The organism is uncultured Tateyamaria sp. (genome assembly GCF_947496075.1).
In the GTDB taxonomy this organism is placed as follows: domain Bacteria; phylum Pseudomonadota; class Alphaproteobacteria; order Rhodobacterales; family Rhodobacteraceae; genus Tateyamaria.
On record NZ_CANMBJ010000004.1, the window covers coordinates 443,855 to 501,525 of the forward strand.

The 57,671-nt window shown below is 60.7% G+C and carries 49 protein-coding genes and 1 pseudogene (2 of these 50 running past the window's edge); 25 read left to right on the forward strand and 25 right to left on the reverse strand.

Annotation, left to right across the window (positions count from 1 at the left end; genetic code table 11):
- Positions 1-19 carry the 5' end (the start) of a Gfo/Idh/MocA family oxidoreductase gene (locus tag Q1A51_RS14660; protein WP_299600066.1) on the reverse strand. 989 nt of this gene lie to the left of the window's left edge, so 19 of the gene's 1,008 nt are visible here — the first part of the coding sequence; the start codon lies at positions 17-19; its stop codon lies off the left edge, out of view.
- Positions 16-1,053 (reverse strand): Gfo/Idh/MocA family oxidoreductase, encoded by a 1,038-nt coding sequence (locus Q1A51_RS14665; protein ID WP_299600067.1) that lies wholly within the window; start codon positions 1,051-1,053, stop codon positions 16-18. The genes Q1A51_RS14660 and Q1A51_RS14665 overlap by 4 nt, the downstream gene beginning before the upstream one ends.
- A 90-nt stretch (positions 1,054-1,143) precedes the next feature.
- On the opposite strand from Q1A51_RS14665, the gene uxaC reads away from it, so the two are divergent.
- A complete protein-coding gene (gene uxaC / locus Q1A51_RS14670) occupies positions 1,144-2,499 on the forward strand; it encodes a glucuronate isomerase (RefSeq protein WP_299600068.1) in 1,356 nt (451 codons plus the stop codon).
- Positions 2,500-2,502: 3 nt separating this feature from the next.
- Complete coding sequence (locus tag Q1A51_RS14675) at positions 2,503-3,690, forward strand: mannitol dehydrogenase family protein (RefSeq protein WP_299600069.1); 1,188 nt, start codon at positions 2,503-2,505, stop codon at positions 3,688-3,690.
- Here the strand turns inward: Q1A51_RS14675 and Q1A51_RS14680 are convergent.
- The 9 genes from Q1A51_RS14680 to Q1A51_RS14720 form a co-directional block, all read right to left on the reverse strand.
- The gene (locus Q1A51_RS14680; RefSeq protein ID WP_299600070.1) at positions 3,687-4,565 is read right to left on the reverse strand and encodes a sugar kinase; all 879 of its coding nucleotides are present in this window, start codon (positions 4,563-4,565) and stop codon (positions 3,687-3,689) included. The two genes, Q1A51_RS14675 and Q1A51_RS14680, sit on opposite strands and share 4 nt — an antisense overlap.
- A complete protein-coding gene (locus Q1A51_RS14685; protein WP_299600071.1) occupies positions 4,562-5,455 on the reverse strand; it encodes a DMT family transporter in 894 nt (297 codons plus the stop codon). The genes Q1A51_RS14680 and Q1A51_RS14685 overlap by 4 nt, the downstream gene beginning before the upstream one ends.
- Positions 5,456-5,457: 2 nt before the next feature.
- On the reverse strand, positions 5,458-6,345 hold the full coding sequence (locus Q1A51_RS14690) for an NAD(P)-dependent oxidoreductase (RefSeq protein WP_299600072.1): 888 nt from the start codon (positions 6,343-6,345) through the stop codon (positions 5,458-5,460).
- A gap of 1 nt (position 6,346) precedes the next feature.
- The gene (locus Q1A51_RS14695) at positions 6,347-7,267 is read right to left on the reverse strand and encodes a phytanoyl-CoA dioxygenase family protein (protein ID WP_299600073.1); all 921 of its coding nucleotides are present in this window, start codon (positions 7,265-7,267) and stop codon (positions 6,347-6,349) included.
- Complete coding sequence (locus Q1A51_RS14700) at positions 7,243-8,742, reverse strand: UxaA family hydrolase (RefSeq protein ID WP_299209614.1); 1,500 nt, start codon at positions 8,740-8,742, stop codon at positions 7,243-7,245. The genes Q1A51_RS14695 and Q1A51_RS14700 overlap by 25 nt, the downstream gene beginning before the upstream one ends.
- Positions 8,743-8,751: 9 nt before the next feature.
- Positions 8,752-9,696, reverse strand: a complete 945-nt coding sequence (locus Q1A51_RS14705; protein ID WP_299600074.1) for a phytanoyl-CoA dioxygenase family protein — start codon at positions 9,694-9,696, stop codon at positions 8,752-8,754.
- A 9-nt stretch (positions 9,697-9,705) separates the two neighbouring features.
- Entirely contained in the window at positions 9,706-11,328 is a 1,623-nt protein-coding gene (locus tag Q1A51_RS14710; RefSeq protein WP_299209619.1) for a TRAP transporter large permease subunit, read from the reverse strand.
- A 4-nt stretch (positions 11,329-11,332) separates the two neighbouring features.
- On the reverse strand, positions 11,333-12,223 hold the full coding sequence (locus tag Q1A51_RS14715) for a TRAP transporter small permease (protein ID WP_299600075.1): 891 nt from the start codon (positions 12,221-12,223) through the stop codon (positions 11,333-11,335).
- A 99-nt stretch (positions 12,224-12,322) separates the two neighbouring features.
- Entirely contained in the window at positions 12,323-13,348 is a 1,026-nt protein-coding gene (locus Q1A51_RS14720; RefSeq protein ID WP_299600077.1) for a TRAP transporter substrate-binding protein, read from the reverse strand.
- A 197-nt stretch (positions 13,349-13,545) separates the two neighbouring features.
- Here Q1A51_RS14720 and Q1A51_RS14725 point away from each other — a divergent pair, with 197 nt between their 5' ends.
- Both Q1A51_RS14725 and Q1A51_RS14730 read left to right on the forward strand, forming a co-directional pair.
- Positions 13,546-14,202 carry a GntR family transcriptional regulator gene (locus Q1A51_RS14725; RefSeq protein ID WP_299209628.1) on the forward strand — a complete coding sequence of 219 codons (657 nt, stop codon included), beginning with the start codon at positions 13,546-13,548 and terminating at the stop codon, positions 14,200-14,202.
- A gap of 103 nt (positions 14,203-14,305) precedes the next feature.
- Entirely contained in the window at positions 14,306-15,730 is a 1,425-nt protein-coding gene (locus Q1A51_RS14730) for an FAD/NAD(P)-binding protein (RefSeq protein ID WP_299600079.1), read from the forward strand.
- Here the strand turns inward: Q1A51_RS14730 and denD are convergent.
- Together denD and Q1A51_RS14740 are read right to left on the reverse strand one after the other, a co-directional pair.
- A complete protein-coding gene (gene denD, locus Q1A51_RS14735) occupies positions 15,727-16,701 on the reverse strand; it encodes a D-erythronate dehydrogenase (protein ID WP_299600081.1) in 975 nt (324 codons plus the stop codon). The two genes, Q1A51_RS14730 and denD, sit on opposite strands and share 4 nt — an antisense overlap.
- Positions 16,698-17,576 carry an NAD(P)-dependent oxidoreductase gene (locus Q1A51_RS14740; RefSeq protein WP_299600083.1) on the reverse strand — a complete coding sequence of 293 codons (879 nt, stop codon included), beginning with the start codon at positions 17,574-17,576 and terminating at the stop codon, positions 16,698-16,700. Before Q1A51_RS14740 ends, denD begins: the two co-directional genes overlap by 4 nt.
- A gap of 114 nt (positions 17,577-17,690) precedes the next feature.
- On the opposite strand from Q1A51_RS14740, the gene Q1A51_RS14745 reads away from it, so the two are divergent.
- The 8 genes and pseudogenes from Q1A51_RS14745 to Q1A51_RS14775 all read left to right on the forward strand — a co-directional run bounded on the left by Q1A51_RS14745 (position 17,691) and on the right by Q1A51_RS14775 (position 24,550).
- Positions 17,691-18,437 (forward strand): SDR family oxidoreductase, encoded by a 747-nt coding sequence (locus Q1A51_RS14745; protein ID WP_299600085.1) that lies wholly within the window; start codon positions 17,691-17,693, stop codon positions 18,435-18,437.
- Positions 18,434-20,239, forward strand: coding sequence for an IlvD/Edd family dehydratase (locus Q1A51_RS14750; RefSeq protein WP_299600087.1), 1,806 nt, complete (start codon positions 18,434-18,436; stop codon positions 20,237-20,239). The genes Q1A51_RS14745 and Q1A51_RS14750 overlap by 4 nt, the downstream gene beginning before the upstream one ends.
- An 11-nt stretch (positions 20,240-20,250) precedes the next feature.
- A complete protein-coding gene (locus Q1A51_RS14755; protein ID WP_299600089.1) occupies positions 20,251-21,093 on the forward strand; it encodes a fumarylacetoacetate hydrolase family protein in 843 nt (280 codons plus the stop codon).
- Positions 21,086-22,018, forward strand: coding sequence for a 2-hydroxyacid dehydrogenase (locus Q1A51_RS14760; protein ID WP_299600091.1), 933 nt, complete (start codon positions 21,086-21,088; stop codon positions 22,016-22,018). The genes Q1A51_RS14755 and Q1A51_RS14760 overlap by 8 nt, the downstream gene beginning before the upstream one ends.
- Complete coding sequence (locus tag Q1A51_RS14765; protein ID WP_299600093.1) at positions 22,011-23,099, forward strand: mandelate racemase/muconate lactonizing enzyme family protein; 1,089 nt, start codon at positions 22,011-22,013, stop codon at positions 23,097-23,099. The genes Q1A51_RS14760 and Q1A51_RS14765 overlap by 8 nt, the downstream gene beginning before the upstream one ends.
- Positions 23,100-23,145: 46 nt before the next feature.
- Positions 23,146-23,493: pseudogene (locus Q1A51_RS24345) on the forward strand (AraC family transcriptional regulator); the annotation flags it as partial.
- A gap of 84 nt (positions 23,494-23,577) precedes the next feature.
- On the forward strand, positions 23,578-24,078 hold the full coding sequence (locus tag Q1A51_RS14770; protein ID WP_299600095.1) for a GyrI-like domain-containing protein: 501 nt from the start codon (positions 23,578-23,580) through the stop codon (positions 24,076-24,078).
- Positions 24,071-24,550: a TrmO family methyltransferase gene (locus Q1A51_RS14775; protein WP_299600098.1), complete on the forward strand. Its 480-nt coding sequence runs from the start codon at positions 24,071-24,073 to the stop codon at positions 24,548-24,550. Before Q1A51_RS14770 ends, Q1A51_RS14775 begins: the two co-directional genes overlap by 8 nt.
- A 94-nt stretch (positions 24,551-24,644) precedes the next feature.
- Here Q1A51_RS14775 and Q1A51_RS14780 read toward each other — a convergent pair whose 3' ends face one another.
- The 3 genes from Q1A51_RS14780 to gpmI are packed head-to-tail and all read right to left on the reverse strand — an operon-like array spanning position 24,645 to position 28,648.
- Positions 24,645-26,009, reverse strand: coding sequence for a S41 family peptidase (locus Q1A51_RS14780; RefSeq protein ID WP_299209662.1), 1,365 nt, complete (start codon positions 26,007-26,009; stop codon positions 24,645-24,647).
- Positions 26,010-26,015: 6 nt separating this feature from the next.
- A complete protein-coding gene (locus Q1A51_RS14785) occupies positions 26,016-27,140 on the reverse strand; it encodes a peptidase M23 (protein WP_299600100.1) in 1,125 nt (374 codons plus the stop codon).
- A complete protein-coding gene (gene gpmI / locus Q1A51_RS14790) occupies positions 27,137-28,648 on the reverse strand; it encodes a 2,3-bisphosphoglycerate-independent phosphoglycerate mutase (protein ID WP_299600102.1) in 1,512 nt (503 codons plus the stop codon). Before gpmI ends, Q1A51_RS14785 begins: the two co-directional genes overlap by 4 nt.
- A 113-nt stretch (positions 28,649-28,761) precedes the next feature.
- Here gpmI and Q1A51_RS14795 point away from each other — a divergent pair, with 113 nt between their 5' ends.
- Positions 28,762-29,253: a DUF3291 domain-containing protein gene (locus Q1A51_RS14795; RefSeq protein ID WP_299600104.1), complete on the forward strand. Its 492-nt coding sequence runs from the start codon at positions 28,762-28,764 to the stop codon at positions 29,251-29,253.
- On the opposite strand, the gene Q1A51_RS14800 is transcribed toward Q1A51_RS14795, so the two are convergent.
- Both Q1A51_RS14800 and Q1A51_RS14805 read right to left on the reverse strand, forming a co-directional pair.
- On the reverse strand, positions 29,254-29,712 hold the full coding sequence (locus tag Q1A51_RS14800) for a hypothetical protein (RefSeq protein WP_299600105.1): 459 nt from the start codon (positions 29,710-29,712) through the stop codon (positions 29,254-29,256). It lies immediately after the preceding gene.
- A gap of 12 nt (positions 29,713-29,724) precedes the next feature.
- Positions 29,725-32,688 (reverse strand): error-prone DNA polymerase, encoded by a 2,964-nt coding sequence (locus Q1A51_RS14805; protein WP_299600107.1) that lies wholly within the window; start codon positions 32,686-32,688, stop codon positions 29,725-29,727.
- Positions 32,689-32,883: 195 nt separating this feature from the next.
- Between Q1A51_RS14805 and Q1A51_RS14810 the strand changes: the two genes are divergently transcribed.
- Both Q1A51_RS14810 and Q1A51_RS14815 read left to right on the forward strand, forming a co-directional pair.
- The gene (locus Q1A51_RS14810; protein ID WP_299600109.1) at positions 32,884-33,351 is read left to right on the forward strand and encodes a DUF1203 domain-containing protein; all 468 of its coding nucleotides are present in this window, start codon (positions 32,884-32,886) and stop codon (positions 33,349-33,351) included.
- 68 nt (positions 33,352-33,419) lie between these two features.
- Positions 33,420-33,596, forward strand: a complete 177-nt coding sequence (locus Q1A51_RS14815; RefSeq protein WP_299209681.1) for a zinc-finger domain-containing protein — start codon at positions 33,420-33,422, stop codon at positions 33,594-33,596.
- Positions 33,597-33,600: 4 nt separating this feature from the next.
- Here Q1A51_RS14815 and Q1A51_RS14820 read toward each other — a convergent pair whose 3' ends face one another.
- Positions 33,601-34,350 carry a methyl-accepting chemotaxis protein gene (locus Q1A51_RS14820; protein ID WP_299600111.1) on the reverse strand — a complete coding sequence of 250 codons (750 nt, stop codon included), beginning with the start codon at positions 34,348-34,350 and terminating at the stop codon, positions 33,601-33,603.
- Positions 34,351-34,454: 104 nt separating this feature from the next.
- On the opposite strand from Q1A51_RS14820, the gene polA reads away from it, so the two are divergent.
- The 5 genes from polA to Q1A51_RS14845 are packed head-to-tail and all read left to right on the forward strand — an operon-like array spanning position 34,455 to position 39,442.
- Entirely contained in the window at positions 34,455-37,241 is a 2,787-nt protein-coding gene (polA, locus tag Q1A51_RS14825) for a DNA polymerase I (protein WP_299600113.1), read from the forward strand.
- Positions 37,242-37,257: 16 nt separating this feature from the next.
- Complete coding sequence (locus tag Q1A51_RS14830) at positions 37,258-37,680, forward strand: hypothetical protein (protein WP_299600115.1); 423 nt, start codon at positions 37,258-37,260, stop codon at positions 37,678-37,680.
- Positions 37,681-37,719: 39 nt separating this feature from the next.
- On the forward strand, positions 37,720-38,427 hold the full coding sequence (locus tag Q1A51_RS14835; protein WP_299600117.1) for a hypothetical protein: 708 nt from the start codon (positions 37,720-37,722) through the stop codon (positions 38,425-38,427).
- A 3-nt stretch (positions 38,428-38,430) separates the two neighbouring features.
- Positions 38,431-38,784, forward strand: a complete 354-nt coding sequence (locus Q1A51_RS14840; RefSeq protein ID WP_299600119.1) for an MmcQ/YjbR family DNA-binding protein — start codon at positions 38,431-38,433, stop codon at positions 38,782-38,784.
- Positions 38,777-39,442, forward strand: a complete 666-nt coding sequence (locus Q1A51_RS14845) for a phytanoyl-CoA dioxygenase family protein (protein WP_299600121.1) — start codon at positions 38,777-38,779, stop codon at positions 39,440-39,442. The genes Q1A51_RS14840 and Q1A51_RS14845 overlap by 8 nt, the downstream gene beginning before the upstream one ends.
- A gap of 276 nt (positions 39,443-39,718) precedes the next feature.
- On the opposite strand, the gene Q1A51_RS14850 is transcribed toward Q1A51_RS14845, so the two are convergent.
- From Q1A51_RS14850 to Q1A51_RS14865, 4 genes are all read right to left on the reverse strand, one after another.
- The gene (locus tag Q1A51_RS14850) at positions 39,719-39,946 is read right to left on the reverse strand and encodes a DUF2798 domain-containing protein (protein ID WP_299600123.1); all 228 of its coding nucleotides are present in this window, start codon (positions 39,944-39,946) and stop codon (positions 39,719-39,721) included.
- 79 nt (positions 39,947-40,025) lie between these two features.
- Positions 40,026-40,778, reverse strand: coding sequence for a TIM barrel protein (locus Q1A51_RS14855; protein ID WP_299600125.1), 753 nt, complete (start codon positions 40,776-40,778; stop codon positions 40,026-40,028).
- Positions 40,779-40,820: 42 nt separating this feature from the next.
- Positions 40,821-41,522 carry an SDR family NAD(P)-dependent oxidoreductase gene (locus Q1A51_RS14860; protein WP_299600127.1) on the reverse strand — a complete coding sequence of 234 codons (702 nt, stop codon included), beginning with the start codon at positions 41,520-41,522 and terminating at the stop codon, positions 40,821-40,823.
- Between the two features lie 207 nt (positions 41,523-41,729).
- A complete protein-coding gene (locus Q1A51_RS14865; protein ID WP_299600129.1) occupies positions 41,730-42,305 on the reverse strand; it encodes a DUF1285 domain-containing protein in 576 nt (191 codons plus the stop codon).
- A 69-nt stretch (positions 42,306-42,374) separates the two neighbouring features.
- Between Q1A51_RS14865 and Q1A51_RS14870 the strand changes: the two genes are divergently transcribed.
- The 4 genes from Q1A51_RS14870 to Q1A51_RS14885 are packed head-to-tail and all read left to right on the forward strand — an operon-like array spanning position 42,375 to position 49,061.
- Positions 42,375-43,382: a MoxR family ATPase gene (locus tag Q1A51_RS14870; RefSeq protein ID WP_299600131.1), complete on the forward strand. Its 1,008-nt coding sequence runs from the start codon at positions 42,375-42,377 to the stop codon at positions 43,380-43,382.
- Entirely contained in the window at positions 43,379-44,260 is an 882-nt protein-coding gene (locus tag Q1A51_RS14875) for a DUF58 domain-containing protein (protein ID WP_299600134.1), read from the forward strand. Before Q1A51_RS14870 ends, Q1A51_RS14875 begins: the two co-directional genes overlap by 4 nt.
- Positions 44,257-47,022, forward strand: coding sequence for a DUF4159 domain-containing protein (locus Q1A51_RS14880; RefSeq protein ID WP_299600137.1), 2,766 nt, complete (start codon positions 44,257-44,259; stop codon positions 47,020-47,022). Before Q1A51_RS14875 ends, Q1A51_RS14880 begins: the two co-directional genes overlap by 4 nt.
- Positions 47,019-49,061, forward strand: coding sequence for a hypothetical protein (locus tag Q1A51_RS14885; protein ID WP_299600140.1), 2,043 nt, complete (start codon positions 47,019-47,021; stop codon positions 49,059-49,061). The genes Q1A51_RS14880 and Q1A51_RS14885 overlap by 4 nt, the downstream gene beginning before the upstream one ends.
- On the opposite strand, the gene pbpC is transcribed toward Q1A51_RS14885, so the two are convergent.
- Complete coding sequence (gene pbpC, locus Q1A51_RS14890; protein ID WP_299601121.1) at positions 49,058-50,971, reverse strand: penicillin-binding protein 1C; 1,914 nt, start codon at positions 50,969-50,971, stop codon at positions 49,058-49,060. The two genes, Q1A51_RS14885 and pbpC, sit on opposite strands and share 4 nt — an antisense overlap.
- Before the next feature lie 38 nt (positions 50,972-51,009).
- Positions 51,010-56,397: an alpha-2-macroglobulin family protein gene (locus Q1A51_RS14895; protein WP_299600143.1), complete on the reverse strand. Its 5,388-nt coding sequence runs from the start codon at positions 56,395-56,397 to the stop codon at positions 51,010-51,012.
- A gap of 145 nt (positions 56,398-56,542) precedes the next feature.
- On the opposite strand from Q1A51_RS14895, the gene Q1A51_RS14900 reads away from it, so the two are divergent.
- A protein-coding gene (locus tag Q1A51_RS14900) for a response regulator (RefSeq protein WP_299600146.1) crosses the window boundary here: on the forward strand, positions 56,543-57,671 show its 5' portion. 1,052 nt of this gene lie beyond the right edge of the window; only the first 1,129 of its 2,181 coding nucleotides appear in the window; its start codon is at positions 56,543-56,545; its stop codon lies beyond the right edge, outside the window.

Sequence of the window (57,671 nt, forward strand, 5' to 3'; positions counted from 1 at the left end):
CGACAAAGGTGAGGGTCATTGTGTCACTTCAATCATGGTGGATGTGCGAGCCGCGCGTTCCATCGCGTCGATCACAGCGTGGACATGCAGGGCTTCGGCGGGTGGTACAAGGGGTGCGCGTTTCTCTGCAACAGAGGCGACGAAATCCTCAAGCAATGCCTGATGCCATGCGTGGGTAAAGGCCATCGGATCAGCGCCCCCTCCGGTATCAGCGTCACCGTCGGGGGCAATCGTTTCCGTCTGACCTGAAAGCCAATCGATGTGCAGGCTGTCACCTTCCAGATGCGCGTGTGCTTTCTTGGTGGTGAGTGTGATGCTTTCCGCGCCACCGGGATAAGCCGTTGTGGTTGCGCCTAAGGCGCCAGACGCACCCGAACGGAATGTAAGCAAAGCGGCGGCGATATCCTCAGCCTCCATCCTGTGCAGGGGGCTGGTGCGCATCATGGCCTGCAGTTTTGCAACGGGCCCGGCCAACCATAGTGCCAGATCAAGTGTGTGTATCGCCTGATTGATCATTACACCGCCGCCATCCCGCGCATAGGTGCCGCGCCCGGGTGCATCATAATACGATTGGTCGCGCCACCACGGGACTCGCATATCCACGTGAACGATATCGCCGAGTTCGCCCTTCTCGATGCGCTGTTTGAGCGTTTGTGCTGCTGCCCGTGTGCGGTGCTGAAAGCACATGCCCAAGGGCACGCCCGCTTGCGCATACAGGTCGATCACTTCGCTGGCTGCCGCCAACGTGCGCTCAACCGGTTTTTCCATAAGCGTTGGCACACGCGCCTGCACCAATGCGTGGGCATACTCCAGCCGTGCATCAGGTGGCGTGATCACGATGGCCATGTCAGGTTTTGCGGCCAAGGCAGCTTGCACATCGGTGTATGGCGCCACCTCATGCCCCAGAAGCTTCGACGCCTCGGTGCAGAATGCAGCGGTGCGCGCATCATCCCGCCCCAGAACGCCTGTCAATCGCGCGCCTCCGTGGTTGTCGCGCAGGGCCAGAATGTGGGTCTGGGCGACCATTCCAGCCCCAATCATCAAGACGTTCATTACTGTCCTCCTAATCCACAGAGTGGCGGCATTTTGCACATGCGCCAAGGGGCATTCGTGCTAGTCTCCGGAAAAAGGAAAGGGGCAGGCATGGCGCTCGAACTGACTGGCAAGGCGGCCGGGATTTATGACAGGATTCGGCACGCGCCCATTGTGTCGCCGCATGGCCATTGCGATCCCGCATGGTTCGCCGAAAACCAGCCCTTTGCCGATCCTGCCGAGCTGCTGGTCATTCCGGATCACTACGTGTTTCGGATGCTTTATTCGCAGGGCGTTCCGCTTGAACAGCTTGGGGTTGGCGTGCCAGCCGAGAAACGCGATCCGCGAGAGGTATTTCGTCTTTTTGCAAAGCACTGGCACTTGTTTCTAGGCACGCCCAGCCAGCTCTGGATTGAATATGTGCTGCGTGAAACGCTGGGCTGTGACCTGTCGTTGAATGCTGACGCGTCGGATGCGGTCTATGACCACATTGATGCATGGTTGGCTGACCCCGACAATCGCCCGCGCGCTCTGTTCGACCGCTTCGGAATCGAGGTTCTGGCAACCACGGACGCTGCGCTCGACCCGCTGACGCACCATCAGACGATCAAAGACAGCGATTGGGATGGACGCGTGGTGCCGACATTCCGGCCAGATACGCTGTTGAACCCAAGGGCGCCGGGCTGGGCTTCGGACCTGATGTCACTGGGTGCGATGACCAAGCAGGATACCTCGTCTTACCACGGCTTCCTCGCGGCGCTGCGCGAACGTCGTGCCGCATTCAAGGCGATGGGTGCCACGGCGACCGATCACGCGATCGAAGCACCCCAGACCATTTGGCTGGAGAACCCCGCTGATACCTACGCTGCACTGGTGTCCGGGGACATGTCACAGGCTGATGCATTTCATGGGCATATGCTGATTGAGATGGCGCAGATGTCGCTGGATGACGGGCTGGTCATGCAGCTGCATGCTGGCAGTCGGCGCAACACCAACCACGCGCTGTTTGAACAGTTCGGACCGGACAAGGGCGCGGACATCCCCATTGCCGTAGATTGGGTGCGTGGCCTTGAACCCCTGTTGAACCGTGTCGGCAATGATCCGAGGCTGATCCTGATCCTGTTCACATTGGATGAAACCACCTATGCTCGCGAACTGGCACCGATGGCCGGGCATTGGCCGTGCCTGCGCATTGGCCCGCCGTGGTGGTTCCATGACAGCGCTGCTGGCATCGCGCGCTACCTTGATCAGGTGGTCGAGACGGCTGGTTACTATAACCTTGCCGGTTTCAATGATGATACCCGAGCTTTCCTATCCATTCCTGCACGGCATGATCTTTGGCGACGGGCCATTTCGCTGCATTTGGCGGCGCAGATCGAGCGAGGGTATTTCGACGCCAATACCGCCGCAGATCTGGCGCGCCTCCTCGCCACCGATCTGGCCCGCAGCACGTATAGGCTGGACTGACCGATGCCGCATATTCTTCACCTTGGTGTCGGTAATTTCTTTCGCGCACACGCTGCGGCGTACACACAAGACACGCCGGGTTGGCAGATCACAGGAGTCAGCTTTCGCTCACCCGCCATCCGCGACGGATTGGCGGCCCAGAATTACGACTACAGCCTCATCGTAAAGGATGCAGGCGGTACGTTGATCAAGCCGATCACGTGCATGTCTGATATGCTGGTCGCATCAGAAGGTTCGGTTTCCGTGATCGACGCCGTCGCCTCTGACCAGTTTTCGGTCATCACACTGACAGTAACGGAAAAAGCGTATCATCTGGGTCCGGACGGGCAGCTTGATATGGCTTCAGCCGACATTCAGGCCGATCTGCTAGACACGGGCACAACCGTGATCGGTACGCTGACCCGTGGCTTGGCACGGCGCCAGTCGCCTGTCACCGTTCTGTGTTGTGACAACCTGCCTGACAACGGATCGAAGGTGGAGCGCGCTGTTCGGGATTTTGCCGCTGCGGCCAAGCTGAATTTGCCCGACACGATCACATTCCCATCCAGCATGGTTGATCGCATCACTCCCGCCACGACGGACGCTATCCGTGCCGAGGCTGGCGACAAGATGGCTGTCCCGACTGAGAGCTTCACCGAATGGGTCATCGAAGATCGCTTTGCCGCCGCGAAACCGGACTGGCCGGGCGTACAATGGGTCGACGACGTTGCCCCGCACGAAATGCGCAAGCTGCGTATGCTGAACGGGGCGCATTCATTCCTTGCCTATGCCGGTGCGCTGCGGGGTTACACCTATGTGCACGAGGCCATTGCAGACCCCGAGCTGCGCCACACAACACAAGCCCTAATGCGCGAAGCGGCGGAGACACTGCCGGACAGTGTTCAAGCACAAGCCGAAGCGTATGCAGACGCCTTGATCAAACGGTTCGAGAACCCCAACCTGCATCATCGGCTACGGCAGATCGCAATGGACGGGAGCCAGAAACTGCCCATCCGCATTCTGGCAACTTTGGAAGACCGGGGCAAATCGCCCAGCCCATTGCTGAAAGCGGCGCTAGACGCCTGGATCGCTTTTGTTCAAGCCGAGGTGGCGGCCGATAGCGCGCTGGACGATCCGAAAGCGGAGGAGCTTGTTACCGCTTGCAAATCTCCAGAACCCGATGCCGCGCTACGCGCCGTGATTGGTGCCTAGCGGGGCAGGATGGCGCCACGATGCGCAATGACGCGTGACGCCAGATCATGACCCGCACGCAGAGCGGCATCTTGAGGCTCCCCAGTCAGCGCCGCCGCCAAATAAGCACCATTGAAGCTGTCGCCTGCCGCTGTTGTATCCACAACCTTGGACGCTGCGGGATAGGTGCCGGAGGCGCCGGTCTCAAGGCAAAGCGGGCCAATCTCACCACGCTTCAGAGCACCTGAACGGCCCAGCGCAAGAAATCGTGCCGTGACCGCATCAGCGGTTTTGCCGGTCAGCTCCATCTCGTCATCAATGGAAGGCAACGCAATGTCACAAAGCGCCCACATCGCCGCGATCATTTCACGGGCCGTGTCCTGATCTTCCCACAGGCGCGGTCGGTAGTTGCTGTCAAAAACCAGGCGTCCGCCCCGCTGCCGAAAGCCTTGCAGCCAATTGATCAAGGCCGCGCGCGTGGTTGCTGGCATGATCGCGAGCGTGATGGCTGACGTGTAGATCACATCATAGGGTTCGAGGGCGGAAAAATCCGGATCCTCAGAAGTTAGAAAAACCGAACGTGCTGCGGAGGTATCGCGCCAATAGGTAAAGCTGCGTTCGCCGCTGTCATCGGTCGTGATGGCATAAAGGCCCGGTGTCCCTTCGGGATCACGCTCAACCGCACGGATGCCAATATCTTCCGCCTCTATCGCCGCGACGATCCGGTCCGAAAAGGCGTCTGTGCCAAGGCGGGTCACATAGTCGACCTTCAGTTCCGGTGCGTTGCGTTTGAGGTAGATGGCCGTGTTCAACGTGTCGCCGGCCACGCGCACTGCGGCCTCTGCATCATCCATCGACAGCTCAATCATCGCCTCGCCTATGGCCGCAATCTTCATGCCTTATCCTTTCGTGCCGTGCGCTGCCATATGATCAAGCCGGAGACGACAATGATCGCTGCGCCAACCAGCGTCCAACCGTCCGGCACATCGCCGAAGACAAGGTAACTTGCAAGCGCCAGATACAGCAGGAAGCTGTAGGTGTAGGGCATTAGCGTATTGGCCGGGGCGTATGCGTGTGCGCGCGAGAAAATCTCGTGCCCCGCCCATCCCCAAACGCCAAGCCCGATCATAAGTGCCCATTGCAGCGAAGTTTCTGGCGCGGTCCACACCATCCAAGCCAAGGGGGCCAGCGCCACGGCGCCAAAAGCTCCCATCCAGAACTGCATCGTTTCCGCCGCCACTACACCAGAAATCTTGCGCGTGATGATCGAATAGAGCGCCAGTGAAAACGCGTTGTAGACGTTCAGGAATGCAATCGCGTGAAAGCTTGCATCAAAGGGACGGATCACCACCAGCACGCCCGTGAACCCAAGGATGATCGCAAACCACCGCCAAGGGCCTACCCGTTCACCCAGCAAGGGCCAACTGAGGAAACACACGATGATTGGGGCAGAAAACATGATCGACCCGACCACCGTCAGCGGCAGGTAGTTCAGGGTGATGAAGTTAAACAACGTGGCCGACGCCAACAGGAACCCCCGCAGCAGTACCAGGCCCATATGCGCGGATTGAAAATTCGACCACCGCATGCCCTTGCGCAACAAAAGCGCGGTTGAGATCAGAAAATGCGGGAAGTACCGCATGAAGGCGAGTTGGAATGCAGGCAGCCCCGCCAGCAACAGCCACTTCACCGACGTGTCGATGAGCGTAAAGAACGCATAGGCCCCCAGCGTCATTGCGATGCCGAGGGCCGCGCGGTCTTCGGTCGGATGGGCGGCGATCGCCACTCTTAGCCTTTGAACCGGTCAGCGAAGAAATCGACTTGCAGCGGCACCATCTCTTCCCCACGCCCGGCGTCGATGGACCCCCGCAGGCTGTCCAGCGTGCTGCCCGACATCATGGATTGCACGCCCGCATCGTCGCACATCTGGGCGTAGTACCCGACATCTTTGGCCGCATTCTTGATGGAAAAGGCAAGCTGCTGATCATCGCCCTGCAACGCGTAGGCGGTCACGAAATCCATCATCCCGGACTTGAGCGGCCCTGCCGACATCACATCATACAGCCCCTGCCGGTCCACACCCATCACATCTGCAATGGCATAGCTTTCAGCCATCGCATTGGCACAGGCCTGCGCGTAGAAATTGTTGATCAGTTTGATGGTGTGCCCGGTGCCCAAGGCCCCGAGGTGAAAGACATTCTCGCCCAAATCGTCCAGCACCGGCTTGACCTTATCGAACGCCGCCTTGTCCCCGGAGCCCATCAGGTTCAACAAGCCGTCCTTGGCGTGCATCGGCGTGCGCCCAATGGGGCAGTCCAGCATCGTGCCACCAACTGCCGCAACCTCCGCTCCCAATGCCTTGGTCGACGCAGGCAGTGACGTGCCGAAATCAATCACCACCGCGCCCGATTTCAGCCCGGCAATCACGCCGTCATCCCCGCGCATCCGCGCCTCGACGTTTTCCGATGTGTCCATGCACAGCATCACGATGTCCGACCCCTCGGCCACGGCCTTGGCTGTTGTCATCTCGACCGCCCCTCGCTCAACTGCGCGATCAACATACGTTCGGGTACGGTTTGCGATCACCACCAGATCATAGCCTTGATCCTGCAACCGGCCCACCATGGCTCCGCCCATCAGGCCGAGGCCGATAAATCCAATCGTTGGCTTGCTCATATCAACTCTCCTTCGCGGGAATGGTATCGAAGGCGCGCGTCTTCAGCCCCTTCTGAATTTCATAGATGGAAATCGGCACATCCGGCTGTGGTTGCGGGATGCGGATCGGGATGTCTTTCAGGCGCGGGGTCAGCGTTGGCTCACCGCACAGCATCCGGGTGTTGTAATCTTCGATCCCATCCCACTTGGTCATACTGCCCATGATCGGAAAGGCATCCGCCGCCATCATCTCGTAGAACAGAATGCGCCGCGCCCGGTTGCTCGTATTCAGAGCCGACCCATGCACAATCCGACCATGGTGAATACTGATCGACCCGGCAGGCCCGGTCAGCGGCACCGCATCCGCCATATCCAGCCCGTGCGCCTCGGGCAGCATTGCGCCGGCAAAGACCCCATCCACGTGATGATCATAAACCGGCCCCTTATGCGAGCCCGGGAATACCATCAGCGGCCCGTTCTCTTCAGCCATATCGTCGATGCATATACCAATGGCCAGAATGTCGTCGTTGGTATGCGGATAGAATGCATAGTCCTGATGCCATTCGACCGCCGCCCCATAACCGGCCGATTTCATGTTCAATTTGGTAGTGTGCAGCCGCAGGTTCGACCCAATCAGATCGCGGGCGGGGGCAAGCACGTGGTCGGAATACATCAACTCCAGCACCACGTCCGAAATCATATGCGGTAGCTTGATCCGCCGCAGGCGCGGATCATCGGCAGAGTGACTGTCCTCCAGATCAAGCCGGTCATTGCTCTCGGTCATGGTCGCGGCCTCAGCCTCGAACCGTGCAATCTCGTCCCGGATCTTGGTCAGCCAGTCGTCGGGGATCTGGTTTGCAACCAGCAGATAGCCCTGCTCATCATACTGTGCTTTCTGATCTGCAGTCAGACACTCCATCACATCACAGCCCCGATCTGCCACGGCACGAATTCGTAGTCACCAAGGCCCTGTGCTTCAGATTTCGACATCTCTCCGCTAGCAACCCTCAAGAACAGTTCGTAAATCTCGCGGCCCTTCTCTTCGAGGCTCACACCCTCCGAAAGCATCGCACCGGCGTTCACATCCATATCCTCGATCATGCGACCATACATTTCCGTATTGGTCGCCACCTTGATCGTCGGTGCGGGCTTCGAGCCAAAGGCCGACCCCCGCCCGGTGGTAAAGCACACGAGGTTGCAGCCCCCGGCGATCTGCCCCGTCACACTCGCCGGATCATAGCCGGGAGAATCCATGAAGGTGAAGCCACGCGCCCGCACGCTATCGGCGTATTTGTAGACACCCGTCAGCGGCGTGGTCCCGCCCTTGGCAGCAGCGCCCAACGACTTCTCCAAGATCGTGGTCAGGCCACCGGCCTTGTTGCCGGGACTTGGGTTGTTGTCCATCGATCCCTTGTTACGGGCGGTATAATCCTCCCACCAGCGGATCAGATCGATCAGACGCTCACCCGTCGCCTGATCGATGGCGCGGGCGGTCAGCAGATGCTCTGCGCCGTAGATCTCCGGCGTCTCGGCCAGCACACCCGTCCCACCCTGTGCCACCAGCAGATCGGTGGCATATCCAAGTGCAGGGTTCGCGGTAATCCCCGACCACGCATCCGACCCGCCGCATTGCAAGGCCACTTTCAACTCGGATGCCGGACACGGTTCCCGCACCGCCTGATTTGCCAGTGGCAACATGGCCGCCACCTTCTCGATCCCTTTGTCGACCGTCTTTCTAAGTCCGGCGACAGATTGGATATTCATCGCTTGGAACAACGGCCCCTGTTTTAAGCCATAGGCGTCGAGCAGCCAGTCAATCTGGTTCATCTCGCAGCCCAAGCCAACCATCAGCACCCCTGCATGGTTCGGGTGACGGGCATAGCCCCACATGACGCGCTGCAGCGCCTCGAACCCGTCGCCATTGTCCGCCATGCCACAACCCGTCCCGTGAACAAAGGCGACCACCCCATCCACATTCGGATAGTCCGCCAGCAGCTCAGGCGTGAAATGCGCCGCGATCATCCGTGCGGCCGTGGCAGAACAGTTCACGGACGTGACGATCGCAATGTAGTTCCGCGTACCAACCTGCCCATTCTCGCGCCGGTAGCCCATGAATGTATCGCCCGAGACTGGAGCGACAGGGCGCAGGTTTGAAGCAAAATCATAGGCCACATCCGTGCCCCGAAACTCGACATTGTGAGTGTGTACGTGATCCCCAGCGGCAATGTCCCCGGCGGCGTAGCCGATCACCTGTGCGTATTTACGGATAACGTCGCCCTTGGACATGGCCCGCACCGCGATCTTGTGGCCCGACGGAATCAATGCCCGGGTTGGCACGCCGTCTACGTCGACACCGATCTCCAACGTGCGCGTGGCGGTAACGACCGTGTCGCTTATGTCTAGACGAACAAAATCCATGGGCCTCTCTCAGGCACAGAATGGGGCGTCGGACGCCCAACGGTGGATCGGAATGTGAGGCTGATGGGCAAGCCTGCTGCGGGTATTAAACCACATATCACGCCAGCCGCGCCAATCCCGCAATGCTGTTTCGGGCGCCATGCGACTGCGGGCAACAAAGCTCGGAAAATGATCGCGCCCGGTGGGCTGCCCCGTCACGTTGTAACGCAGATCAAAGGACCAGCGAAATCCCTGAGACCAGTTTGGCAGTGATGCATGAGGCACCAAAGGATGAAACAAGACGGCACCACCAGATTTGACTGGTAGCGGCACAGCATCCGAGGTGTCGAGATGTTTGGGCGCAATGGCAGTTTGAACCTGTGGGCAATGTGGCAGAAGACCGTCATCAATACCGGGCAGCACCTGCAGACACCCATTTTCGACGGTCGCATCCGTAATCGCCACCCAGGCCGTGACCATATCGGTCGCATCAGCCTCTTCGTGGCCAACGCCACGATCCTGATGCCAGTCAGTGCTAGTGATATGCGCGCGCGCCTCGCCCTCTGCCAATTGGGGGCTCGGCGGTTTGATCCGCACATGCTGGATTGGATTCGAGGTGATCTCGGGCCCGATCAGATCCTCAATCACGTCCAACAGCCGATCCTCGACAACAAGATCAAAGATCGCCGGGCCGAAATGCATGGGGCAATCGGCCTCGATTTCTCCGCCCGGCAGGCTGATATCCATTGGCTGAAACCAATCGCACCCGACGGCATAGGACACGCTTAGTTTCTCCCAGAAGCTCAAACCCTCGCCGCCGGGCACATGCCCCTCCCCTTCCCACCGGGCATAAAGCTGATCCATCAGTGTCGCGTATTCCACCCGCACTGCCGAGATCACCGGCGCAGGGATGACATCCTCTACCACAAGGTAACCTTGGGTCTGGAACTGCGCGACTTGGCTCGCGGTCAGCATGGTGCCCTCCTAAAGTAGGATCGAGATGATGGGCGGCCAGATCAACAGCACCGATAGGGCAATCAACTGGATACCGATAAAGGGCAGGAAGCCTTTGAAGATATCGGTCAGTTTGATGTGCGGTGGCGCCACAGATTTCAGGTAGAAAGCCGCCGGACCAAAGGGTGGTGACAGGAACGACACCTGCATGTTCATACAGAATACCACGCCGAACCAGATCGCCACATGGCGTGGGTTCAGTTCACCGAACAGGCCAATCTCGTCAATCGGCAGCTTCAGCACGATCGGCAGGAACACCGGGATGATCAGCAGCACGATGCCGACCCAGTCCATGAACGCGCCCATGAATAGCAAGATCACCATCATCATCAGAATGACCAACATGGTGGGCAGTTCGGACCCGACGATGAAGTCGGCCACGTAAGTCGGACCGCCAGCAATTGTGTAGGCACCGGCAAGGGCAGTCGCCCCGATGGTGACCCAGATAATTGTACCGGTCGATTTGAGGGTCCGCATCAGGGACTCCCACACCAGGTCAAACGATGCTTCTCCGCGCAGCAGGGCGATCACGAACACGGCCATGGCACCCATGCCTGCAGCCTCGGTGATGCCTGTGATACCGCCATAGATCGACCCCATGACAACCCCGATCACAACGATGGGCGGGACAAGACCCTTGCCCATCGACCAGCCCAGCGCGGTGCGGGTCCGGCCAAATACGAACATGGCCAAAACCACGCTCGCCGCCAGCATGCTGCCAAAGATACCGATGTATTCTGCCGTGCCCCAGAACGCTGCTGCGCCTGTATTGGCCGCATTCGACCCCGAGAATTCGAAGAAGCTGGCGCGCAGGAACAAGGCTGCCGAAAACCCGCCGACAACTACGTTCAGGAAGGCGAGGAACAGCGCAGTCTTCTCGCGCCCCTGCGGCTCGCCTTCGACTGGGTCGGGCAGTGGTGCATCCTGGGGCCGTAGTTGCGTGCGGATGATGATGTAAATAATGATGAACGACGCCAGCATAAACCCGGGGATGAAGGACGCCGTGAACAGTGCCTTGATCGAGGTTTCGGTAATTAAGCCGTAGATGATCAGCACGATCGATGGCGGGATCATGGTGCCAAGCGAGCCGGAGGCGCAGATCACGCCGATTGCCAGATTCTGGTTGTAGCCAAGCCGCAGCATCTGCGGCAACGCGATCAGACCCAGAAGGACCACCTCACCCCCGATGATACCGGACATAGCGGCCATGATCACAGCCATGATGGATGTCACGATGGCAATGCCGCCCCGGGTCCGGTTCAGCCAGATGTTCAGGGACGAATACATCTCTTTCGCGATGCCGGAGCGTTCCAGCAATGCCGCCATAAAAATGAAGAGCGGAATGGATATGAGAACGTAGTCCGTTAAGAGCCCGTATATTCGCTGGGCCAGGATATTGAGTGGCCCTGCCCCCGGTCGCCCGGTCAGAATGCCATCACCAAAGGTCCATGGGGCCAGCAGCAACTCCGGCTCGAATTTCATGACCAGCACAGCAACGGCGAGGATGGCAGAGGCCAGGCCAAGGGGCATCCCGATAGCAAGGAGAAGGATCAGCCCCAGCATCAGGACAAGCGAAATAGTACCGATATCCATGGGCTTAGTCCTTTGTCGACACGTGTTGGCCGGTCACGTCGAGGTCGCCGACCCCTTCGTTTGCCACTTGCGCCTTGATGCGCTCAATCTCTTCTTCATCGAGGTCTTCGCCCCCGTAATGCACTTCCTCGGCATTCCAATCAGAGATCAGGTTGATGACGGCCTGAATGGCCACCATGCCGACGACAAACAGCACCATTGGCTTCATCGTGGCTGGAATCGGTGGATCAAATGCCGTGCCGAAGGTCTCCCAACGGTAGAACTTGTCGAATGCCTCGCCATAGCCTCCGTAGATCAGGAAGAAGGCGAATACGACGATGAGTACGGTCGAGATGGTGTCGAATATCCGCTGCACCGAACGCGGAACCGCGTCGTACAAAAGTACAATGCGAATGTGGCTGCGCTGTTGCATGGCGTAAAGGCCGGCGCACAGGAACACAAAGCCCGCAAGCCACAGGCTAAGTTCATTCGCCCAAAGCGTTGGCGCCTCAAACACATAGCGGAGGATCACCTCGTACAGCATCACGCTGGTCAGAAGCACGATCAACATCATGGTGACACGACCAATGAAGACGGCCAAACGGTCCGCAGCACGCCAACTTTCAAATTCCATGCCTGCACGCTGCACAGTTCGGATACCGAGATACCCGAAGGCAACAACACCTATGGCAGCAAGCCAGTCCACGATGTCAGCAAAGCCGCCGAACAGCCCGCCCATATTGGGGGTGACATCATTGCGTTTGAACAGAGCCGATAACTTGTCGAACTGGGATTCGTCGGTTGGGGGATAGAAGTCGAGCGTGAAGGCTGGCATGTGCCAGACCACCCAGCCCGCGCAAAAGATGAATGCCAATGGCACAAGCCACTCTATCGGAGTGCCGGAGCGCACCTGCATCGCAAAGTCCCCCTATGGTATGAAAAAACCCGCGCGCATCTTGCCTTGATTTGCGGCGGGTGACTTGGGGCCCCGCGTAGCGGGACCCCAAAGGATCGCTTACTCGGAGACGAGGCCCAATTGACCGAGATAGGTCAGGTGTGCGTCGACCAGCGCCTTAGCTTCAGGCGTGTCTGCGAACTCAGGCCATGTGGCCTGTGCTGCGGCACGGAACTTGGCCAACTCTTCGGGCGCCCACTGGCTCAGCGTCACGCCTTGCTCCCTCAGCTGGGCTGCAGCTTCGGCGTTCTTCTTCTCGAAGGTCAGTGCGGTGCGCAGAGCGAGGGCTTCCATGGCCACCTTCATGATGCGCTGATGCGATTCAGGCATCGCGTCAAAAACCGCCTTGTTGCACGCAAGGTGGTCGGACGGCATCGAGTGGAAGCCGGGGAAGTTGGCATATTTAACGATGTCATACAGACCCAAGCCCACGTTGTTGGCCAGACCCGATGCGTCCGCACCGTCGATGATACCAGTTTCCAGAGCCGTAAAGATCTCGGTGAAGTCCATCACGATGGGCGACGCGCCCAGCTTTTCAAAGATCTTGGTTTCCATGCCGGGAGGCGAACGGAATTTCCAGTCCTTGAAGTCGGCGACCTTCTCGATCGGCTTCGAGGACGCAAAGGATTCCTGACCGTAAACCCACCAGCCGATCAACTCCATGCCGTACTTGTTGTACAGCGGCGCCGCAGCTTCCTTGCCACCGCCGAAATACAGCCAGCTCAGCTGCTGATAGGGGGTTTCATAGCCGCCCATGATGTCGCCCACGAACTGGAAGGCGGAGTTCTTGCCGGTCTGGTAGCCACCACCGGTCATGTCGCAGTCCAAGATGCCCGTGGAGGCCGCGTCGAAGGTTTCGACCGACTTCACGACGGACGAGCTGTAGAACATCTCGACTTCGATCTCGCCACCCGACATCGTCTGGATGTCTTCGATGTATTGCGCAGCGAGCTTGCCCGAGACAGTCTCGGGGGCATAGTGCGTTTGAATCCGTAGCTTCGTTGTTTCTGCCGACGCCGTAAGCGCCGTGGTGGCCGCAAGAGCAGCAACAGCAGCGACCGAAGCCGCCCTCTTCAGAAATGTCATGTCATCCTCCCTGACATTTTATGTGTGCGCACTTGGCAGGTTCGAACGCCCACCTTTTTGTGTCGTAAGGGAAGGCTATGCGCAGTTGCCCCTATCGGACAACAAAAAAATGAAATTAGCGATATTTTTGAGATTTTTATGGAATTTCGTGATTTCGTGATTTATCGAAGGAGTTATATCACGAGTTCATACGACCCATGCCCTACGATACCGACATCTTCGAAACACTGCGCTATCGCCTTATGACAAACGCTTTTGAGCATGGTCAAAAGGTGCGGGCTGAACACTTGCGTCAAGAGTTTGGCTGTTCCGCAAGCACGATTCGAGAGGTGTTGTTCAGACTGTCGACTCTCGGTTTGGTTGAGTTCCAGGAACAGCGCGGCTTTCGCGTTCCGAAAAAGTCACGCGAGGTGATTCACGAATTGACGCATCTCCGTGTGCTGCTTGAGGCCGAAGGTACGGTGATGTCGATCCGGCGCGGCGGCGTCGCGTGGGAGGCCCGGTTGACTGCCGCCCATCACCAGCTCAGCCACCTTGAAATGCGGCTGAACACCGCGACCGACCGATCACCTTTTGTCGATCTCTGGTTCGGAGCCGAGGCACAGTTCCATGAAACCCTCATTTCGGCCTGCGGATCGCAGACCCTGATCGATACCCATCACCGTGTGTATTGCCGGTTCCGCCAGCAATTGATGGTGGAGGACCGCGACTTCAATTTCATCTCGAACAACATCATGCACCATCAGCATATTCTGGATGCTGCGATGGCCGGAGACGAAGATCTGACCCGGCAGAAGATTCACGATCATCTGGCGAGACACCTGATGGATGCGGACCAGATCGAACCTGCCTGACGCAACGGCGATCCACGGCCTGCACTCAGGTCGCGTTGACCTTCGCCCGTCCGCCGCCTAACACCCTACGCCACTCAAAACCCGATTCAGGCAGTAGCATACGATGCGCGATCCACACTCCCAGACGCCCCGCGAGGCGACCCATCTTGTCGTGGGAGATGGCATCACTGCCCTCGCTTTCGTTAAGCAATGCAGCCTTGCCGCCGGTGATCACCTCGTCGTGTTGGGGCGAAGCGCGTCTCAATTGGGCCGAGGTGCCGCATATGCAAAGGGTAGAGAAGACACACCGTGGCGATACGCCTATTTGCTCAACTCGCCGGCGGATGACATCGATCCTGCCTTTGCACGCTGGCTGTCCGACCGCTGGGACATGGTGGCCGACACGATGACCGGACGCGCGCCGAACTGGATGCGGGCAGCGCAACCGCTGGTAAACGCAGGGGACGTCTATGGCGTAAATGCACCCCGCGAATTCTATGGCGATTTCATGGAGGAACAGGCCGAAGAGGCTTTGGCGCATCACAGGGCTCAGGGAGTGCAGGTGAGCTTGATCGACGACTGCGCGCTTACTCTGCAAAGCGGATCAGATGGCACGACTATCCAGACCGAAGCCGGTCGCACGATCACCGCCCGAGCCGTGGACGTCGCACCCGGCGGTCCGTCCACCCTGCGCCTCGAAGGCGATGACGGCGCATTTGCCGTCCCAAGCGTCTTTGGAAACGAGGAAGAGATCGCGGAACACATCAAACGTAGAGCCGAGGTTTTCTGCATCGGTGGCAACGCGGCAATGCTTGATGTCCTGCGCCTGTGTCAAAGCCTAATCCCAGAGGAACAGTTGCGCTTTGTTGCCTGTGCCCCAGATGGTGAAATCCCCGCTGCACTTGTTCCGCGCCTACCCCGCAAACTGACCCGCCCCAATCTGTCATCCGGGCATGACACGGCTAAAACTTTCCTGGCCGAAGTCCAGCGCGAGATTGATTTGGCCCAAAAGGCCGGAGACGAAATGCGCGAGATCCGGGCGGGCTTTCGCGCGCATTTTCTGGCGAACCCGCTCACCAACTACATCGATGATGCAGATCAGGCCCGACGCGTCCCAGCGCAGCTGCGCTTCTGGTTGCGAGGCGGCACGCGAGACACGATCATGGACATGCACAGGCTGGTTGAAGAGGGCGGTGCACGGATGATTAAAGGCGCAGTCAAAGCCATTGAGCATGGGCCAGATGGGGCCAAAGTACGGATCGTTGACGCTGACGGAGGCGAGACGGTTCACAACACCGGATTTGTCATAAACTGTGCGGGTGCCGGACCAACCTCTCACTACGACCCATTGACCGAGAACATGCTCACTCAGGGCCTGATCGGCATCTGTCCAGTCTCAAAAGGCCTGACTGTAGGTCCGCAATGCAAAACCGGAGCACCCGGCGTACGTTACCTCTCCCCCGCCACAACGGTCATTGGAGACGAGGTCATGGCGATGCCGCTTTACGACGCCCACATGCTGCGCACCTATGCGGCACGGGCGGGTTAACGGCCACCCAACTCGTCCTCAATGTAAACATCGATGATCTCGCGGAACGTTTTCTCTGCCTCGAAGCCCAATGCCGTCGCGCGTTCCGGCGCGAAGTTGCGCGGCCAGCCTTCGACGATGTTTGCCACAGCCTCGTCACGCTGCGGTTTGATCAGCGCCACAACGTTGTTGCCAGCGACCTCACGCAGCGCCTCGATCTGTTCCGCCACGGTGCAACTCAACCCCGGCAAGTTCAGCGCCCGCCGCCCTTCAAGCCGATCCGTGTCCAGAACGGCAGCATGTGCCAAGAACCCTGCCGCCGACCGTGGTGACGCGTGCCAATGCCGCACAGTGTCGTCGACGGGCAGGATAGCCTCCAACCCGTTCAATGGCTCGCGGATGATACCCGAAAAGAACGACGATGCGGCCAGGTTCGCCTTGCCGGGTCGTACACAGATCGTGGGCAGCCGCAGCGACATGCCGTCAATGAAACCCTTGCGAGAAAAGTCTTGGACCAACAGCTCGCACGCCGCCTTCTGAGCGCCATAGCTGGTCTGGGGCGAAGTCAGGAACTCGTCTCCGATCTTGTCCGGGTACGGTCCGCCAAAGACAGCAATCGATGAGGTAAAGACTACCCGGGGCACATAAGCCCCGTCCGTGGCTCGGTGTTGTGCCCGAAGCGCCTCAAGGAAATGCCACATCGGCCACAGGTTGGTCTGCCACCCCAGATCAAAGTTCGTCTCTGCCTCGCCTGACACGATGGAGGCGAGGAAGAAGATCAGGTCAAACCGTTCGGCTGCAAGTGCCGCCCCCTCGGCTAAAACAGACAAGTTACCGACGCGCTTGTCGTCACCCACAGCGTCTTCGATAAAGCCCAGATCATGCAGCGTCACGATAAAATCGCCAAAACCCGGCAGCCCTTGCATCTCAAGTCGCTTGGCCAACTTCTGACCAACCATGCCACCACCACCAAGAATCAGTATGCGTTTCATGCGCGATCCCCCTGCCGTGCCTTCAGTTCAAGATACAGCCCAGAATGATCCCGGTCCGCGCCATCCATATGATCGACGAAATGGGCAAATCGATCGCGGACGTCCTGCACCATGGGCAGCGTCACACCAGCAGCCGATGCCTCGACCAATACGTTGTCCAGATCTTTCAGTTGAAACTTCGACAGTCCTCCGGGCTCGAAGTTGCCAGTGGTCATGCGTTCCCCATGCTGCTGCAGAATGGTGCTGTCAGCAAAGCCACCCTTCAAAGCAGCGCGTAACGCGGCGGGGTCTGCGCCCCCCTCCTCGGCCAGCAGCATCGCTTCAGCCACAGCACCGATGGTCACTGCGACAATCGCCTGATTGCAGAGCTTCGATAATTGCCCAGATCCGGTGGGGCCGACATGCACAGGCCGACCCATCTCTTCAAAGATCGGGCGCGCACTATTGAAGTCAGCAGCTTCACCACCAACCATGATGGCAAGGGACGCCGCCTCGGCCCCCTTCGTTCCGCCGGAAACCGGCGCATCCAGAAATCCCACTCCCACCTTTGACAGCAACGCACGGGCATCGCGCGCCTCCGCTGGTTTGGTCGATGACATGTCGATCCACAACGCGCCCCTGGACAGGCTGGGCGACACCTCGGCAATGACAGACAGCACCGTGGGACCATCGCTCATCATCGAAATAACGACATCCGCCCCAGTCACTGCGGCATTCGTGCTGGCTGCCACCGCTGCGCCTTCGTCCGCAAGGGGTTCTGCCTTCGACCGCGTCCGATTCCACACGGTGACCGGCACCCCAGCCCGCGCCAGGTTCCGCGCCATGGGAAAACCCATCAACCCGGTGCCCAACAGGGCCACATTCTCGAACGCCATGACAATCCTCCGATTTTGCCGTGACGTCTGGTCAACACCCACAGCTTGTCCTACGCTAACACCAAAACGCAGACCTTCGGGCTGCGCAACACCTGATCGAATAGGGAGGAGTGCATGGGCCGTCTTGACGGAAAGAGCGCACTTGTGACCGCAGCGGGCCAAGGGATCGGCCGTGCAAGCGCGTTGGCGATGGCAAACGAAGGGGCACATGTCTTTGCCACCGATATCAACGCCGACGCTTTAAGCACACTTGACCACGCAAACATCGATGCTTTCCCTCTCAATGCGCGTGATGCAGCAAGCATTCGGGACGGGGTGGCCAAGGCCCAACCCGACATCCTGTTCAACTGCGCGGGCTTCGTGCATCACGGCACGATCATGGACAGCACGGATGATGAATGGGATTTTGCCTTCGACCTCAACGTACGGTCGATGTATCACACCATCCGCGCCACCTTGCCGGGGATGCTGGAGCGCGGCAACGGCTCGATCATCAACATGTCATCGGCCCTCGGGTCCATCATCGGCGCGCCCAATCGCTTCATCTACGGCACGACCAAGGCCGCCGTCGTCGGTCTCACCAAATCCGTCGCCGTCGACTACATCACCCAAGGCATCCGCTGTAACTGCATCTGCCCCGGCACCGTCGAAAGCCCCAGCTGGCACGACAGGGTCAAGGCACTGGGCGAACAGCTTGGCAGCTACGACAAGGCCATGGAACAATTCGTCGCCCGCCAGCCCATGGGGCGGGTCGCCAAAGCCGAAGAAATCGCAGCGCTCGTCGTCTACCTTGCCAGTGACGAAAGCGCATTCACCACAGGACACACCCACATCATTGATGGAGGCTGGTCAGGACAATGACCAAAAAAAAGAAAATCGGTATCGAAGACCTGCGTTCCCGCAAATGGTTCATGAACCCGGACAACCCGGAGATGACCGCGCTCTACCTTGAACGCTACCTCAACTACGGCCTGACGCGGGAAGAGCTACAATCCGGCAAGCCGATCATCGGCATCGCCCAAACGGGCAGCGACCTGTCGCCCTGCAACCGGCACCACATCGAACTCGCCAAACGTGTGCGCGACGGCATCGTAGCCGCAGGCGGTACCTGCATCGAAATCCCAGTCCACCCGATCCAGGAAACCGGCAAGCGGCCCACGGCCATGCTCGACCGCAACCTCGCCTACCTGTCGCTTGTCGAAACCCTCTACGGCTACCCGCTCGACGGCGTTGTCCTGACCATCGGCTGTGACAAGACCACCCCGGCCCTCCTGATGGCCGCCGCCACCGTCAACATCCCCGCCGTGGCGCTTTCGGTCGGCCCCATGCTCAACGGCTGGTTCCGCGGTGAACGCACCGGCTCCGGCTCCATCGTCTGGCAAGCGCGCGAGATGATGGCCAAGGGAGAGATCGACGGCGAAGGGTTCATGGACCTCGTCGCCTCTTCCGCCCCGTCCGTCGGCTATTGCAACACAATGGGCACGGCCACCACGATGAACTCGCTGGCGGAAGCGCTCGGCATGCAACTGCCTGGCTCCGCCGCCATCCCGGCACCATACCGCGAGCGCAGCCAGATCAGTTATGAGACCGGCAAGCGCATCGTCGACATGGTGTGGGAAGACCTGCGCCCCTCCGACATCATGACGCGCGAAGCGTTCGAGAACACGATCGTCATCAACTCCGCGATCGGCGGGTCAACCAACGCACCCATCCACCTGAACGGCGTGGCCAAGCACCTAGACGTGCCGCTAAACAACGACGACTGGCAGCAACACGGCCACCACGTGCCGCTTCTGGTGAACCTCCAGCCCGCAGGCGAATACCTTGGCGAAGACTACCAGCACGCCGGCGGCGTCCCGGCAGTTATCGGCGAACTCATCGCTGCCGACCTCCTGCCCCACCCCGACGTCATCACTGCCAACGGCAAGACGATGCGGGAAAACTGCGCCGATCTGCGCAGCGAGAATACCGAGGTGATCAAGCCAGTGTCGGACCCGCTCAAGGCAGAGGCCGGTTTCATCAACCTCAAGGGCAACCTTTTTGATAGCGCGATCATGAAAACCTCGGTGATTTCCGAAGAGTTCCGCAACCGCTACCTGTCCAACCCCGACGACCCCGAAGCGTTCGAAGGGCGTGCCGTGGTCTTCGACGGGCCTGAAGACTTCCACCACCGCATCGACGATCCGGCGGAAAACATCGACGAACATTGCGTCCTCTTCATGCGCGGCGCCGGTCCCAAAGGATATCCCGGCGGGGCTGAGGTCGTGAACATGCGCGCGCCCTCCTACCTGCTCAAAAGAGGTATCCAGGCGCTGCCCTGCGTCGGTGATGGCCGCCAATCCGGCACGTCCGGCTCGCCCTCAATCCTCAACGCCTCGCCCGAAGCAGCAGATGGCGGCGGCCTTGCCCTCCTCGAAAACGGCGACCGCGTGCGGATCGATCTAAAGAAATGCACCGCCGATATGCTGGTGGACGACATCACGCTTCAGGCACGCGCCGAAGCGATCATGGCAGCAGGCGGCTACCCCGTCCCTGAAAGCCAAAGCCCGTGGCAAGAGATCTTCCGCGACTACGTGGGCCGCTTTGACGAGGGCATGACCCTGCGCGGCGCCACCCAATACCAAGACATCTCACGCAAATACATGCCGCGCGACAATCACTAGAAAGGCCGTTCATGAAACTCGTAAGATACGGTGACACTGGTCACGAAAAGCCCGGCCTCATGGACGGCGAAACGCTGCGCGATCTAAGCGGCCACATCGATGACATCCACGGCGCCACGCTGGACGACGCCACGATCGACAAACTGCGTGCCATAGACCCGGCCACCCTGCCCGCAGTCGATGGCAATCCCCGCATCGGCCCCTGCGTCGGCAATATCGGCAAGTTCCTCTGCATCGGCCTCAATTACTCCGACCACGCCGCCGAACAAGGCCTGCCCATCCCCGAGCACCCCATCCTCTTCTTCAAGGCGAACTCCGCCATTGTTGGCCCCAATGACGACGTCGTCATGCCGCGCGGGTCGAAACGCTCGGATTGGGAAGTCGAGCTGGGCGCCGTCATTGGCAAGACCTGCAAGTACGTCTCAAAGGCCGACGCGCTCGACTACGTGGCAGGCTACTGCATCATAAATGATGTGTCAGAGCGCGAGTTCCAGCAGAACCTCACGGGACAATGGACCAAGGGGAAATCCTGCGACACATTCGGCCCCACAGGTCCGTATCTTGTCACTCGCGACGAAATCGAAGACCCGCAAGCGCTCGATATGAGCCTGTCGGTCAACGGCCAGCGGATGCAGACAGGCAACACCGCCACCATGATCTTTTCCGTGGCCGAGATCATTGAACACCTCAGCCAGCTCTTCACCCTGCACCCCGGCGACGTGATCAGCACAGGCACACCCCCCGGCGTCGGCGACGGGATGAACCCGAAAACCTACCTTAAGGTGGGCGACGTCATGGAACTGGACATCGCTGGCCTCGGCACCCAACGGCAAGAGGTGAAACAGGATGCCTGATCTTCTGCAAATCGGCGGCATCACCGATACCATGCGTGACCGTCTGTCCGAACGGTTCACCATCCATCAGGCCAGCGGCGATTATCCCGCAGACGCGATCACCCACATCGTCACCAACGGCCATGACGGCGTGCCTGCGGATATCCTTGCCAAGTGCACAAACGCCAAGGTCGCTGCCAGCTATGGCGTGGGCTACGACGCGATCGACACCGACGCTTGCATCGAACGGGGCATCATTGTCACCCACACGCCCGACGTGCTGAACGCCGAGGTGGCAACGACGGCGATCATGCTCATGCTCACCAGCTTCCGCAATTTCCTGTCGGACGAGGCGCACGCCCGCTCTGGCAACTGGGAGACAAACGGCAACGCCCCACTATCGCGCAGCGCGGACAACCGGCGCGTCGGCATCCTCGGCCTCGGCCGCATCGGCCAGGCCATCGCGGACAAGCTCAAAGCGTTCGACGCCGACATCCACTATCACACCCGCAGCGAAAGGGACGTGCCCTACACCTACCACGCCAACCTCGTGGACATGGCAAAGGCGGTCGAGGTGATCATCTGCATCACCCCTGGCGGTCCCTCGACGCATCACATCGTCAACGCTGATGTGATGGAAGCACTCGGCCCCGAAGGGACGCTCATCAACGTCTCGCGCGGCTCGGTGATTGACGAGGCCGCGATGGTCGCCGCCCTCCAATCCGGTAAGCTCGGATACGCCGCCCTCGACGTATTCGAGGAAGAACCCAAAATCCCCGACGCGCTCAAGACCATGTCCAACGTCATCCTTCTGCCCCACGTGGGCAGCGCCACGCATGAAACGCGCGCCGCGATGGGCACGTTGGTCGTCGACAACCTCATCAGCCATCTCGACAACGGGCTGGTGATCACACCCGTGCCGGAAACCAAGCACCTCAATGGCTAAGATCACAGACGTCACCGCCCGCCTCTTCGCCGTGCCACTCGACGAAATCCTCGTCGACGCCAAGCACGGCGATCACAGTCACTTCCACCTGATCACAGCGACGGTCACGCTGGACGACGGGCGCATCGGCATGGGCTACACCTACAATGGCGGGCGCGGCGGGCATGCGACGGCGGCGATGATCACACACGACCTCGCGCCCTTCCTGATCGGGCAGGATGCGGACAATGTCGAGCAGCTCACACACGCCATGGACGAACATCTGCACTATGTGGGGCGGGGCGGCATCCTGTCCTTCGCCATCTCCGCCGTGGACATCGCGCTGTGGGACGCGCGGCTGAAAGGCACCGGGCAATCGCTGGTGCAAGCCGCTGGCGGCGCATCGGACCAGTGCCGCGCCTATGCCGGCGGTATCGACCTCGGCTTTGACCTGCCAAAACTGTTGGACAGCATCCGGGGCTATCTTGCGCGCGGCCACAACGCGGTCAAAATCAAGATCGGCCAACCCACCGAAGCCGAAGATGTGGAACGGATCAAGGCTGTTCGCGACCTGATCGGCCCCGATATCACCTTCATGATCGACGCCAACTATTCGATGACCACCGATCAGGCAATCAGCCTTGCCAACGCGGTCAAAGATCAAAACATCACGTGGTTCGAGGAACCGATTGAGCCGGACTTCTTCGAAGACTTCGCTGCGATCCGCGCGGCCACGGGCATGGCCACAGCCCAAGGTGAAAACCTGCATAGCATGCACGAATTCCGCCGCGCCATGCCCCATGTCGATTTCATCCAGCCCGACGCATCAAACTGCCTTGGCATCACCGGCTGGCTTCAGGTGGCCAAGATGGCACAGGACGCTGGCGTCCCTGTGTGCAGCCACGGCATGCAGGAACTGCACGTTTCGCTGGTCTCCAGCCAACCCCATGGCGGCTGGCTGGAAGTGCATAGCTTCCCCATCGACCGCTACACGACCCGCCCGCTGGTGATCAAAGATCACCTCGCCGTTGCACCAAACGTGCCGGGAATCGGTGTCACGTTTGATTGGGATAAACTGACGCCACACGAGGTGGCGCTATAACGGCTTGGTGCCACAGTTTCAGGATGGCTTACACTCACGGGTCACAATGCATAAAACAGGCGGCTCTCCGAAAAAGCAGCGAACGCTCACCGATTATCACCGGCGCATAGAGCAGGTCGTGGACCTGATCCGCGCCCGTCCTGAACATCCGCATACAGTCAAAGAACTTTGCAAACAGGCGGCCTTCTCAGAATTTCATTTTCACCGCGTATTCCGCGCCGTGACCGGAGAATCCGTCGCACAGTGTATCATCCGTCTGCGATTAGAGATGGCCGCCAGTGCGCTGATCTATCGGCGGCAAAGGTCGGTCACGGACATCGCACTGACATGCGGATTTTCCAGCAGCGCAAATTTCTCCAAAGCCTTTCGGAAAGCTTATGACTGCTCACCGACACGGTATCGGCGTGATCGTCCACCTGATTTCAGAATGCGCAGGATGGGAAAAGTCGCACGACCTGCACCAATGTATCTAGACGGCATGAGCGTCGACGTGGAAATCAAGACTGTGCCAGAACGCAGACTGGCAAGCCTCCGACTGGTCGGTCCTTACAGCCATGCAAGCATCAGCAAGCTTTATTCCGATTTGGGCAAATGGCACCTGTCGGCTCTTGAACAGCCTGCGCCCGACGAGGCTATCAGTATTACATGGTCGGACTCTGCATTGGCAGATCAGAGCACATGGAGGCTGGATGCCTGTTACGAAGTAGCCAAGGACACGAAGACAACAGGCCAAGTCAGGCTTCGCAGCCTCGCCGGGGGACGTGTCGCATGTATGAAAACAGACGTCCCGGAAAACGAGATGCATCGTATCTCGGACTATTGGGATTGGTTGTTTTCCGACTGGTTGCCACAATCCGGGTACGAACCTGCGGATCGCCCCGCCTATGAGGTGTATCGCGGTGCCAGCAAGCAGCCCGGCTTCAACGTCACGCTTTGTCTTCCCTTAGTGAACAAACATGCGGAGCATGACGATGAATGACACTTACACCCTAAGCCCCATTGGGCAGTGCGAGATGATCGACGGACAGTTTGCCGTGCGGTTGATACCTGACGTCAGACGCGGTCTGGAAGGGGTGCTGCCTTTCAGCCACGCCATAGCCCTTTGGTGGGCACACGAAGCGGACAGCGATGCGCAGCGCGCGCGCTACAGCATCGTGTCACCCTATACCGCGACCTCGGCGGAGTTAGGTGTATTTGCAACGCGGTCGGAAGCGCGACCCAACCCGATAGGTCTGTCAGTGTTTTCAGTTGCATCCGTCGATCTGGATGCTGGGATCGTGTTTTCCCACTACTTCGACATGTTGCCAGGAACGCCGGTCCTGGACCTCAAGCCATACTTCCCAGCCTCGGATCGTGTGGAAAATGCCCATATCCCAGACCATTTCAGCCATTGGCCCAACTCGCTTGAGGCATCCGCGGCGTTTGATTGGGAAAAGGAATTCAGAGCCTAAGGATCAGCACTCCGATCCGTTTACGGCGGCTCGTTTCTCGGCGCAAAAGCCCGCAAGAGTGACGCACGGTGGCTTGATCCACCGTGCGTTTTGCTCATTTGGAGCTTGCTTGGCGGTCATCTTCGACTGGACCCAGCGCGTTCAGACCTTTCAGGATGTCGATGGCATAAGCCAACTGATAGTCCTCTTCCCGTAGGTCAGCAGCTGCTTGGGCCTTTGCACGATCTTCCTCGATCTGGCGCACCTGATCGTCAGTCAACGAGTCGTTGTCGAGGCTGCCGCGCAGATCGCCCTCGGTCCGGGGGCCGACTGCACTGGCCGGTTCATCCTCTTCCTCGGTCGTGGGGCTGCGGCGGGGCTGCTCTACAATGATATCAGGGCTTACGCCCAGCGCTTGAATCGACCGGCCTGACGGCGTGTAATACCGCGCCGTGGTCAAGCGCATGGCACCATCGCCACGCAGTGGCATCACCGTCTGAACCGAACCTTTGCCAAAGCTTTTGGTGCCAACCACAATAGCCCGGCGGTGATCCTGCAATGCGCCCGCTACAATCTCGGACGCCGAGGCCGATCCGCCATTGATCAGCACAACAATTGGTTTGCCCTTTGCCAGATCGCCCGGCGTTGCATTGTATCGGTCGCCATCTACCGGATCACGGCCGCGCGTCGATACGATCTCGCCCTTTTCCAGAAACGCGTCCGACACACGAATGGCCTGAGTTAACAGCCCGCCGGGATTGTTCCGCAAATCCAGGACAAATCCGTTGACGTTGTTCATCCCGCCAAGGGTTTCGACCTCTTCTTCCAGCTTGGACATGAGGTTCGGCGTGGTCTTGTCGTTGAAGGTGGTCACACGCAGCACAACAGTATCGCCTTGGGTCCGGCTGCGCACCGCCTGCAACTCGATCGTGTCCCGAATGATAGACACATCAAAGGGTTCGTTCTCACCTTCACGAACAACTGTGATGATGATCTCGGACCCGACCGGGCCGCGCATGCGATCCACGGCTGCGTCCAGGGTCAGGCCCAGCATCGACTCTCCATCGACATGGGTGATGAAATCGCCCGCTTCGATCCCGGCTTCGGCGGCGGGCGTGCTGTCGATAGGCGACACAACCTTGATGAAGCCCTCTTCCTGGGTCACTTCGATTCCCAGACCGCCGAACTCACCTCGGGTTTGCACCTGCATCTGCGCCGCGTCATCTGGCGACAGATAGCTGGAGTGCGGATCAAGCGACGTCAACATGCCGTCAATAGCCGCTTCGATCAGCTCACCGGGCTCAACATCCTCGACATATTGGTTCCGGATGCGTTCGAAAATGTCGCCGAACAGATCCAGTTGTTCATATACGGTCGCACTCGAAGCACTTTCCTGTGCCAAGAGTGGCCCTGCAACCTGCGTCGTTGCGATTGCACCTGCCATCGTTCCGCCCAAGGCGGCCATCACGAATTTCTTCATTCCAGCTTATCCATCCTGTTCGGTGCTGAACCACGTGAGTGGGTCCATTGGCACATTATTCTCTCTTACCTCTATATAGAGCGTTTCCGAGCGGTCAGTACCACCCCCTTCACCACCTGTTGATGGGCCATTTTGTGCCGGAAGCCCGCCCATCAGGCCCAAAGGTGTGCTTGCCGCGATGATCTGTCCCGTCTCACCGTAGCTGATCGCCATCCCCGCGAGGATGATCAGGGTTTCGGGGCGTGGCTCAAGAATCGTGACAGTGCCAAAGTCCAGAAGCGGCCCGACGTAGCGCAATGTGGCAGCGGTTGGCGACGTTACCAGCGTGCCGGGGCGGGTCGCCAGCAAGATTCCGGGCCGGGTGATACCAGCAGCATCAGGTTCTCCGGCACGCCGCAATATCACACCGCGCGCGGGCATTGGAAATTCGCCGATCAGGTCATCGATCTGCGGAGGTGTCCAACCTGCATCCCCTTCGGCAATGCTGGCCAACCCGCTCGAAAACGCATCCAGAGTTTCGGCCGACGCAATCAGGATCGCGGTTCGCACCGGGTCTTCGGTAAACCGTTGGGGTAGATCTTTCCGTTCTGCCATCGCCTGGTTCAGTGCGGATCGCGCGGTCTGCACCTCTGACAACCCGGTTTGCAGTTGCTTTGCCGCCTGCTCTTGCAACACACGCAGGCCTTCGACGTCGTTCAAGTCCTGCCGCAACTGGCTTGCGCGCTGGTTCAAGGCCGGGGTGAGTTCGGCCAACAACATCCCCGCCCGCGCTGTTCCGTTAGGACCGTCGGGATGCAGAAAGGCGGTCGGTGACTGGCCCGGGCTCAGCGTCTGCAACACAGCAACAAGCTGAGCGATCTCGGCATCACGGGCCTGAAGCTGGCCGCGCAACTGCGCCTCTCGTATGGAGGCCCGGCGCAACCCTGCCCGCATCGCGGCAAGCCCGGCTTCGTATGCGTGCACGGTGTCCGTCAAGGCACGCACCCGGTCGCGGGCGCTGTCGGCCTCTGACAAACGGACCGAGGCTGCCTCAAGCTGCACACCCGCGCCACGGGCAAGCGCGCCAGCGTCTTCCTGCGCGGACAGAGGCAGCGCAAAACACATCAAAAGGGCTGCAGCCAGAAGTCTCATGTAATCAGACTGACGCCCGTCATTTCTTCCGGTTGCTCCAGACCCATGAGCTGCAGGATCGTCGGCGCCAGATCGGCCAGCTTGCCATCCCCGACCGTCCCTTCTGCACCAATCAACGCCACCGGGACCAGATTGGTGGTATGGGCCGTGTGCGGTGCACCGGTCTCCGGGTCGATCATGGTCTCGCAATTGCCGTGATCCGCCGTCAAGACCATCGCGCCACCAGCCTTTTCAAGCACGGGCAGAACCCGGCCCAAACCGGTGTCCACGGCTTCGCAAGCCGCAATCGCGGCATCCAGATCGCCTGTGTGCCCCACCATGTCCGGGTTGGCATAGTTCACGACGATCAGATCGTAGCCCTCTTCAATGGCCGCGATGAACTTGTCCGTGACTTCGACGGACGACATTTCCGGCTGGAGATCATAGGTGGCAACAGCAGGAGATTTTGGCATCGCACGATCCTCTCCGGTCTCCGGTTGCTCTTCACCGCCATTCAGGAAAAAGGTGACATGCGGGTACTTCTCGGTCTCGGCCAGCCGGAACTGACGCAGCCCGGCCTTGGCGACCCACGCCCCTAGCGTATTCACGATCTCGGGCTTTGGATAGACAGTGGTCATGTAGGCATTATGCTCTTCCGAATAGTCCGCCATGCCGATCAGCCCGGACCACTCCGGACGGCCTTCCGGCACGAAAGCATCAAAGCCGGGATCGCCCAGCGCCGCCATGATCTCGCGCGCGCGGTCGGCCCGGAAATTCAGACAGAACAGCCCGTCGCCATCCTTGGCGCCCTTGTAGCCGTCCATGACCGTGGCAGGAATGAATTCATCGGTCTTGTGATCGTCATAAGCCGCTTCAATCGCCGCCTGTGCGTTTTCAACGATATGTGCATCGGCCCGCACCATGGCGGCAAAGGCCGTTTCAACCCGGTCCCAACGGTTGTCGCGATCCATCGCAAAGTAGCGGCCCGTCAGCGTCACGATCCGTGCGCCAGCGGGCAGGGCATCATGCAATTGCTCAAGATAAGTCAACGCAGATTTCGGGGGCACATCACGCCCATCCGTGATGGCATGGATCAGCACGGGAAGACCCGCATCGGTGCAAGCCTTGGCCGCTGCAACCATGTGATTGATATGACCATGCACACCTCCGTCAGACAAAACACCCATCAGGTGCGCGCGTCCTTCAGCCTCCTTGATCCGCGCAATCCAGTCAGTCAGGCGCGGGTTGCGGAAAAAGCTGCCATCCTCAATCGCCAGATCAATCTGGCCCAGATCCATCGCCACGACGCGACCGGCACCGATATTGGTATGACCCACTTCCGAGTTGCCCATCTGGCCACGTGGCAGACCCACGTCCGGACCATGGGTGATCAGGGTCGCATGCGAACAGGTGTCCATGATGTGATCAAATGTCGGCGTCCGGGCAAGCTTCGGTGCATTGCCTGTTTCGTCCTCGCGCAGACCCCAGCCATCCAGAATGCACAAAACGACAGGTTTGGGTGGTGCCATTGCAGGATCCTTCCGATGTATCGTCTGCGTTCTACCGCGCGGCCATGCCGTTGGAAAGAAGGCTTGCGCAGCTCATGCGACGCACTAGGCTTCCGACGCACGGGGGTAAAGGAATGAGCGAACACATGCTGGTGCACTTGAATGTCGTGCGCCCGGTTGGCCCGTTCAGCGCCAGCCATCCCCATGCGCAGTACTTCTTCGGTCAACTGCCCTTGGTCTTTGCCCGGGCCAAGGCCGATGACGGGATGTTTTGGCACAATCACGGCGCGCGCATGCCGGACGGAACCTATGGCGACATGGGGGATTTGCTCGCCCTGCAAACAGATCAGACCGAGGATAACTTTCACATCCTGACCATGGCCGGATGGCGTGACGTGCATGCAATGCACCGCTTTGCCTACCGCGATACGCTTCACCGTGAGGGGATGAAATCCCTGCGCGATTGGGTGGATCGGTCAGAAGGGCCGACAATGGTGATGTGGTGGGCGCCAAAGGGCACGCGGGTCAGCCTTGATGAGGGTTGGGAACGTCTGCACCTGTTGCGGCAGAACGGGCCGACCGAACAGGCATTTACCTTGCAAACCCGGTTTGCTCAGCCCGATTGATTACGTGATGCGATCTGGCAGGCCACGCCCATTGTTCCACCAACGATGGGGATTGTCGTTGTTCGGATCATAGGCGGCACGGCTCGCCCAATCCTCGCGCAGGAAAATCACGGGTTCTTCGTAGTGATGGACCTCCAAAACGGCATCCATCACTTTTGCCAGCACCGCCACATCGCGCTCGATGGAAATTTTCAACTCGACCATGGGATAGGTCTCGGTCCCACCAGCCTCGAACCCCTCCACATGGGATGTCGTCGTCGATCCGGGTTCAGGTTGCGCCGTCTCTGCTCCGACGGCCGAGATGCTGGCGTTGCGCTGATATCGACCATATCCCAACGGATGCACGGCCATCACCGCATCCAGAATGCGATCCGTGTCTTCAGGCAGGGTCTGGATTTCAAGTGTCCACACGGGAACAAACGTACCGGATGCGGCCTTGTAGTCGGTGAGTGCTGTCATTGTGAGGTTCCTTCAATCCGGGTTGCCGCGGGTAAAACTGATCTTGGACAGATCGGGGGCGGCCTGCGTCGTCGGCAATACCTCAACGGGGGCTGCGCCGGGCGTCAGGATATGGCGTAGCAGGCCCACGGGATGCGCCCTGAGGGTCAAGCGCGTCGATACATAATCCTCCACCACCTCTTCGCCCAGCGTCATCTCGGGCAGCAGGGCCGCAGGCTCATCCACGACCTCACCATCCAGGTCTGTGGAGAACAGGGGCAAGGCGGATCCGGGGACAATGGCCTTCGCCTCCCAAAGCGCCTCACGGCGGTTGATGCCTGCAGTGGCAAAGGCATCCGCCTCGGCCAACCGCACGATCACGGCAGGCCCCAACCCCGCACGCCGCCACACGTCCCGCACAGAGCGGTAGCCATTCCCGCGCGCCGCAGTCAGCCAGCTGGCGTCCTCCTCGCTCATCCCCTTGAGTTGCCGAAATCCCAACCGCAGGGCCAAGCCCCCCCTGCCATCAGGCTCCATCGTATTGTCCCAGAAACTCGCGTTCACACAGATGGGGCGCACCTCGACCCCGTGTTCGCGCGCATCCCGCACGATCTGGGCGGGCGCATAGAAGCCCATGGGCTGCGCGTTCAGCAGTGCACAGGCAAAGATGCCGGGATGGTGGCACTTGATCCAGCTCGACGCATAGACCAGCAGCGCGAAACTGGCTGCATGGCTTTCGGGAAAGCCATAGCTGCCGAACCCTTCGATCTGGGAAAAACACCGCTCGGCAAAGTCATCCTCATAACCGTTCTTGCGCATGCCATGCAGGAACAGCGCACGGAATTCACTAACACTTCCGTGCTTCTTGAAGGTGGCAAGTGAGCGCCGCAGCCGGTCCGCCTGATCGGGGGTAAAGCCCGCCCCAACAATGGCGATCTGCATGGCCTGCTCTTGGAACAACGGCACACCCAACGTCTTGCCCAGCACCTGACCGAGTTCATCCGATGGAAAGGACACCTCCTCCTCCCCGTTCCTACGCCGGATGTAAGGATGCACCATGTCGCCCTGAATGGGGCCGGGCCGGATGATCGCCACCTCGATCACCAGATCATAGAAATTCCGGGGCCGCATCCGGGGCAGAAAGTTCATCTGCGCACGGCTTTCCACTTGGAATACGCCGATGCTGTCTGCCTTGCACAGCATGTCGTACACGCGCGGGTCCTCTTTTGGCAGGGTCGCAAGGGTGTAGCTTTGCTGGTGATGCATCTTCAGCAGGTCAAAGGCCTTGCGAATACAGGTCAGCATCCCAAGGCTCAGCACATCGACCTTCAGGATGCCAAGACTGTCGATGTCATCCTTGTCCCAGCAAATGACCGTGCGATCCTCCATCGTGGCGTTTTCGATTGGCACCAACTCGTCCAACCGCCCCTCGGTCACGATGAACCCGCCCACATGCTGGGACAGGTGCCGGGGAAAGCCGTTGATTTCATAAACCAGTTCAATGGTCTGCCGCAGGCGCCGGTCGCGGAAATCAAGGCCGATCTCGGCCATCCGTTCCGCCTCTAGCCCCTTGGTGGAAAAGAACCCCCAAAGCTGCGAGCTGAGGGCGCTGATCGTATCCTCGGTCAGACCCATGGCGCGGCCCACCTCGCGGATGGCACGCTTGCCGCGGTAATGCACGACCGTGGCGCACAGGCCCGCGCGGTGGCGGCCATAGCGCTCGTAAATGTGCTGGATCACCTCTTCACGCCGTTCGTGTTCAAAGTCGACATCGATGTCAGGCGGCTCATCGCGGGCTTCGGACACGAAACGTTCAAACACCATCGTGCCCATCTCGGGACTGACCGAAGTGATGCCCATGCAATAACACACCACCGAATTGGCGGCCGAACCCCGGCCCTGACACAGGATGCCACGGCTGCGCGCAAAGTGGACGATGTCGCGGACGGTCAGGAAATAGGGTTCGTATTTCAACTTGGCGATCAGGGCGAGTTCATGACGTAGAAGCGTCTTGGCTTTCTCTGGCGCCCCGCCGGGATAGCGCCATTTCAACCCTTCATAGGCCAGCCGGTTCAGCCGCTGGCTGGGCGTTTCATTCCTGGTGATTTCCGACGGGTATTCATAGCGCAACTGGTCGAGCGAAAAGGTCAGGCTGTCCGCCAGTTGCCCCGCACGATGCACCGCCTCTTCATGTCCGGCAAACAGGCGCAGCATCTCGGCCTCGCTCCGCAGCCGCCCCTCCCCGTTGCTAAGGGCCGCACGGCCCAGCGCATCGACGCGACACTTGAGACGGATGGCACTGACCACATCCGCCAGCTTGCGCCGCGCGCCGTGATGCATGCGGGGGGCAGCCGAGGCGAGGGTGGGCAATCCCAACATCCGCGCCTGATCCGCCAGCCGATCAAAGCGGACCGTGTCGCGCCCATCATAGCGCGGGGACATCAGCACCTGGATGTTTCCAGCAAAGCGGCGCGTCAACCGTCGCGCTGTTTGCATCCAATCAACCGCGCCGCCCTGCGCCTCTGGCCACAGAAGCAGGTGCAGACCTTCGGCAAACTCTTCGAGGTCGCTTAACTGAAGGTCACACTCTCCTTTTTCAGCACGCAGCCGTCCCTTGGAGATGATCCGGCAAAGACTGCGCCAACCTTGCCGGTCAACGGGCAGGGCTGTGATCGGAGGGGCATCGCTGAACAGCAACCGGGCTGCCGGGATCAGGCGCGGCACCACCGTGATCGGTACGCTGGGCGGTGCAGGGACATGATCAGGCTTTGGAGGACCGATCAGACCATGGAGGGTGTCAAAATCCCGCCGCTCCTTCACGCTGCGCGCAATGGCTTTGGCCTGCGTATGGGCCCGCACGATCCCCGCAACCGAGTTGTCATCTGCAATCGCAATCGCCTCCATCCCCAACAGGGCGGCACGATTCACATACTCCTCGGGGTGGGACGCCCCGGTGAGGAAGGTGAAATTCGATGTGATCGACAGTTCGCAGAACATGAGAATGGCAGATTCGGTGACAGCAGGGGGACAGTATATTCACTTTTTGTTCTCATTTGAACGATTGGATTTTAGGGGCTGCTTCGTCATGCGGACTCTCCGGGGTTTTTGAACCAGAGAAGCCCCTCTATTGCACAGCATTCGGGTCGCTTCGTGCCAATCACCCGGTGCAGGATCGGCGCAAGGAGACATCATATGCCTAAATTCACAGCCCTGCCCACCGACCTCGTCCAAACCTACCGCGCTGGCGGACCGGATGCTTTTGGCAATCCGCCCGAACGCAAAATCTCGGACGGCGGTGCCAACCCCTGTCGCCACTGCCTGCGCAACATCCCTGCGGGGTCAGAAATGCTGGTCCTCGCTCACAAACCCTTTGATGGCGCCCATCCCTATGCGGAGGTTGGACCCATCTTTCTGTGTGCAGATGAATGTGCCCGTGGTGGGGGTACTGATCTACCGGACATCCTCACCACTTCACCCGACTACCTTGTCAAAGGATATTCAGCGGACGACCGCATCGTCTATGGAACCGGAACGATCACGCCAACGCCCGACATTCAGACCCGCGTGGCCGCGATCTTTGCGGACCCGGACGTCGCCTATATCCACGTGCGTTCTGCCCGCAACAATTGTTACCAGACACGCATCGATCGCGACGCGTAACCCCTTGTGCGGTCTGCTGCCTTGGCCCATAAACGCGGGCGCACGCGCCCCAGCCAAGGATAGCCAACATGCCGATCGACGCGCCCGAAACCAAGACGGTCCACACCCACCGCGTGGCCTGTGACGGGAGCGAAGGGCCCCTGGGACACCCCCGGGTCTGGCTGCAGATTCCGGAAGACACCGGATGGGTCGAATGCCCCTATTGCGACTGCAAATATGTCTATGCGGACGAGGCAGAAAGCTAAGCGCTCAGTCGTCGATCACCTGATGGATCAACGCATCAACCTGGGCTTGCACACGCGTGTTGGCCTGCTCGATCTTTTCTGAAAGCTCGCGGATTTCCGTTGCGATAACGGCAAAGCCACGCCCCTGTTCACCAACATGCGCTGCCTCAATTGATGCGTTGATGGCAATGAGGCCGACGTTCCGCGAAATCTCACTGATCTCGCGCAGAGCAGTGCGGGCATCTGCGCCTGTCTGGTTTGCAGTTGCACGTCGGACGATCCGATCACTGTGCAAGTGTTCGCTCAACCGATTGACCAATTTCGCAAAGTGCTCGTTGAACGCACCTGCTGCAAAGCGCGTGACCTCGCGCACATCATCAGGCTTGCACGTTTCATTGGCAAAAGCTTTTGCCAGGTCTGATACGGCGGCCACGAAATGACCCATCTGTGCAATACTGTCCGGCATGTCAGCCACGGTGTCGCGCAGCCACGCAAGCGCAACGGGATCAATGCCGGGCTCAACCTCATCACCAGACAAAAGGCGCACGCCTGCATGCGCCCCCGGCATGGCACGGCCTATACCGGCAATACAGGCCTCACGATCCCGCGGATCATCGAACAGTAGCCCAGCGGCGCAGTACAAAGTCGCCCGGGCACAATGGGACCGGATCATATCCACGGCGCGCAAAAGTTCGACACGGGCGGCAATACCAGTCGCCCCCAACTGCTGCCCCAGAACATCGGTGATATCAGCCAAACGGTTCATCGCTGTCATATCCGACTTGTGGCAAATCCGGGTTAACAAAACGCTTGTGCTTTCCCCTATTCCGGAATCGTGGCACATCACCTGAACAGCAAGACACCAAGGGGGCGATAAACATGGCGTTTGGTAAGGGATGTCACCTGCATCTGATCGATGGCTCGGCCTTCATCTTTCGCGCCTACCACGCGCTCCCGCCGCTGACCCGCAAGTCCGATGGCCTGCCCATCGGGGCCGTCAGCGGGTTCTGCAACATGCTCTACAAGTATGTCGAAGGGAACCACGGCCCCGACGCACCCACCCATGTCGCCGTTATCTTTGACAAGGGCAGCCACACCTTCCGCAACGATATGTACGACCAGTACAAGGCCAACCGAGAGGCGATGCCAGAGGATCTGCGCCCCCAAATCCCGCTGACCCGCACGGCGACCGAAGCCTTCAACATCGCCTGCAAAGAGAAAGAGGGGTATGAGGCCGACGACATCATCGCCACGCTGTCCGTGCAGGCGCGCGAGGCCGGAGGCCGCGTCACCATCATCAGCTCGGACAAGGACCTGATGCAGCTTGTGGGCGGTGGCGTCGAAATGCTGGACGCCATGAAGAACAGCCGCATCGACCGCGACGGTGTGTTCGAGAAATTCGGCGTCTACCCCGAGCGTGTGGTGGATGTGCAGGCTCTTGCGGGCGACAGCGTCGACAACGTACCCGGCGCGCCTGGTATTGGGGTCAAGACGGCAGCCCTGCTCATCAATGAATACGGCGACCTCGACGCACTGCTCGAACGTGCCGAAGAAATCAAGCAGCCCAAACGCCGCCAGACCCTGATCGACCACGCCGACCAGATCCGCCTGTCGCGAGACCTTGTGAGACTCGACGAAAAGACGCCCCTCGACTTCACGCTCGATGACCTCGAAGTGCAGGACCCGAAACCGGATCAACTGATGCCGTTCCTCGCGGAAATGGAGTTCCGCACCCTCACCAAGCGCATCGCCGATCAGCTTGGCGTCGAAGCGCCCGAGATCAAGGAGCCGGCACCTGCGGCGCAGGACGCACCCGACGCGCCCAGCTTTGACGATGCAACCTACGAGCACGTGCAGAACGCCGACCAACTGCAAACCTGGATCGACCTGATCTATGAACGCGGATACGTCGCCATCGACACCGAAACGACCGGCCTTAATGAAATGATTGCTGACCTCGTGGGCATCTCTCTCTCTGTGAACCCGGGTCACGCATGTTACATCCCGCTGACACATAAACAGGGCGGCGATGACCTCTTTGGCTCCGACGATCTGGCGGAAGGGCAGATGCCCTTCGAACAGGCGCTTGAGATGCTGAAACCCGTGCTTGAGGACGATAGCATCCTCAAGATCGGCCAGAACATGAAATACGACGCCAAGATCTTTGCGCGTCTGAACATCCACGTGGCGCCCATCGACGACACAATGCTGCTGTCCTACGCAATGCATGGCGGGCTGCATAATCATGGCATGGATACGCTGTCCGAACGCTATCTTGGCCACACGCCGATCCCGATCAAACCGCTGCTAGGGTCCGGCAAGTCGGCCAAAACCTTCGACCAAGTCCCGCTCGAAGACGCCGTGAAATACGCCGCTGAGGACGCCGACATCACTCTGCGTCTATGGCAGCTTTTCAAACCGCAACTGCACCGGGCGCAAGTCACCAAGGTCTACGAAACGCTCGAACGCCCCATGGTCCACACGCTAGCGGGCATGGAACGCTCCGGCATCAAGGTCGACCGTGACACGCTTTCGCGCATGTCCAACGCCTTCGCGCAAAAAATGGCAGGGCTCGAGGATGAAATCTACGAACTCGCAGGCCGAAAATTCAACGTGGGCTCCCCCAAGCAACTCGGCGAAATCCTGTTCGATGAAATGAGCATCGAAGGTGGCAAGAAGGGCAAGACCGGGGCCTATGCCACAGGCGCCGACGTACTCGAAGACCTCGCGACCGAACACGAGCTGCCCGCCCGCGTGCTGGACTGGCGGCAACTGTCGAAACTGAAATCCACCTACACCGACGCGCTGCAGGATCACATCAACAAGGACACGGGCCGCGTGCACACATCCTACTCCATCGCCGGTGCCTCCACCGGGCGGCTGGCGTCAACTGACCCGAACCTGCAAAACATCCCGATCCGGACCGAGGAAGGGCGCCGCATCCGCGAGGCGTTCGTCTCCGAACCCGGCAAAACCCTCGTAGCCCTCGACTACTCCCAAATCGAGCTGCGCATCCTCGCCCACATCGCGGATATCCCGGAACTGAAACAGGCCTTCGCCGACAACATCGACATCCACGCGCTCACCGCCTCGGAAATGTTCGACGTGCCGCTGGACGAAATGACGCCCGAGATCCGGCGCCAGGCCAAAGCGATCAACTTCGGCGTCATCTACGGCATCTCGGGCTTCGGCCTTGCGCGCAACCTGCGCATCCCGCGGTCCGAAGCACAGGGCTTCATCGACCGCTATTTCGAACGCTTCCCCGGCATCCGCACCTACATGGACGACACCAAGGCATTCGCCAAGGAACACGGCTACGTCCAGACGCTGTTCGGGCGCAAGATCCACACGCCCGAGATCGCGTCCAAAGGTCCACGCGCAGGCTTCGCCGCACGCGCCGCGATCAACGCACCCATCCAAGGCACCGCCGCAGATGTCATCCGCCGTGCCATGATCCGCATGCCCGAGGCGATCAAGGACATACCTGCCGCTATGCTGCTGCAAGTGCACGACGAACTCCTCTTTGAAGTGGAAGACGCCGCAGTCGACGACCTGATCGGCGTGGCAAAGGAGGTCATGGAAAGCGCCAATGACCCCGTTGTGCATCTCGACGTGAAGTTGACGGTGGATGCGGGTCAGGGGCAAAACTGGGCCGAAGCGCATTGACGGAAAGGAGCCCAACATGACCATGATGCCTGCACCGGAGGACCTGACCTTCCGCGACCAGTTCGAAGCAGGGTGCGTCGCGCCGGATGACTTCAACCACCGCGCCCACCTGCGACTGGCCTATGTCTACCTCTGCGAAGGGCCGGTCGATGCCGCCATGCCCCGGATGCGCGTAGCGCTCCACGCGTTCCTGAAAAGCAACGGCGTACCTGCAGACAAATACCACGAGACACTCACCCGCTCGTGGCTGATGGCCGTCGCCTATTTCATGGACAAGGCGACGCCAGCCGCCTCCTTCGACAGCTTCCTGAAACAGGATGACCGCCTGCTCGACACGCAGATCATGCTGACGCACTACCACAAAGATACCCTGTTCTCCGACGCAGCGCGCGCCGCCTTCGTGGCACCCGATCTGCAAGCAATCCCGCCCGCCCCGTAAGTTCACGATAGGCGTGGCACCCACTACTTCGGAAATACCATGTTCGGCCTGCGCATAGACGAAGACACCCAAGACTGGGTCATCGACTCGTTCTTCTGGGCCATCGACAACCAACTGCTCACACCCAACACGCGCGCCATCCATGTGACCAAGTCCAACTTCCCGGCACCGAATGGCCCTCATCAAGAGGTCGCGCAGGCGCTGATCCACGCCATCCAGAAGCACCTTGGCATCGAAAATCAGGATATCGTCGCCGCACCGTTGAACGGTCTGCCTGCAGAGTACCGGCATCAATACGGGCAATTGTCCTCTGTTGGCGGCACCTGGCAAAGCGACGGCACGCAGGCTCTCATTACCTATGATCCTGAAACCATCACCCAAAGGCGCGCCTTCCTGTCCACACTCGTGCACGAAGTGATGCACCACCGCCTGCACATGACCGCGCTCGACATGCCCGGCGGACCAGAGGCCGAGGAGCTTTCAACCGATTTGTACTGCATCACGACAGGCTTCGGCGCGCTACAAATGCAAGGCGCGGAAGAAGCCGGGTGGCAAGGTTACCTCAGACAAGAAACGCGTGCCTTTGCCTATGCCGTGTTTCTTTTGCTGACAGATCCTGACAGCAACACCCGTGACGGTGGGTTACCATTCCGGTCAGCAAGGCTGGTCAAAAAAGCATTCAAACTGCTGCGAAACCGGCAAGACGACATGCATAATTTGCGGGATGCCTTGCACGGTAAAGGTTAAACCATGATCCACACTTGGGAAGACCTCAAAACTCTTGGCCTTTCATTGGGCTTGCCTAAAGTCGAAGTCGCAACAAGCTGGGGCAACGAAGCCCTAAAGGCCCATGGCAAGTTGTGGACATGGTGGTCGCCCTACGTGGACGCCGCCATCTTCAAGGGCAGCATCGACGAACGCGAGATGCTGATGCAAGCCGACCCCGACACGTTCGTCCTGCACCCCCATTACGCCAAGCACGGCTGCATCCTTGTCGCAGCGGGTAGGATCGATCCGGATTGGGCCGAAGCACGCTTGCGCAGAACGTGGCGGGACATGGCACCAAAACGGTTCCTGACGCAGTGGGATGCCGACAATGGTTGACCCAAAGGCCAACGCCCTCCGGCACGGCTTTGAAACAACCGGCTTTCTTTGGCTCCGCGGTGTCCTTTCTGGCGCTGACCTCGACCTCCTGAACGATGTCATGTGCGAAGACGAGAGGCCCGGTGGACGGATCACGCGAGCACAAACAGACCTTCGCGCAGTCCTTGGTCCGCATGGCACTCTCCTTTCGGCACTGGCCCAATTGTTCGGGCCGGTCGAGGCAACGCGCGCCGTCGCCTTTTCCAAAACGCCAGATGCGAACTGGGGTGTCGGCTGGCACCGGGATCAAATCATCGCGGTACAGGATCGCGCAGACGTGCCCGGTTTCGACAACTGGTCAAGGAAATCGGGCATCTGGCACTGCAAACCGCCAGCACAAATCCTTTCCAAGGTCTTGTTCTCCCGTATCTTCCTGAGCAAAGCGACACCCGCGTCAGGCGGTATGGAGTTCTGCCCCGGCAGTCACCTGACCGAGTCAAAGCAACCCACGGCACATGTCGAGTGTGAACATGCTGCACCGGGCGACGTGTTGGTTTTGAACATAAATATTCTGCACAGGTCTCGGCCCGCCAAAATCCCGGCGCCGCGGCGCGTGCTCAGGGTGGATTTCGCAATGGAACGCCTGCCACCCCCATTGGCTTGGGCGCGGGTTGCTTGAAAATCCGCATGGATGGGGCGAGTTGAAATTCCATATCGACGGGTTCATCCAACAAGCCCGTTCATTGTTTGGGTGGCCCACATCTTTGGCAAAGAAACGTTCCGTTGCCTTGCAATTTGAAAGCCGCGCCCCCTTCGCGCACCATTGTGCGTTTTCAGTGGTTAACATGCGGTATCAAGCCGCGCGCAAACCCAATCATCTGAAAATGCGCGGAAATCGCAAAAGCCTTGAAATCACGCAAACGGACCGAACAGCCTGTCCCCGCGGGGACAAACCCTAGTCCGGTCGCGTTATTGACGCCACAAACCGCCGCGCGACGGGCGCCACCACCAGCACAATGGGAAAGGCGACGGCCCAACTGGGCAACCACGCGCCAATCCATTGGCCAACGAATCCCGCAACAGCACCAACGGCCAGGAACGTCGAAATTCCGGATACGAGGAACGACATCATGCCACTCAGGACAAAGCCAAAAGCAATATGCGCGTAGCGGGCTGGGATCATGATACGGCTCCTTCTTCATCACCGGGCAGCAAACTGTGACGCAAATCGCCAAAGCGCAATTCTGCACCGGCGCACAGGGTCAGCGCATCCAGCCCAGTGTTTTATCTGTGCGCCCATACGTGCGGTATTCGGCGCTGACCCAACCGTCGTACCCGCTGGCGTCGATGGCTTCGAACAAGGCTGGAAAATCGATGCTCCCGGTTCCGGGCGCAACCCGTCCCGGCGCATCCCCGATCTGGATGTGCCGGATAAGGGGCTGCATCGCCTCGAAGGCACCCAGCGCGTCGCCGGTAATCTGCTGGGCGTGATAGCTGTCAAACTGCAGACCGATATTTGACCCACCCACAGCGTCGATCACTTCGGCAGCCAGCGCAAAACTGTTCAAGAAATAGCCGGGATGACTTTCGCCACAGAGCGGCTCAAGCGTCATCGTGAGACCTTCCGGCAACGTGGCTGCAGCCCGTTTCAGATTGCCGATTAGTGTTGTTTTGGCCGCATCACCAGCGCCATCGCCGGTGATCACGTGAATGACAGACGCCCCAAGCGTCTGCGCGTAACGCACTGCCCGACGCATGTCATAATCGAACCGTCTCTCGCCCCCGGGCACAGCCGCAAATCCACGCGCGCCGCCCGTGTAGTTTGGCCCAGGTGCATTCAGCAACACCATCTGCAACCCGTTGCGGTTCAAGGCTGCCAGGGTGTCAGGCGCAGGCACATCATAGGGTTGCTGCACCTCAATAGCGGCGAACCCGGCCTCGGCCGCCGCATCGAACCGATCAAGGTAGGGCAATTCCGCCCACAGATATGTCAGGTTGGCAGCAAACCGAGGCATGTCGCGGAACCTAGCGCGCAGTTGTTGAGCATTCCAGCGCGATCAAAAGCGTTCGACCCAAGGGCGCAAACTCAACTCGTTTGACCATGTCGACCGGTGCTGGTCGATCAGCTGCATATAGGCTGTCGCGATTGCGTCAGGGTCCAGCATCTTGTCCGTTCCATCATCTGTACGCTCGGTGCGCGCCGTATTGGAAATGCCGCCGTCGATGTTGACCCAAGCCACATGAACCCCCTTGGGATGCAGCTCGCGCGCCATGGATTCGGCAAGACCCCGTTGTGCGAACTTACCCATGGCAAAGGGCGCGGACTGGGCAAAGCCTTTGACACCGGCCGAAGCGCCAGTGAACAGAATGGTGCCGCGTTTGCCGTCCTGTTCCTCCTGATCCTGCATGATCCGCGCAGCAGCTTGCCCCATCAGGAAAGACCCAAAGGCGGTAACCTCGACAGCGCGACGCACCTCCTCGGGATCAAGCTCCGTGATGGGCCCGCGCTGACGTGCCGATGGATTGTAGACGGCAACACGGAGCGGGGTCTCGATCGCGTCAAAAAGGGCGTTCATTTGATCAGGGTCACTGCCGTCGATAGCCACGGTGCGGGCATTGGTTTCCGATGCAAGAGCGGCCAGCTTGTCGGTGTTGCGCGCGCCCAGAACCAGATCGTGCCCTCGCGCGTGAAGTTGGCGTGCAACAGATGCGGACAAGCCACTGCCCGCACCAATGATAACTGCTGTGCCTTGGGTCATCTTCTTGCTCCTGCTGACAAAGGGTGCGGCGGACGGCACGTCCGCCTTACGTGCAAAAGATGGCGCGGATTGGTGCGGTCGGCCAGTAGGCCCTTCTGCACACTGAATGTGCATGCGGTAAGGCGGAGGTCACCTCCGCCTTACAGGTGGATGGTTGGAGTGCGCACTGGAAAAAATGTAAGGCGCAGGTGTCCTGCGCCCCGCCCGTCAGGGCAACTCGTTCGATGGTATGATTCCGAAGAACTGGCCCTGTGACCACACCCCGAACCACCCATCGTGATGGCTGCCAAGGTCAACTAGCCGATAAAAACTCTTGCGGTCGATCAACGCCTCAAGGTCCGCCCGGATCAGGATATAGGGTGACGGTTCGCCAGTCTCCGGGTCGCGTTCAACGCGGATCGGATGATCCGGACCGGCCACAGCCACATCATCCACATGGGTCACAAAGGTCAGCACCTGCGCCTCACCGGTCCCTTCAGCCTCGAAATCGATGGCGACAAACGGGGCGTCATCGACGGTGATTCCCACCTTCTCAACCGGAGTAACAAGAAAATACTTCCCCTCCTCCCGCTTCAGAATGGACGAAAACAACTTGACCAGACCCGGTCGCCCTATGGGCGTCCCTTGATAGAACCACGTGCCGTCCCGTGCGATCCGCATGTCCAGATCACCGCAAAAGGGTGGATTCCAAAGGTGTACCGGCGGCAATCCGCGTGTTTTTGCAGCAGTGATCGACGCCACAAGGCCATCTGCATCCGGTGTCACGGTTTTTTGTCCGCTCATATGTTTTGCCATTCTCAATTGAGGGAATAGGTTGGTACAGAAATATATATCCCGAATGGAAGAGATGTCATGACCGAAGCAGAGGACCTTGTTGCCGAAATCGAGACGCTGGGCAACAAGCTGGCAGAGGCCAAGGCCTCGATCACCAAGCGCTTCATCGGGCAGGAACGGGTCGTGGACCTGACCTTGACCGCGCTGCTGTGCGGCGGCCACGGCCTGCTGATCGGTCTGCCCGGTCTGGGCAAGACACGTCTGGTCGAGACACTCAGCACGGTCATGGGGCTGGACGGCAACCGCATCCAGTTCACCCCGGACCTGATGCCAGCGGACATTCTTGGATCGGAAGTTTTGGACACAGCCGAGGATGGGACACGTGCTTTCCGCTTTGTACCGGGTCCGGTGTTCTGCCAGCTTTTGATGGCGGATGAGATCAACCGCGCCTCGCCCCGGACCCAGTCCGCCCTGTTGCAGGCGATGCAGGAAAAGACAGTGACTGTAGCCGGACAGGACCGCCCCTTGGGGACACCGTTCCACGTGTTGGCAACGCAAAACCCGATCGAGCAGGAAGGCACGTACCCGCTGCCCGAAGCGCAGCTGGACCGCTTCCTTGTCCAGATCGATGTACTCTATCCCGACCGCGAGACAGAAAAAGATATCCTGATTGCCACCACCGGGACAGAGGACGCGCAATCAACCGCCGTATTCACCGGCGAAGAATTGCTGGCGGCCCAAACCCTGCTGCGCAGGATGCCCATCGGGGACAGCGTGGTCGAGATGATCCTGGACCTGGTGCGGGCCTTCCGGCCGGGTGAGGCCGATGCGTCCGACAAGGTACGCGAGACGGTCGCCTGGGGGCCCGGCCCCCGTGCGGCCCAAGCCTTGATGCTGGCCGTCCGCGCCCGCGCGCTTTTGCAGGGTCGTCTGGCCCCCTCGGCGGAAGATGTCATCGACATGGCCCGCCCTGTTCTGATCCACCGGATGGCATTGAACTTCGCGGCCCGTGCGCGCGGCGACAGCCTGTCTGACCTGATCGAAGAGACCGCCGCCGGTCTCAGCCGCAAGGAAGCCGCCGCGTGATCACCCCCCTCGCCCTGCGCGAAAAGGCCGAAACGCAAGCGGCCCGCCTGCCTGCGCTGCTGGCCCGGGCCGAACAGTTGGCGGGCGCCGTTCTGTTGGGAGACCACGGTCGGCGTCGTGCGGGGATGGGTGACGATTTCTGGCAATACAGACCGGCCCAGATCGGCGACAGCCGCCGGTTGATCGACCACCGCCGCAGCGCCATGGGTGATGTGCAGTTCGTGCGAGAGCGCGAGTGGCAGATTGCGCAATCTGTGATGCTGTGGGTCGATCAGGGGGCAGCGATGCGCTTTGCCTCAAACAACGATTTGCCAACCAAAGCCGAGCGCGCCCGTGTCCTGGGCTTAGCCACCGCGATCCTTCTGATCCGCGGTGGAGAGCGCGTGGGCCTGACCGGAACCCGTCTGCCGCCCCGCCGGGGCAATACGCAGGTGTTGCGGCTGGCCGAGATGTTCACCGAGGATGCCGAGGAAGACTACGCCCCGCCGGAACACCGGGCGATGATCCCGCATGCCCGCGCCGTGTTCATCTCGGATTTCATGGGCAATATCGACGATGTCAAAACCGCGCTGACCAAAGCCGCCGACCGGGGTGTGCGTGGCGTGCTGCTGCATGTCCTTGATCCAACGGAAGAGGCGTTCCCCTTTCGGGGGCGCACCATCTTTGAAAGCGTGGGCGGGACGCTGGAACATGAAACACTCAAGGCGTCTGACCTGAAGGATAGGTATCTGGAACGCCTTGCCGAACGGAAGGCCGAATTGCAGCACCTGTGTTCCGTTGCCGGCTGGCAATATGGTCTGCACCACACCGACACGCCTGCACAATCGGGCCTGTTGTGGCTGTGGCGCGCACTGGATGCAGGACGGGCGCGGCCATGACCGTGTTTGGCCCTGTCGGCTTTGCTGCCCCGTGGTTGCTGGTGGCGTTGATCGCGCTACCGATCCTGTGGCTGATCCTGCGCGCGATCCCACCTGCTCCGATCCGCCAGCGCTTTCCCGGCGTGGCCTTGCTGCTCGGCTTGCAAGACGACGAAACCGTGTCGGACCGCACCCCGTGGTGGCTTTTGCTGATCCGGATGCTGGCCGTGGCCGCGATGATCATCGGCCTTGCTGGACCAGTGCTGAACCCTGAGGATGACGGCACAGCGGTTGAAGGGCCGTTGCTCGTGGCCGTAGATGGCAGCTGGGCCGGTGCCGCGCGGTGGCCGCGGCTTGTCCAAGCACTGGATGCCCAGCTGCGTCGCGCAGGCGCCAACGGGCGGCAGGTGGCGCTACTGGACTTTGCCGATCCTGAACAGCCCGTCTTCCGGGCTGCGAATGCGCTTTCGGCAACGCTGCCCGGTCTGGCTCCGTCGCCGTGGCAGCCCGCAGATGCGGCCGACATTGTGGCCGTCCTGCCCGAAGGCAGCTTTGAAACCGTTTGGTTCAGTGATGCGCTCAACTACCCGGCGCGTCCTGACCTGCTGTCGGCCTTGCAGGCAAGAGGACCAGTGCGGGTGGTGCAAAGCGCAACTGCCATCACCGCATTAACGCCCGCCACATATGCGGACGGTCTTGTGGAAGTAACTGCCGTGCGGGCTGACGATGGCCCTGAGCGCACGGTTGGTATTCTGGCGCAGGGCCGCGACCCCGCGGGGAACGCGACCATTCTGGCTCGCGCCAATGCGGTCTTTGATACAGGTGCAACCACGGCAACGGCGTCTTTATCTCTTCCAGCTGAACTGCGTGCACGCGTCACCCGTTTCGAGATTGCAAATGCTCGCTCTGCCGGTGCCGTCACATTGGTTGATGACAGCCTGCGCCGCCGCGAGATTGCCCTGATAGCAGGCCGCGAGGGACGCGAAGGGTTGGAGCTGTTGTCGCCCCTACACTACCTTGAGCGCGCCCTTGCGCCCAATGCAGATCTGTTGCGTGGGGCATTGAGCGATGTGTTGCCTGCAAATCCGGATGTGATCGTGCTGGCGGATGTCGCCACGCTGTCGGATGGCGAAACACAGACAATCCTTGAATGGGTGGATCAAGGCGGATTGCTGTTGCGCTTTGCCGGTCCGCGTGTGGCGGCCAGCGACATCAGCCGCGGTGAACAGGACCCTCTGATGCCGGTGCGCCTGCGTGCTGGAGGCAGGAGCGTCGGTGGGGCCATGAGTTGGGGATCGCCCAAAACGCTGGCACCCTTCCGCGAGAACTCACCCTTCTTTGGCCTGTCAGTGTCCGATGACGTCGCCATCACAGCGCAGGTCATGGCCCAGCCTGACCCGACGCTGGCCGAAAGCGTGATTGCCGAATTGAGCGATGGGACGCCCCTTGTCACGCGCAAGCGTGAAGGTCAGGGGCAGATTGTACTGTTCCATGTGACCGCAAACGCGGAATGGTCGTCCCTGCCCTTGTCGGGTCTGTTTGTTGAAATGCTTGAACGTCTGGCGGTCTCTGCCACCACTTCGTCGCCCGAGGCGGGTGATTTGGAGGGCACGATCTGGACGCCGGAGGTGGTTATGGATGGATTTGGCGCGCTACGCGATGCGGGTGCTATGCCAGGGGTGCCGGGGCCTGCACTGGTCAGCGACCCGACGGGGCCAAACCTGCTGCCCGGCGTCTATGTCTCGGGTGATCGGGCCTTGGCCCGCAACGTGCTGACAACCGACGCGACACTAGAGCCGGCCACATGGCCCGCCGATGTGCCGGTGTCGGGCCTGACTGCCGCACCTGAACGCCCGCTGGGTGGGATGCTGTTGGCTGCGGCCATCGGACTTTTGCTGCTGGATGTGTTGACGTCCCTCGCCTTGTCCGGGCGATTGACGGGCCGCGTCCGCGCAACGACGGCGGCCCTGATTGGGGCCGCGATGTTGGTTGGTTTCACCGCGCCCGGCGCACAGGCACAAAACGAACCCGCGGATGAAGTGGCTGCCGCAGCCGAGGTTGTGCTGGCACATGTGGTCACCGGCAACCGCGATGTGGACGAGGTGGCGCAGGCCGGTCTGCGCGGTCTATCCGATACGCTGTTCTTCCGCACATCGGTTGAGCCCGCCACGCCATTTGCCGTTGATCTGGAAACGGACGAGTTGGCCTTTTTCCCGATCCTCTACTGGCCCATCACACCGGATCAGCCACGCCCCTCGCAAGAGGCTTATACAAAGCTGAACGACTATTTGCGGTCCGGCGGTTTGATCCTGTTTGACACCCGTGATGGCGACGTCGCGGGCTTTGGCGGCTCGACCCCGAACGGACGCAAGTTGCAGGATTTGGCGGCCCCCCTGGACATTCCGGCGCTTGAGCCTGTGCCCCGTGACCATGTGCTGACCCGCACGTTCTATCTGCTGCAGGATTTCCCCGGTCGCCATCAGAATGGCGAGGTCTGGGTCGAAGCCGCGCCACCCGGTGCTGAACAAGTCGAAGGCATGCCTTTCCGCAATCTCAACGACGGCGTGACCCCGGTGGTCATCGGCGGCAATGATTGGGCCTCGGCCTGGGCGGTAACATCAAGCGGGCAAGCTATGCTACCCGTGGGCCGTGGCTTTGGCGGCGAACGGCAGCGCGAGCTGGCCTACCGCTTTGGTGTGAACCTGGTCATGCATGTGCTGACCGGCAATTACAAAAGCGATCAGGTCCATGTGCCTGCCTTGCTGGATCGGTTGGGCCAATGACCGGAACGGTATTGTTTGATCCGCTGCTGCCTTGGCCCGTGCTAGCTATTGTTGCTGTCTTGGCGATTGCCGGGGTTGTCCTGGCCCTGATGCGCGGCCTGAACGGCTGGGCTTTGCGCGGTATGGCAGCCCTTGTTGTGCTCGCAGCATTGGCGGGGCCATCGTTGCAACAAGAGGACCGCGCGCCTCTGTCCGACATTGTCATCGTCGCCGAAGATGAAAGTGCCAGCCAAAGGCTGCGGGATCGCCCTGATCAAACGACGTCCGCCGCTGATGCAATCGAAGCCGCCCTGTCCGCCCGCGAAGGCACCGAGGTGCGCCGTGTCACCGTCCCGGATGGAGAGGAAGACGCAGGCACCCGCCTGATGACCGCCCTGTCTGACGCGCTGGCCGAAGAACCGCGCGCCCGTGTTGCGGGCCTGATCGCCCTGAGCGACGGGCAAGTGCATGACGCCGATTTGCCCCTTGATCTGCCCGCGCCATTGCACCTGCTGCTGACGGGGCGCGAGACGGATTGGGACCGCCGCTTGCTGGTCAAGAACGCCCCGGCCTTTGCCATCATTGGCGAGCCTGTCACGCTGACCCTGCGGATCGAGGATATGGGTGCTGTGCCCCCTGATGTCGGGCTTGCCCCGCTTGATATCTCGGTCGACGGGGCGCCGCCGCAGCGCTTCAACGTGCGCACCGGCGAAGACTTCGAACTCCCCATCAGTCTGCCCCACGGTGGTCGCAACGTGATCCAGTTCACCGTCCCCGAAGCGGACGAAGAGCTGACGGATCGCAACAACACCGCCCTGATTCAGATCAACGGCGTGCGCGACCGGCTGCGCGTGTTGCTGGTGTCGGGTGAACCCCATGCCGGTGGGCGGACGTGGCGCAACCTGCTCAAGTCTGACAGCTCGGTCGATCTGGTCCACTTCACCATTCTGCGGCCACCTGAAAAACAGGATGGTGTGCCTGTGGGAGAGCTGTCCCTGATCGCCTTCCCAACCCGCGAGTTGTTTCTTGAGAAGATCGACGACTTCGATCTGATCATCTTTGACCGGTACAAGCGGCGCGGCATCCTGCCCGCCCTCTACCTCGACAACGTGGCGCGGTACATCCGCGACGGCGGCGCGGTGCTGGTCGCGGCAGGGCCGGATTTTGCCAGTGCCGACAGCCTGTATCGCTCGCCCCTTGGATCGGTGATGCCTGCTCAACCCTCGGCACGTGTGCTCGAGGAGGCCTTTCGCCCGCAAGTGTCCGAGCTGGGGCAAAAGCACCCTGTGACCACGGGCCTGCCTGCCGCTGGTGATTGGGGTCGCTGGCTGCGTCAGATCGATGTTGCCGCCGAGTCCGGCAGCGTGGTGATGGAAGGTGTGGATGAGCGCCCACTTCTGATCTTGGATCGGGTGGAAGAAGGCCGCGTGGCGCTTCTGGCATCGGATCACGCGTGGTTGTGGAACCGTGGGTACGAAGGCGGCGGGCCGCAACTGGAATTGCTACGCCGTCTGGCCCACTGGATGATGAAGGAACCCGAGCTTGAGGAAGAGGCACTGACCGCCACCGCTACGGGTCAGTCGATGCGGATCGAGCGGCGCACGCTGTCCGACACCGTGCCACCGGTGACCATCACCGACCCATCCGGCAATATGGTGGAACTGGAGATGACCGAGGTCAGCCCGGGCAGGTTCGAGACGCGGTATGAGGGGCCGGATATTGGCCTTTACCGTCTTGAGAATGGCGACGCCGAAACCGTCATTGGCTTAGGTCCCGCGGCCCCCAAGGAGTTTGAGGCGACAATTGCGACCGCTGATCTGCTCAGACCGCGGGTGGAAGGCACACGCGGTGGCGTGCTACGTCTGGAGGACGGCACGCCGCGCATTCGAACAGTGCGCGAAGGGCGGCCCGCTGCCGGGCGCGGCTGGATCGGGATCACACCACGTGGCGCTTATGAAACGCAGGATGTACGCCAGATGGGCTTGCTGCCCCCTTGGCTGGTTCTGCTGCTGGCGTCCGGCTTCATCATAGGCGCATGGCTACGCGAGGGGCGGCGCTAGGGTCGGACCTCGACCGCGGCGCGGGTTGAACGGCCCGAGGCGTCGATTACTGCTATTTCGGAAAATCCGGTGTCCAGTGCGCCGATGGTGATTTGCCGGTCTCGTGCCCCTGTGGCGACCACGGCTCCGTTGACCAGAACGGTCAGGGGCAAGGCTCCGCCTGCCACTTTTACGACCGCCTCGTGTTGCGCCAGCCGCGCGCCGTCCGGCGGAAATACCATTTCTGGTCCGTCGCCCGTGTTCATCCGTGCGCCAAAGCGTTGAAGGGGCAGCGGCAAATCCGCGGTTGCAAGCAGCAATGTGTCCGGCGGTGGTGGCGGGGCTGGTGCAAGCTGTGGCTTCAGGCGACCAAACGCCTCGAACAGGATCGGGGCCGCATGTGCGCCGCCGAAAGCGCCGGGCACAGGCGTGCCATCCGGCCGGCCCATCCAGACGCCGATGACATGCCGTCCGTCGAACCCGATAGCCCATGCGTCGCGGTGCCCGTAGGAGGTGCCCGTTTTATAGGCCAGCCCTGATGGCGCACCGGGCGGCGGCGCAATCCCCCGCAAGATATCACCAACTTGCCATGCAGCGCGCGGCGCGATCAGTGTGTTTGCGCGACCCGAGGCAAGGTGGCTGTAGACAATTACAAGGTCTTCCAGACTGAGGCCCACGCCACCCAGCGCCACGGCAAGCCCCGCCTGCCCGCCCGGCAGTTTGGGCTTGGCACCAAGTGCGCGCAGCGCTGCCATAAGCCGTTCCGGGCCAAGGGCTTCGGTCAGGGCAACCGGTGGGATGTTGAGCGACAAGGTTAACGCCTGCCGCGCTGTAACATCGCCCCGAAACACGCCGTCGAAATTCTGCGGTGCGTAGCGGCCAAAGCGCGTGGGTCGGTCAGCAAAGACTGTTTCGGGATGCGCAAGCCCGCGGTCAAAGGCCAGCGCGTAGATCAACGGCTTCAGGGTCGAGCCAGGGCTGCGCTTGGCCCGTGTCATGTCGATGAACCCCGGTGTGCCGCCGGTATCGGCGTAGTGCGGAGCACCTACGCGTGCCAACACCTCGCCGCTTTCGTGATCCATGACCAGCAGCGCCAGCGAAACGCCCCGCACCTGCCCCACTGCGTGTATCTGGACAAGATCGGACATGGTCTTTTGCACGCGCATCGACAGGGTCGTGTTGAACCGCTGTGTATCGGGATCCGCGGCACGCAAGGCGTCGGCGTGGTGTGGGGCCAATCGGGGCAAGGCGTGAGCCTGTGTGGGAACACGGGTATGCGACGGGTCGGCTCCGACGCGGGCTAGAACCCGGTCGCGTGCAGCTTGGGCAGTGTCTGGGTGGCGGTCCGGTCGTCGCGCCTCCGGTGCTTGTGGCAGAGCCACGAGGAGGGCCGCTTCCGCTTCGGTCAGACGTGTGGGTTCCTTGCCGAACCATGTGAACGTGGCGCTGCGCACCCCTTCGATCCGCCCGCCGTAAGGGGCGTGTTGCAGGTAGAGATGCAGGATATCGTCCTTGCTCAAACGCCGCTCCAACGCCCAGGCCACCCGCATCTGCCGCAGCTTGCCCTTGATGGATCCCGTGCCCGAGTTTTCGAGCAGTCGCGCCACTTGCATCGTCAGGGTAGAGCCGCCTGAGACGACACGCCCCGACGACAAAGCCTGCCCGACAGCCCGCGCCATCGCGCGTCCATCGACACCATTATGTGTGTGGAACCTCTTGTCCTCGTAAGCGATCAACATGTCGGTCAGCCGCGGATCGACCCCGCCGCGTGCAACGGCCAGCCGTATCCGCCCGTCTTCAACCGCGAAGGCGCGCATCAAGTGTCCGTGCCGGTCCCGCACTTCCACCGATGTTTCGGCCAATGTCGTGGGCAGCACGGTCCGGTCCACCCACGCATCCCACGCGTCATGCATGCTGGCCACGACCAGCATGGCGGCCGCAAGTGCGATCAGGGGGCGGTGCGGTCGTCTCACTCGGTCACAACCGTACGGCCCGTGCCGGTGACCGCGCGGTATTCGGCGCGGTACATATCCTCGACCAAAGCGGCGGGGTGGTGGAAGTCCCCCGGGCTGACGGCGCGAGCGATATAGGCGAGGCGGAAAGTATCTGATCCTGTGTGGTTCACCGCGGCAAGGAAGCGATCAGAGCGGAATTCGGCATGTTCGGTATTCGCAGTTTCCAACCAATCCAGGCCCGCCACGTCACCCGACCGGATCAAGTTGGGGTTGTCGATCTCGATCCCTGCTGGCAGAGGATCATCCACCATCAGGCGCGCACCGACTTTTTCGAAAGGCGTGACCGTCAGTACGATGACGCGGCGCTCACCTATGGTCCACGGTCCGTCGGCGGGTGCACCTTCCAGCGTGAAGGCGTCACGGGCAATGCTATAGCCGTAGCCCCCCGCTTCGGGTGGGGTGAGCGGCACGCCGTAGGTGGTGAGTGTCACATCCTGGGGCTGCCCCGAAACGTTGCGGATGATCGACGATGAATCACCCAACACTCGGCTTTGGACCACTGGGCCGGACACCGGCGTGTCATCCACCGAAAGCACTGGTGTCCCAGCACCGTCGCGCAATGCCTGCGCGGCCATGAGAAGCTGAGCCGCCTCTTGGGTGGAGTACCCACCGCGGCCGGCCGTCACCGTTGCGGCAAGGCGGGACTGGTCGATACGGGTACTCCCCGCCTCAGCCGCCAGATGCAGCAGACCCGCCGCATCGCGCAGGGAAGTCCCGTAATCGGCGCGCCACAGGCCGGTGTCCGTGTTGTTCCGGAGCGCCAGATCCTGCGCCAGACCAAAGAGCCGGTCAGCACGGGTTTGTTCACCGTAGCTGGCAAGCGCCGCGCCCAGTTGTGCGCGAGCGAGCGGGGTCGAGAACGCCTCCGCTTTGGTATCGGCGTAGTAACGCAGATCGCCAATGGATGCCGATCCGGCCCGGGCCAGCACCATGAGGGCGTAGGCAATGTCTTCGCCCCCGGCATCGAAATCGGGCGCGTAGTTGATCCGGTTGCGCAGGTTGTCGAGGGCAAGGCGCAGGGCGCGCTCCGGCACCTCATGCCCCTGATCACTTGCCCGCAAGAGGAAGTCGGTGACATAGGCATCCAACCAGAAATCCCCAGATTGCGCTCGCCAGAGGCCAAATGCCCCGTTGCTGGCCTGTCGGGTCAGAACGCGATTGATCGCCGTCGTGATCCGCTGGTCGACATCCGCCAGACCCGCCGCTTGTGCCGTGCGCGGCAGGTAGAGTAGCGGCAGCGCTGCTGACGTGACCTGTTCCGTGCAGCCATAGGGGTAACGGTCAAGCTGCCCGATGAGCCCAGGCATGTCGAAGCGGGCCAATGGCCCGGCTGCGAGCGTTGCCCGCGCGCTGTCCGGTCGGAGGTTGGCAAAGACATTGTCATCGAAGGTCAGCGCCTCACCCGCTGCCAGTTCCAGACGCTGGGTGACGGCGATGGTTGGGTCGTTGGCCCGAACGCCAAGCGTGAGCGACTTTGTCAGGACTGTGCCATCGGGTGTGGTCAGCGCCACGTCGATGCTGTGATCTCCGACCTCTTGCGCGATGAGGGGCAGAGACACGCGGACGGTGCCGTTCTCGGTCAGGTCAATTGTCGGTGGCGCAGCGCCAACCGAAACGCCACTGCCCGACACTTCCAAAGGCATCACACCGGATGTGCCTGCCGCATGCACAAATTCAAACTGCACGCGGCTTTGGTCGCCGGGTGCAAGGAAGCGGGGCAAGGCCGCAGAGATCACCACCGGGTCACGGGCGATGACGTCTTTGGCGGCTTGCCCAACCCCGTCATTCGACCAGGCCACGGCCATCAGCCGGATCGTGCCATTGAAGTTGGGGCGCGGGATCGTCACCCGGGCTAAGCCGTTGCTATCGACAGGGACTGGACCGGAGAAGGCGGCCATGACCGCCTCGGTCGGGGGTGGGCTTTGCCGCTGCATGCTGCTGCCTGCATCCCCACCAGACCGAACCATGCCCAGCGCGCCGCTTTGACCATCGATCAGGCGACCGTAGACATCGCGCAAGTCAACGCCAAGACGGCGCTGGCCGAAATAGTGTCCCTGGGGGTCCGGTGCTTCGAAGCCCGTCAGGTTCAGGATACCGACATCGACAGCAGCGAGGGTGACAAAGCCTTGAGCGCCTTCAAGACCATCAATGCGCACTGCCACCTCGGTCTGTCCTTCTTGGCCACTCACCTCTTCCGGGGCGTCGATGGACACAGTCAGTGCTTTGTCCTCTGGATCAATGGCGGCATGGGCCAGTCCGAGCACGCGGGCTGGGCCGGGATTACTGGACAGGCCAGTGCGCAAGACTGACGCGGTGACATAGGCGCCTGTGCCCCAACCTTCCGTCACCTCAAGCGGGATCACCGTTTCGCCCGCGTGCACAGGGATGGCCTGCCGCGAGATCACGCTGCCAGACAGGACGGATACAAGCGCCACGCCGTCGTGGGGCGGCACAATCCGCAGTTGCGCGGTATCGCCAACCCGATAGTTCTCGGCATCGAGTGACAGCGTTAGGCGATCCGGGGTCGCGCTGCTGTCTGCGGCACCATACCAGCCGGACGCGAATGCAACCGAGCTGGCTGTATAGGCCCCTTGCGTGCTTTCGACGACCAGCTCGTAATCGCCCCATTCGGTTGGTGTGCTGATCTGAACCGGTATATCGCCAAGAACCGCAGCCCCTTGAGAGACGCGGATGCGTCGTGTGATCGGTTCCCAGTCCCAGTTGCCGTTCAGTTGGTACCATTGGTACCGTGTTTCGATCTTGTTGACTGTCCACTGCACCGGTAGGTCGGCGGGTGCATCCACTGCGATCACTTCGAAATCGGCGCTGCCGCCTTCGGGCAGGACATCGTCGAAAGCGGGCTTGATCCCGATCACCGTACCTTCAGGCGCGATGGGGCGGGTCAGGCTGCGCTCAACCGGGCGGCCGCCGCTGTCGGACACGCGGACAGTCGCCACGGCTTCGAGCAGCACGTCATCAGCTTCTACCTCCGGCCAAGGCAGGGACAGGTAGGACCGACCCTCCGCATCCGTGCGCCCGCCCTGCACGTAGCGACGTTGTGGAGAGAAAGCCGCGTCATGCCGACCAAACAGATATCCGGGATACGCCGCGAGCCCGGTGCGTTGCCGCACCTGAATATCGCCTTCGACCGCCAGATCTGCACCGGGCGCACCAAACAGGTATTGCGCGTCCACATCAACTATTGCGGGGGCATCAAGGCTGAGCGGTGCGTCGTCCGCCGTCAGTGTCACATCGATACGGTCGGGGATGAAATCCTCGACCAGCACGGTTTCGGTGGCGAGCGCGGGCGCCTTCAGATCGCCCTTCACCTCAATCCGCCACGTCCCGCGCGGCACCGTTGAACCAATCGGCAGCGATACGACGTGGCCACCGCTTTGTCCGTTGGAACTCACCGTCCGGCTATATTCGACACCATCCGGGCGGCTGAGAATGACGGTCAGGGGCAAGCCGTCAATGGCACGTGCCGTGTCGTCACGCGCCAGCGCTGTCAGGTAGATGGTGGCGCCGGGGCGATAGGCGCCGCGATCCGTCGTCACAAACAAGTCAATCGGCGGCGCAGGCGGGCGTCCCTCAACTCCGCGATCAGACAGGTCAAAGGCCGGGTCTGTCAGCGGCAGGAACACGAAATCATCCGCTGTTTCGACCTGCACCATGGCCGGACGCGCAGATCCAAGCCCGCGGGTCAAGCCAGCATCAAATCGCACGAACCCCTCGGTATCTGTCTGCGCCTCACCCAGCACGGCATTTGCCTGAGAAATCAGCCGCACGGTTGCCCCATCCACGGCACCCGCATCGCTGAGCGCGCGGACCGAAGCCGTCAGCCCATCATTCCCCTGCCACGTGCTCAGCCCCAGATCGGACAGCACAAACCACTGCGTCGCGGCCACAACGTCATAGCCATCACGCCCCTGTTCGCGTGCGGACAGGACATAGACGCCGGGAGGCTGGTCGCCCAACGCCTCCTCCAGAGGAAGGCGCGTGCGCATTTCGGTATTGAGGTCATTCTGCACCTCGCCCGTGCCGCGCCAAATCTCTCGCGCAATGTCAGAATTAAACTGCTCGACCTGCCATCGCGACAGCGGGCGGCCAAAGAAATCGCGGCGCAGGGATTGGATAAGGTTGCGGTCACTGACCCGGCTCAGCACGAGATCAACCTCGTTCACATTCACCGTCTCGATTGGGATGCTTGCCCCGGCCCCACGCGCCAGAACGTAACCCCGCCCCGGAAAGCGAACGACCGGCGTGCGGTCGCGAACATAGAGATTAAGCGACACGTCCTTGGCCAGCACCTCTCCGCTTTCGGCTGGAAGGCCGGAGCGGAATGTGACGCTATACCGCTCTCCGTGCCGCACCCCGTCGATGCACAGGTCGCGTCCATCTGCGGCAACGACAAGGCCGGGTGTGGCCGTGCGCACGAACGGCTCGTAGTCCACGCCACCTTTTACCAAAGGTTCCGAGAAGGTGGCGCAGATGCGCGGGGCGGCACTGTCATTGTCCACCTGATGTTCGACAACACGGAAACCGTATTTTGCGATAGCTTCATCCAACGCTCGGCCCACGTCATCGCGCGGCTGGATACTTTGGGCCAGGCGCAAAGCTCGGATCGTGTCGCGCCCCCGCCCGTTGAGTTCCAAGGCATCCGCAAGGGTTTGCAAGGCGCTGACCTGACTACCCGGGGTGTCAGCACGCAAGTAGCCGTTCAAGGCTGCAGGCCCGGCAGCTTGCCGGGCGCTGCGACGCTGGCCTGACGGCACATCATCGCCTTGGCGCAGAGCGATGTAAGCGTAGCGTGTCCACAGGTCCGGCGCGTCCGTCAATGCAAGTGCCATTCCCGTCCAGCGCAGGGCTGCGGCCCTGTCCCCACGGTCCCACGCGGCGCGGGAGGCCGTCAGCGACGCGTCCAACGCCTGACCCGACTGGGCAAAGCGCAAACCAATGTCAGAGGCCAATCCGCGCGCCTCATCAAAATCAGCCTCGGGTAAATCCAACGCAGCGGCACGGCGCGCAGCCGCTGTTTTCAGATCGTCAGATATGACAATCCGTCTGGCCGAGCGCGCACCGGCATAGGGCTGCTCTTCACTGATCTGGGCCTTGGGAAAACAAGCGTTTGACCGATCGTTGAACGTGAAGCCAATGCATGCATTATCCGCGCTGCAAGCCCGCGCGCAGGCATCAAAGGTTGTATCGAACAGAGATGTGCGATCCTCGCCAGGATAGTCGACATCCTGGGTCACGATATACCGATCATCCGGTATCGGACCCTGCCCCCACGCCGCCGCTGCCCAAAGTAGTGCAACCAGTCCAACCAACGCGTGGCGCATGATGCCGCTCCCAAAATCAATTTAAGAATGCCGTCAGTCTGGCACGCCCCATGCGAGCGGCGCAACGGGCCACCGAAGCGGTTAAGCGGTTCTTCACCGTCGGCGTGACATATGATGTGGGAATCTTGTGTGGCGGAGGACCGGTATGAGTCTTGCAAACAAACTGGCAGAAGAGCGGCGCGGCCGTCTGGCCGCGGAACGTTTGCTTGAGCTGAAGGAAGCCGAACTGTCAGCCGCCAACCGCAAGCTGGGCAAACATGCCGCCGCCCTGCAGGGAGAAATAGTCGAAACCCGGGCCGAGGTGGCAACGGTCAAGACCGAGAATGAGCGCGTCAAAACCGAGCTTGGACAGGCCAATCAGAAAGTCCAGATCGCCGAACGCCGCCTGTGGCATTCGGTACAGACGATCACCGATGGCTTTGCGTTCTTCAACTCCGACAACCAGATGATCGCGGCCAACGCCAGCTACCTCGCGATCTTTGACAACATCGAAGCGATTCAACCCGGCGTGAACTACGTCACCATTCTGCAGGTGATGACGGACGAAGGTATCGTGAACACCGAAGGGATGGACGCCCAGGCATGGCGGCAGAAGATGCTGGACAGATGGATGCAACCCCAACCTGATCCGGTGACCGTCCGGCTGTGGAACAATCAGTATGTCAAACTGGTTGACCGGCGTGGGCAGGCCGGGGACATCGTTTCGCTTGGCCTCAACATCACCGAATCCGTACGCTACCAGCAGGAACTCAAGACGGCCCGGGCAGAGGCGGAGGCCGCCAGCCGCGCCAAGTCGGCATTCCTTGCCAATATGAGCCATGAAATCCGAACGCCGATGAACGGTGTCGTGGGCATGGCAGAACTGTTGGCGGACACGGGGCTAAGTGAAGAACAACATCTCTATGTCGACACGATCAAGAACTCGGGCGAGGCGCTGCTTGTCATCATCAACGACGTTCTCGACTACTCCAAGATCGAGGCGCAGAAGCTGCAATTGCATCTTGAGCCCTTCGATCTTGAGCGCAGCATTCACGAGATCATCATGCTGCTTCAGCCCTCCGCACGTGACAAGGGTCTGACCCTTCTGCTGGATTACGACCTGTTCCTTCCGACCATGTATGTGGGTGATCCGGGACGTATCCGGCAGGTGCTGACCAACCTGATGGGCAATGCTGTCAAGTTTACCAGCGAAGGGCATGTATTGGTACGTGTCACTGGTGTTCCGGACCTGGACGCCGGCCATGCGGATGTGACCATCGTGATCGAGGATACCG

Excerpts from the sequence above, each read along its gene's own strand:
- Q1A51_RS14815 (WP_299209681.1), top strand. The coding sequence starts at position 33,420 with ATGCCGATCGACGCGCCCGAAACCAAGACGGTCCACACCCACCGCGTG.
- gpmI (WP_299600102.1), bottom strand. The coding sequence starts at position 28,648 with ATGGCACCACCCAAACCTGTCGTTTTGTGCATTCTGGATGGCTGGGGT.
- Q1A51_RS14785 (WP_299600100.1), bottom strand. The coding sequence starts at position 27,140 with ATGAGACTTCTGGCTGCAGCCCTTTTGATGTGTTTTGCGCTGCCTCTG.
- denD (WP_299600081.1), bottom strand. The coding sequence starts at position 16,701 with ATGAAACGCATACTGATTCTTGGTGGTGGTGGCATGGTTGGTCAGAAG.
- Q1A51_RS14770 (WP_299600095.1), top strand. The coding sequence starts at position 23,578 with ATGAGCGTCGACGTGGAAATCAAGACTGTGCCAGAACGCAGACTGGCA.
- Q1A51_RS14705 (WP_299600074.1), bottom strand. The coding sequence starts at position 9,696 with ATGCTGACCGCGAGCCAAGTCGCGCAGTTCCAGACCCAAGGTTACCTT.
- Q1A51_RS14800 (WP_299600105.1), bottom strand. The coding sequence starts at position 29,712 with ATGACAGCACTCACCGACTACAAGGCCGCATCCGGTACGTTTGTTCCC.
- Q1A51_RS14840 (WP_299600119.1), top strand. The coding sequence starts at position 38,431 with ATGATCCACACTTGGGAAGACCTCAAAACTCTTGGCCTTTCATTGGGC.
- polA (WP_299600113.1), top strand. The coding sequence starts at position 34,455 with ATGGCGTTTGGTAAGGGATGTCACCTGCATCTGATCGATGGCTCGGCC.
- Q1A51_RS14870 (WP_299600131.1), top strand. The coding sequence starts at position 42,375 with ATGACCGAAGCAGAGGACCTTGTTGCCGAAATCGAGACGCTGGGCAAC.
- Q1A51_RS14805 (WP_299600107.1), bottom strand. The coding sequence starts at position 32,688 with ATGTTCTGCGAACTGTCGATCACATCGAATTTCACCTTCCTCACCGGG.
- Q1A51_RS14665 (WP_299600067.1), bottom strand. The coding sequence starts at position 1,053 with ATGAACGTCTTGATGATTGGGGCTGGAATGGTCGCCCAGACCCACATT.
- uxaC (WP_299600068.1), top strand. The coding sequence starts at position 1,144 with ATGGCGCTCGAACTGACTGGCAAGGCGGCCGGGATTTATGACAGGATT.
- Q1A51_RS14880 (WP_299600137.1), top strand. The coding sequence starts at position 44,257 with ATGACCGTGTTTGGCCCTGTCGGCTTTGCTGCCCCGTGGTTGCTGGTG.
- Q1A51_RS14720 (WP_299600077.1), bottom strand. The coding sequence starts at position 13,348 with ATGACATTTCTGAAGAGGGCGGCTTCGGTCGCTGCTGTTGCTGCTCTT.
- Q1A51_RS14725 (WP_299209628.1), top strand. The coding sequence starts at position 13,546 with ATGCCCTACGATACCGACATCTTCGAAACACTGCGCTATCGCCTTATG.
- Q1A51_RS14760 (WP_299600091.1), top strand. The coding sequence starts at position 21,086 with ATGCCTGATCTTCTGCAAATCGGCGGCATCACCGATACCATGCGTGAC.
- Q1A51_RS14830 (WP_299600115.1), top strand. The coding sequence starts at position 37,258 with ATGACCATGATGCCTGCACCGGAGGACCTGACCTTCCGCGACCAGTTC.
- Q1A51_RS14715 (WP_299600075.1), bottom strand. The coding sequence starts at position 12,223 with ATGCAGGTGCGCTCCGGCACTCCGATAGAGTGGCTTGTGCCATTGGCA.
- Q1A51_RS14740 (WP_299600083.1), bottom strand. The coding sequence starts at position 17,576 with ATGGCGTTCGAGAATGTGGCCCTGTTGGGCACCGGGTTGATGGGTTTT.
- Q1A51_RS14865 (WP_299600129.1), bottom strand. The coding sequence starts at position 42,305 with ATGAGCGGACAAAAAACCGTGACACCGGATGCAGATGGCCTTGTGGCG.
- Q1A51_RS14680 (WP_299600070.1), bottom strand. The coding sequence starts at position 4,565 with ATGAAGATTGCGGCCATAGGCGAGGCGATGATTGAGCTGTCGATGGAT.
- Q1A51_RS14690 (WP_299600072.1), bottom strand. The coding sequence starts at position 6,345 with ATGAGCAAGCCAACGATTGGATTTATCGGCCTCGGCCTGATGGGCGGA.
- Q1A51_RS14745 (WP_299600085.1), top strand. The coding sequence starts at position 17,691 with ATGGGCCGTCTTGACGGAAAGAGCGCACTTGTGACCGCAGCGGGCCAA.
- Q1A51_RS14755 (WP_299600089.1), top strand. The coding sequence starts at position 20,251 with ATGAAACTCGTAAGATACGGTGACACTGGTCACGAAAAGCCCGGCCTC.
- Q1A51_RS14855 (WP_299600125.1), bottom strand. The coding sequence starts at position 40,778 with ATGCCTCGGTTTGCTGCCAACCTGACATATCTGTGGGCGGAATTGCCC.
- Q1A51_RS14730 (WP_299600079.1), top strand. The coding sequence starts at position 14,306 with ATGCGCGATCCACACTCCCAGACGCCCCGCGAGGCGACCCATCTTGTC.
- Q1A51_RS14885 (WP_299600140.1), top strand. The coding sequence starts at position 47,019 with ATGACCGGAACGGTATTGTTTGATCCGCTGCTGCCTTGGCCCGTGCTA.
- Q1A51_RS14895 (WP_299600143.1), bottom strand. The coding sequence starts at position 56,397 with ATGCGCCACGCGTTGGTTGGACTGGTTGCACTACTTTGGGCAGCGGCG.
- Q1A51_RS14675 (WP_299600069.1), top strand. The coding sequence starts at position 2,503 with ATGCCGCATATTCTTCACCTTGGTGTCGGTAATTTCTTTCGCGCACAC.
- Q1A51_RS14700 (WP_299209614.1), bottom strand. The coding sequence starts at position 8,742 with ATGGATTTTGTTCGTCTAGACATAAGCGACACGGTCGTTACCGCCACG.
- Q1A51_RS14850 (WP_299600123.1), bottom strand. The coding sequence starts at position 39,946 with ATGATCCCAGCCCGCTACGCGCATATTGCTTTTGGCTTTGTCCTGAGT.
- Q1A51_RS14765 (WP_299600093.1), top strand. The coding sequence starts at position 22,011 with ATGGCTAAGATCACAGACGTCACCGCCCGCCTCTTCGCCGTGCCACTC.
- pbpC (WP_299601121.1), bottom strand. The coding sequence starts at position 50,971 with ATGCTGGTCGTGGCCAGCATGCATGACGCGTGGGATGCGTGGGTGGAC.
- Q1A51_RS14775 (WP_299600098.1), top strand. The coding sequence starts at position 24,071 with ATGAATGACACTTACACCCTAAGCCCCATTGGGCAGTGCGAGATGATC.
- Q1A51_RS14710 (WP_299209619.1), bottom strand. The coding sequence starts at position 11,328 with ATGGATATCGGTACTATTTCGCTTGTCCTGATGCTGGGGCTGATCCTT.
- Q1A51_RS14750 (WP_299600087.1), top strand. The coding sequence starts at position 18,434 with ATGACCAAAAAAAAGAAAATCGGTATCGAAGACCTGCGTTCCCGCAAA.
- Q1A51_RS14795 (WP_299600104.1), top strand. The coding sequence starts at position 28,762 with ATGAGCGAACACATGCTGGTGCACTTGAATGTCGTGCGCCCGGTTGGC.
- Q1A51_RS14810 (WP_299600109.1), top strand. The coding sequence starts at position 32,884 with ATGCCTAAATTCACAGCCCTGCCCACCGACCTCGTCCAAACCTACCGC.
- Q1A51_RS14845 (WP_299600121.1), top strand. The coding sequence starts at position 38,777 with ATGGTTGACCCAAAGGCCAACGCCCTCCGGCACGGCTTTGAAACAACC.
- Q1A51_RS14860 (WP_299600127.1), bottom strand. The coding sequence starts at position 41,522 with ATGACCCAAGGCACAGCAGTTATCATTGGTGCGGGCAGTGGCTTGTCC.
- Q1A51_RS14820 (WP_299600111.1), bottom strand. The coding sequence starts at position 34,350 with ATGACAGCGATGAACCGTTTGGCTGATATCACCGATGTTCTGGGGCAG.
- Q1A51_RS14835 (WP_299600117.1), top strand. The coding sequence starts at position 37,720 with ATGTTCGGCCTGCGCATAGACGAAGACACCCAAGACTGGGTCATCGAC.
- Q1A51_RS14780 (WP_299209662.1), bottom strand. The coding sequence starts at position 26,009 with ATGAAGAAATTCGTGATGGCCGCCTTGGGCGGAACGATGGCAGGTGCA.